The 57,418-nt window shown below is 61.0% G+C and carries 49 protein-coding genes, 1 tRNA gene and 2 pseudogenes (1 of these 52 cut by a window edge); 34 read left to right on the top strand and 18 right to left on the bottom strand.

The window, feature by feature from the left end:
• From OQE62_RS14775 to OQE62_RS14795, 5 genes and pseudogenes are all read left to right on the top strand, one after another.
• Positions 1 to 225 (top strand): annotated as a pseudogene (locus OQE62_RS14775) (hydrolase); the annotation flags it as partial.
• The gene (locus tag OQE62_RS14780; protein ID WP_265722816.1) at positions 222 to 1,187 is read left to right on the top strand and encodes a ribose-phosphate diphosphokinase; all 966 of its coding nucleotides are present in this window, start codon (positions 222 to 224) and stop codon (positions 1,185 to 1,187) included. The pseudogene OQE62_RS14775 and the gene OQE62_RS14780, both read left to right, overlap by 4 nt.
• A 1-nt stretch (position 1,188) precedes the next feature.
• Positions 1,189 to 2,993 (top strand): annotated as a pseudogene (locus tag OQE62_RS14785) (adenosylcobalamin-dependent ribonucleoside-diphosphate reductase).
• 589 nt (positions 2,994 to 3,582) lie between these two features.
• A complete protein-coding gene (locus OQE62_RS14790; protein WP_265722817.1) occupies positions 3,583 to 4,032 on the top strand; it encodes a hypothetical protein in 450 nt (149 codons plus the stop codon).
• Positions 4,016 to 4,231 (top strand): hypothetical protein, encoded by a 216-nt coding sequence (locus OQE62_RS14795; RefSeq protein WP_265722818.1) that lies wholly within the window; start codon positions 4,016 to 4,018, stop codon positions 4,229 to 4,231. Before OQE62_RS14790 ends, OQE62_RS14795 begins: the two co-directional genes overlap by 17 nt.
• Positions 4,232 to 4,434: 203 nt before the next feature.
• On the opposite strand, the gene yihA is transcribed toward OQE62_RS14795, so the two are convergent.
• Complete coding sequence (gene yihA, locus OQE62_RS14800; RefSeq protein ID WP_265722819.1) at positions 4,435 to 5,061, bottom strand: ribosome biogenesis GTP-binding protein YihA/YsxC; 627 nt, start codon at positions 5,059 to 5,061, stop codon at positions 4,435 to 4,437.
• A 150-nt stretch (positions 5,062 to 5,211) separates the two neighbouring features.
• On the opposite strand from yihA, the gene OQE62_RS14805 reads away from it, so the two are divergent.
• From OQE62_RS14805 to OQE62_RS14845, 9 genes are all read left to right on the top strand, one after another.
• The gene (locus tag OQE62_RS14805) at positions 5,212 to 5,862 is read left to right on the top strand and encodes a c-type cytochrome (protein WP_265722820.1); all 651 of its coding nucleotides are present in this window, start codon (positions 5,212 to 5,214) and stop codon (positions 5,860 to 5,862) included.
• Between the two features lie 203 nt (positions 5,863 to 6,065).
• On the top strand, positions 6,066 to 6,752 hold the full coding sequence (locus tag OQE62_RS14810; RefSeq protein WP_265722821.1) for a thiol:disulfide interchange protein DsbA/DsbL: 687 nt from the start codon (positions 6,066 to 6,068) through the stop codon (positions 6,750 to 6,752).
• 153 nt (positions 6,753 to 6,905) lie between these two features.
• On the top strand, positions 6,906 to 8,096 hold the full coding sequence (locus OQE62_RS14815) for a c-type cytochrome (RefSeq protein WP_265722822.1): 1,191 nt from the start codon (positions 6,906 to 6,908) through the stop codon (positions 8,094 to 8,096).
• Positions 8,097 to 8,317: 221 nt separating this feature from the next.
• Positions 8,318 to 8,803 (top strand): hypothetical protein, encoded by a 486-nt coding sequence (locus tag OQE62_RS14820; protein ID WP_265722823.1) that lies wholly within the window; start codon positions 8,318 to 8,320, stop codon positions 8,801 to 8,803.
• Positions 8,804 to 8,874: 71 nt separating this feature from the next.
• On the top strand, positions 8,875 to 9,609 hold the full coding sequence (locus OQE62_RS14825; protein WP_265722824.1) for a hypothetical protein: 735 nt from the start codon (positions 8,875 to 8,877) through the stop codon (positions 9,607 to 9,609).
• Between the two features lie 51 nt (positions 9,610 to 9,660).
• Positions 9,661 to 10,080 (top strand): ACT domain-containing protein, encoded by a 420-nt coding sequence (locus OQE62_RS14830; protein WP_265722825.1) that lies wholly within the window; start codon positions 9,661 to 9,663, stop codon positions 10,078 to 10,080.
• A 25-nt stretch (positions 10,081 to 10,105) separates the two neighbouring features.
• Positions 10,106 to 10,852, top strand: coding sequence for a hypothetical protein (locus tag OQE62_RS14835; RefSeq protein WP_265722826.1), 747 nt, complete (start codon positions 10,106 to 10,108; stop codon positions 10,850 to 10,852).
• A gap of 109 nt (positions 10,853 to 10,961) precedes the next feature.
• Positions 10,962 to 12,596, top strand: coding sequence for a M28 family metallopeptidase (locus OQE62_RS14840; RefSeq protein WP_265722827.1), 1,635 nt, complete (start codon positions 10,962 to 10,964; stop codon positions 12,594 to 12,596).
• Positions 12,597 to 12,699: 103 nt separating this feature from the next.
• Positions 12,700 to 13,194, top strand: a complete 495-nt coding sequence (locus OQE62_RS14845; protein WP_265722828.1) for a hypothetical protein — start codon at positions 12,700 to 12,702, stop codon at positions 13,192 to 13,194.
• Between the two features lie 54 nt (positions 13,195 to 13,248).
• On the opposite strand, the gene OQE62_RS14850 is transcribed toward OQE62_RS14845, so the two are convergent.
• Positions 13,249 to 14,136 (bottom strand): LysR family transcriptional regulator, encoded by an 888-nt coding sequence (locus OQE62_RS14850; protein WP_265722829.1) that lies wholly within the window; start codon positions 14,134 to 14,136, stop codon positions 13,249 to 13,251.
• Between the two features lie 160 nt (positions 14,137 to 14,296).
• On the opposite strand from OQE62_RS14850, the gene OQE62_RS14855 reads away from it, so the two are divergent.
• Positions 14,297 to 15,073, top strand: a complete 777-nt coding sequence (locus OQE62_RS14855; RefSeq protein WP_265722830.1) for a ferredoxin--NADP reductase — start codon at positions 14,297 to 14,299, stop codon at positions 15,071 to 15,073.
• Between the two features lie 284 nt (positions 15,074 to 15,357).
• On the opposite strand, the gene OQE62_RS14860 is transcribed toward OQE62_RS14855, so the two are convergent.
• On the bottom strand, positions 15,358 to 16,746 hold the full coding sequence (locus tag OQE62_RS14860; RefSeq protein WP_265722831.1) for a nicotinate phosphoribosyltransferase: 1,389 nt from the start codon (positions 16,744 to 16,746) through the stop codon (positions 15,358 to 15,360).
• Between the two features lie 214 nt (positions 16,747 to 16,960).
• Between OQE62_RS14860 and OQE62_RS14865 the strand changes: the two genes are divergently transcribed.
• Together OQE62_RS14865 and OQE62_RS14870 are read left to right on the top strand one after the other, a co-directional pair.
• Positions 16,961 to 17,599, top strand: a complete 639-nt coding sequence (locus OQE62_RS14865) for a YqiJ family protein (protein ID WP_265722832.1) — start codon at positions 16,961 to 16,963, stop codon at positions 17,597 to 17,599.
• Between the two features lie 54 nt (positions 17,600 to 17,653).
• On the top strand, positions 17,654 to 19,348 hold the full coding sequence (locus tag OQE62_RS14870; protein WP_265722833.1) for a flotillin family protein: 1,695 nt from the start codon (positions 17,654 to 17,656) through the stop codon (positions 19,346 to 19,348).
• A 77-nt stretch (positions 19,349 to 19,425) separates the two neighbouring features.
• On the opposite strand, the gene OQE62_RS14875 is transcribed toward OQE62_RS14870, so the two are convergent.
• The gene (locus OQE62_RS14875; RefSeq protein ID WP_265722834.1) at positions 19,426 to 20,430 is read right to left on the bottom strand and encodes an alpha/beta hydrolase; all 1,005 of its coding nucleotides are present in this window, start codon (positions 20,428 to 20,430) and stop codon (positions 19,426 to 19,428) included.
• A 115-nt stretch (positions 20,431 to 20,545) separates the two neighbouring features.
• On the opposite strand from OQE62_RS14875, the gene OQE62_RS14880 reads away from it, so the two are divergent.
• A complete protein-coding gene (locus tag OQE62_RS14880) occupies positions 20,546 to 21,508 on the top strand; it encodes a DnaJ C-terminal domain-containing protein (protein ID WP_265722835.1) in 963 nt (320 codons plus the stop codon).
• Between the two features lie 2 nt (positions 21,509 to 21,510).
• On the top strand, positions 21,511 to 21,831 hold the full coding sequence (locus tag OQE62_RS14885) for a chaperone modulator CbpM (protein ID WP_265722836.1): 321 nt from the start codon (positions 21,511 to 21,513) through the stop codon (positions 21,829 to 21,831).
• Positions 21,832 to 21,927: 96 nt separating this feature from the next.
• Here OQE62_RS14885 and OQE62_RS14890 read toward each other — a convergent pair whose 3' ends face one another.
• Entirely contained in the window at positions 21,928 to 22,911 is a 984-nt protein-coding gene (locus OQE62_RS14890) for a calcium/sodium antiporter (protein ID WP_265722837.1), read from the bottom strand.
• 212 nt (positions 22,912 to 23,123) lie between these two features.
• On the opposite strand from OQE62_RS14890, the gene OQE62_RS14895 reads away from it, so the two are divergent.
• From OQE62_RS14895 to OQE62_RS14915, 5 genes are all read left to right on the top strand, one after another.
• On the top strand, positions 23,124 to 24,023 hold the full coding sequence (locus OQE62_RS14895; protein WP_265722838.1) for a tellurite resistance TerB family protein: 900 nt from the start codon (positions 23,124 to 23,126) through the stop codon (positions 24,021 to 24,023).
• Positions 24,024 to 24,112: 89 nt separating this feature from the next.
• Positions 24,113 to 24,391 (top strand): hypothetical protein, encoded by a 279-nt coding sequence (locus tag OQE62_RS14900; RefSeq protein ID WP_265722839.1) that lies wholly within the window; start codon positions 24,113 to 24,115, stop codon positions 24,389 to 24,391.
• A gap of 341 nt (positions 24,392 to 24,732) precedes the next feature.
• Positions 24,733 to 25,833, top strand: coding sequence for a 4-hydroxyphenylpyruvate dioxygenase (gene hppD / locus OQE62_RS14905; protein ID WP_265722840.1), 1,101 nt, complete (start codon positions 24,733 to 24,735; stop codon positions 25,831 to 25,833).
• A gap of 135 nt (positions 25,834 to 25,968) precedes the next feature.
• Entirely contained in the window at positions 25,969 to 26,526 is a 558-nt protein-coding gene (locus OQE62_RS14910) for a VOC family protein (protein WP_265722841.1), read from the top strand.
• Positions 26,523 to 27,536, top strand: a complete 1,014-nt coding sequence (locus OQE62_RS14915; protein WP_265722842.1) for a fumarylacetoacetate hydrolase family protein — start codon at positions 26,523 to 26,525, stop codon at positions 27,534 to 27,536. The genes OQE62_RS14910 and OQE62_RS14915 overlap by 4 nt, the downstream gene beginning before the upstream one ends.
• 155 nt (positions 27,537 to 27,691) lie before the next feature.
• Here the strand turns inward: OQE62_RS14915 and OQE62_RS14920 are convergent, their stop codons facing one another.
• A complete protein-coding gene (locus tag OQE62_RS14920; RefSeq protein ID WP_265722843.1) occupies positions 27,692 to 28,543 on the bottom strand; it encodes a carbon-nitrogen hydrolase family protein in 852 nt (283 codons plus the stop codon).
• Positions 28,544 to 28,798: 255 nt separating this feature from the next.
• Between OQE62_RS14920 and OQE62_RS14925 the strand changes: the two genes are divergently transcribed.
• Positions 28,799 to 30,562, top strand: a complete 1,764-nt coding sequence (locus OQE62_RS14925) for a DUF885 domain-containing protein (protein WP_265722844.1) — start codon at positions 28,799 to 28,801, stop codon at positions 30,560 to 30,562.
• Positions 30,563 to 30,775: 213 nt separating this feature from the next.
• Here the strand turns inward: OQE62_RS14925 and OQE62_RS14930 are convergent, their stop codons facing one another.
• Positions 30,776 to 31,882: a MipA/OmpV family protein gene (locus OQE62_RS14930; protein ID WP_265722845.1), complete on the bottom strand. Its 1,107-nt coding sequence runs from the start codon at positions 31,880 to 31,882 to the stop codon at positions 30,776 to 30,778.
• Positions 31,883 to 32,119: 237 nt separating this feature from the next.
• On the bottom strand, positions 32,120 to 33,169 hold the full coding sequence (locus OQE62_RS14935) for a PDDEXK nuclease domain-containing protein (protein ID WP_265722846.1): 1,050 nt from the start codon (positions 33,167 to 33,169) through the stop codon (positions 32,120 to 32,122).
• A gap of 160 nt (positions 33,170 to 33,329) precedes the next feature.
• Here OQE62_RS14935 and OQE62_RS14940 point away from each other — a divergent pair, with 160 nt between their 5' ends.
• The 3 genes from OQE62_RS14940 to OQE62_RS14950 are packed head-to-tail and all read left to right on the top strand — an operon-like array spanning position 33,330 to position 35,486.
• Positions 33,330 to 33,782 carry an Rrf2 family transcriptional regulator gene (locus OQE62_RS14940; protein WP_265722847.1) on the top strand — a complete coding sequence of 151 codons (453 nt, stop codon included), beginning with the start codon at positions 33,330 to 33,332 and terminating at the stop codon, positions 33,780 to 33,782.
• Between the two features lie 49 nt (positions 33,783 to 33,831).
• Positions 33,832 to 34,542, top strand: a complete 711-nt coding sequence (locus tag OQE62_RS14945) for a class I SAM-dependent methyltransferase (protein ID WP_265722848.1) — start codon at positions 33,832 to 33,834, stop codon at positions 34,540 to 34,542.
• Between the two features lie 41 nt (positions 34,543 to 34,583).
• On the top strand, positions 34,584 to 35,486 hold the full coding sequence (locus tag OQE62_RS14950) for an NAD(P)/FAD-dependent oxidoreductase (protein ID WP_265722849.1): 903 nt from the start codon (positions 34,584 to 34,586) through the stop codon (positions 35,484 to 35,486).
• A 368-nt stretch (positions 35,487 to 35,854) separates the two neighbouring features.
• On the opposite strand, the gene OQE62_RS14955 is transcribed toward OQE62_RS14950, so the two are convergent.
• Together OQE62_RS14955 and rtcR are read right to left on the bottom strand one after the other, a co-directional pair.
• Positions 35,855 to 36,436: an LOG family protein gene (locus OQE62_RS14955; protein ID WP_265722850.1), complete on the bottom strand. Its 582-nt coding sequence runs from the start codon at positions 36,434 to 36,436 to the stop codon at positions 35,855 to 35,857.
• A 129-nt stretch (positions 36,437 to 36,565) separates the two neighbouring features.
• Positions 36,566 to 38,161, bottom strand: a complete 1,596-nt coding sequence (gene rtcR / locus OQE62_RS14960; RefSeq protein ID WP_265722851.1) for an RNA repair transcriptional activator RtcR — start codon at positions 38,159 to 38,161, stop codon at positions 36,566 to 36,568.
• A 234-nt stretch (positions 38,162 to 38,395) separates the two neighbouring features.
• Here rtcR and OQE62_RS14965 point away from each other — a divergent pair, with 234 nt between their 5' ends.
• The 6 genes from OQE62_RS14965 to OQE62_RS14990 all read left to right on the top strand — a co-directional run bounded on the left by OQE62_RS14965 (position 38,396) and on the right by OQE62_RS14990 (position 43,717).
• Positions 38,396 to 39,622, top strand: coding sequence for an RtcB family protein (locus OQE62_RS14965; protein WP_265722852.1), 1,227 nt, complete (start codon positions 38,396 to 38,398; stop codon positions 39,620 to 39,622).
• A gap of 116 nt (positions 39,623 to 39,738) precedes the next feature.
• Positions 39,739 to 40,749 carry an RNA 3'-terminal phosphate cyclase gene (gene rtcA, locus OQE62_RS14970; RefSeq protein ID WP_265722853.1) on the top strand — a complete coding sequence of 337 codons (1,011 nt, stop codon included), beginning with the start codon at positions 39,739 to 39,741 and terminating at the stop codon, positions 40,747 to 40,749.
• 336 nt (positions 40,750 to 41,085) lie between these two features.
• Positions 41,086 to 41,156, top strand: a tRNA-OTHER gene (locus OQE62_RS14975).
• A 507-nt stretch (positions 41,157 to 41,663) separates the two neighbouring features.
• Positions 41,664 to 42,818 carry a slipin family protein gene (locus tag OQE62_RS14980; RefSeq protein ID WP_265722854.1) on the top strand — a complete coding sequence of 385 codons (1,155 nt, stop codon included), beginning with the start codon at positions 41,664 to 41,666 and terminating at the stop codon, positions 42,816 to 42,818.
• A 378-nt stretch (positions 42,819 to 43,196) separates the two neighbouring features.
• On the top strand, positions 43,197 to 43,511 hold the full coding sequence (locus OQE62_RS14985) for an SPFH domain-containing protein (RefSeq protein ID WP_265722855.1): 315 nt from the start codon (positions 43,197 to 43,199) through the stop codon (positions 43,509 to 43,511).
• Positions 43,475 to 43,717 (top strand): SPFH domain-containing protein, encoded by a 243-nt coding sequence (locus OQE62_RS14990; protein WP_265722856.1) that lies wholly within the window; start codon positions 43,475 to 43,477, stop codon positions 43,715 to 43,717. Before OQE62_RS14985 ends, OQE62_RS14990 begins: the two co-directional genes overlap by 37 nt.
• A 96-nt stretch (positions 43,718 to 43,813) precedes the next feature.
• On the opposite strand, the gene OQE62_RS14995 is transcribed toward OQE62_RS14990, so the two are convergent.
• The 8 genes in view from OQE62_RS14995 to OQE62_RS15030 are tightly spaced (at most 49 nt apart) and all read right to left on the bottom strand, a layout consistent with a single transcriptional unit that may run on beyond the window.
• Positions 43,814 to 44,587 (bottom strand): M48 family metallopeptidase, encoded by a 774-nt coding sequence (locus OQE62_RS14995; RefSeq protein WP_265722857.1) that lies wholly within the window; start codon positions 44,585 to 44,587, stop codon positions 43,814 to 43,816.
• A 5-nt stretch (positions 44,588 to 44,592) separates the two neighbouring features.
• On the bottom strand, positions 44,593 to 47,883 hold the full coding sequence (locus OQE62_RS15000) for a type I restriction endonuclease subunit R (RefSeq protein ID WP_265722858.1): 3,291 nt from the start codon (positions 47,881 to 47,883) through the stop codon (positions 44,593 to 44,595).
• On the bottom strand, positions 47,880 to 49,787 hold the full coding sequence (locus tag OQE62_RS15005; protein ID WP_265722859.1) for an ATP-binding protein: 1,908 nt from the start codon (positions 49,785 to 49,787) through the stop codon (positions 47,880 to 47,882). Before OQE62_RS15005 ends, OQE62_RS15000 begins: the two co-directional genes overlap by 4 nt.
• Positions 49,788 to 49,833: 46 nt before the next feature.
• Positions 49,834 to 51,165, bottom strand: coding sequence for an McrC family protein (locus OQE62_RS15010; RefSeq protein ID WP_265722860.1), 1,332 nt, complete (start codon positions 51,163 to 51,165; stop codon positions 49,834 to 49,836).
• The gene (locus OQE62_RS15015; RefSeq protein WP_265722861.1) at positions 51,162 to 53,600 is read right to left on the bottom strand and encodes an AAA family ATPase; all 2,439 of its coding nucleotides are present in this window, start codon (positions 53,598 to 53,600) and stop codon (positions 51,162 to 51,164) included. The genes OQE62_RS15010 and OQE62_RS15015 overlap by 4 nt, the downstream gene beginning before the upstream one ends.
• 49 nt (positions 53,601 to 53,649) lie before the next feature.
• A complete protein-coding gene (locus tag OQE62_RS15020) occupies positions 53,650 to 54,729 on the bottom strand; it encodes a DUF4917 family protein (protein ID WP_265722862.1) in 1,080 nt (359 codons plus the stop codon).
• Between the two features lie 13 nt (positions 54,730 to 54,742).
• Entirely contained in the window at positions 54,743 to 55,933 is a 1,191-nt protein-coding gene (locus OQE62_RS15025; protein ID WP_265722863.1) for a restriction endonuclease subunit S, read from the bottom strand.
• Positions 55,923 to 57,418, bottom strand: partial view of a type I restriction-modification system subunit M gene (locus OQE62_RS15030; protein WP_265722864.1) — the 3' portion only. 28 nt of this gene lie beyond the right edge of the window; 1,496 of the gene's 1,524 nt are visible here — the last part of the coding sequence; the start codon falls outside the window, past its right edge; it ends in the stop codon at positions 55,923 to 55,925. The genes OQE62_RS15025 and OQE62_RS15030 overlap by 11 nt, the downstream gene beginning before the upstream one ends.

Genomic DNA, 57,418 nt, shown 5'->3' on the forward strand with positions numbered 1-57,418 from the left:
GACCTGGCCGGCGACGCCCTGCCGCAGGTGCGCGCGCCGACGCTGCTGGTGGTGGGTGGCGACGACACCCACGTGATCCAGCTCAACCGCGAGGCCGCCGCGCGCATGCGCGTCGGGCCCGAGCTGGAGCTGGTATCCGGCGCCAGCCACCTGTTCGAGGAGCCGGGCACCCTGGACCGGGTGGTGGGGTTGGCGATCGACTGGTTCCGGCGGCACCTGCGATGAGCCGCCTGAAGCTGTTCAGTCTCGACGCCGGCGCCGAGTTTGCCGGCCGCGTCGCCGCCGCCCTGGGCGAGCCACTGGCCGCCCACGAAGAGCGGGATTTTGTCGATGGCGAACACAAGATGCGCCCGCTGGACGATGTCGAGGGCGCCGATGTCTACCTGGTGCAGTCGCTGGATACCGACGGGCACAGCAGCGTCGACGACAAGCTGGTGCGCACGCTCTTCTTTATCAATACCCTGAAGGACGCCGGCGCCGCGCGGGTGACGGCGGTGATTCCCTATCTCTGCTACGGGCGCAAGGACCGCCGCACCAAGCTGCACGATCCCCTCTCCAGCCGCTACCTGGCGAACCTGTTCGAGGCCGTGGGCACCGACGCCGTGGTGACCCTGGATGTCCACAACCAGGCCGCGTTCGAGAACGCCTTCCGCTGCCGCACCCTGCACCTGCCGGCGCAGCCGCTGTTTGTGGAGTTTGCCGCCGAGCGACTGAAGGGGGACAAAAACCCGCTGGTGGTGGCCTCGCCGGATGTGGGCGGCGTCAAGCGCGCCGAGGCCTTTCGCAAGGCGCTGGCAGAGCGGCTGAAGCGGGAGGCCGGCAGCGCCTTCGCGGAGAAATACCGCAGCGCCGGCGAACTCTCCGGCGGCGCCCTGGTGGGCGAGGTGCGCGATGCCACGGTGCTGATCGTCGACGACCTGATCGCCGGCGGCGGCACCATCTGCCGCGCCGCCGAGGCGCTTGAAAAGGGCGGCGCCCGGCGCATTTTTGCCCTGGCCGGTCACGGACAGTTCTGCGGCGATGCGCTGGACAGGCTGGCCCGGCTGCCGCTGGAGGCGATCGCGGTGACCAATTCCCTGCCGCAGCAGCGGCGGGAGGGGCTGGAAGTGGTCGATTGCGCGCCGCTGCTGGCGGAGGCCATCCGCCGCCTGCACGATAGCGGTCCCGCGGCGCAGCTGAGTCTCTGATATGGACTACTTCGAGGCCGGCATCTCCCGTTTTATCTGGGATACCAAGTATCGTCACCGGCGCCGGGACAGATCCGTCGAGGACAGTTGGCGGCGGCTGGCGCGGGCACTGGCGGCAGTGGAGGCGAGCGATCGCGGCCGCTGGGCGCTGCGTTTCTACCGCAACCTGGAGGATTTCCGCTTCCTGACCGGCGGTCGCATTCTCGCCGGCGCCGGCACTTGCCACCAGGTGACCCTGTTCAACTGTTTCGTCATGGGCACCATCGAGGACTCGATGGACGCCATCTTCGAGCGCCTGAAGGAATCGGCCCTGACCATGCAGCAGGGCGGTGGTATCGGCTGCGACTTTTCCACCCTGCGCCCGGCCGGCAGCCGTGCGCAGCACACCGGTTCCATCGCCTCGGGGCCCGTGTCCTTCATGCGCATCTGGGACGCCATGTGCGCGACGCTGCTGTCCACCGGCAGCCGCCGCGGCGCCATGATGGCCACCCTGCGCTGCGACCACCCGGATATCGAGCGCTTTATCGACGCCAAGCGCGATCCGCACGAGTTGCGCCACTTCAATCTGTCGGTGCTGGTCGATGACGCTTTCATGGCGGCGGTAGAGGCGGATCGCGACTGGCCGCTGGTATTTCCGGAGCGGCAACTGGACGGCAGCGGCAGCGAGCGGGTGGAGCGCCGCTGGAGTGGCGAGTGCGACGCGGTGCCCTGCCGGGTGCTGAAACGGGTGCGCGCGCGGGATCTGTGGCATCGCATCATGCGCGCCACCTACGACTGCGCCGAGCCCGGCGTGCTGTTCGTCGACCGCATCAACCGGCACAACAATCTCTACTACCGGGAGCAGATTGGTGCCACCAATCCCTGCGGCGAGATACCGCTGCCGCCCTACGGCGCCTGCAACCTGGGCTCGGTGAATCTGATGCGCTTCGTGCGCGCGCCTTTCACCGACCGCGCAGAGCTGGACTGGGCCGGCATCGCCGACACCGCCGCGCTGGGGGTGCGTATGCTGGACAATGTGATCGACCTGTCCCGCTACCCGCTGCCGGTGCAGCGGGAACAGGCCCGCGGCAGCCGCCGTATCGGCATCGGTATCACCGGGCTGGCCGACGCGCTGATCCTGCTGGGGCTGCACTACGATAGCGATGCCGCCCGCACACTGGCGGCGCGGGTACTGGAAACCGTCCGCGACAGCGCCTGCCGCGCATCGATCGAGCTGGCGGCGGAGAAGGGCACCTTCCCGTTCTTCGAGCGCGACGCCTACCTCGCCGGGCCCGACGTACGGGCCCTGCCGCGGTCGCTGCGCGACGGCATCGCAAAAAAGGGCATCCGCAACAGCCACCTGGTGGCCATCGCCCCACCGGTACCATCAGCCTGCTGGCCAACGGTGTCTCCAGCGGTATCGAGCCGGTGTTCGACTTCCGCCACTCGCGTCGGGTGCTGACCGGCAGCGGCGACTACCGCGAGTTCGAGATAGTGGACCCGGCCTACCGCCTCTGGTGCGAGCGCGGTGGCGACCCGGAGGCGCTGCCGGAGGAGTTCGTATCCGCCCGGCGCCTGCCGCCGCTGGCCCACCTGCGCATGGAGGCGGCGCTGCAGCCGTTTGTGGACAACGCCATTTCCAAGACGGTGAATGTGCCCGAAGACTATCCGTTTGCGGATTTCGAGTCCCTCTACCGCCGCGCCTTCGAGCTGGGCCTGAAGGGCTGCACCACTTTCCGCCCCAACCCGATTACCGAGGCGGTACTCACCAGCGGCGGCGAGGTACCGGCCAGCCACTGCTGCGATATCGAGCGGGAGGGGGAGTAAGGGGACCGGGGAACGGGGGGCATATCCGGCATTAACGCTTCTTTACATCCGGGGCGGGAACTGTCCCCACCGGGGCCGCTCTAAACAGGCAACACAACTTGTTGCTCTACTCCATACCCCGTAAGTGAGCTTCCCCGCCCCGAGACTTCCCCAACATCGGGGCTTTTTTTTGCCGGTGGCTGGGAAGCAATTCCTGAAATCATCTGTCCGGCAGCATAGTATTCCGGACAGGCGCGTCTCCGGCAGAAACTGCTGGGGAACGCGATCCGCCGAGCCTATTCTTCCCAATGTAAAGACGGTTCTGGAAAGGTGAGAACCCACAGGCGTACCCGTCCCCCTGGGTGCGTCTGCGAAGTGCCCGTCCCCAAGGGCACTGACCCCTGGCCGGCAGTCCCCATCTGCCGGTCTTTTTTAATTCCCCGCCCGCCACCGATTCCGGTCCGTGCGTTGCCGCGCCCGTCGACGCGGGGCGTCTGTTTCCCCGTGCTATTATTGCGGTTGATAATGATTCGCATTAGCATGAATGGATGCTGTCCCCGATTGGATCGGGCCCGACAGTCCACAGAAACAAAAAACCGGGAGCAACGCCGTGAATCTACATTTTCTCTGCGCCAACCACCGCCAGTGGCTGACCGCCGACCCCCACCGCGCCGAACGGGCCTGGCTGAACTGGATGGAGCGGGGCGCCAGCCTGCTGGAAGAGCGCAGCTACGGGGAGGCGATCCCGTTCCTGGGCTGCGCCTTCGAACTGGCGGACTATCTGCTGGGCGAACAGTGGCCCGGCTATCCGGTGGCCGCAATGCGTTTTTCCGACAGCGCTCGCCAACTGATGGACGCCTACCGCCAGCGCGGAGAGAGCAACCTGTGCAATTACATCCTGGTGGGCGCCAGCTCGCGCCTGGCCCGGGAACTGGCCGATCGCCGGCACTACCGCACTACGGCCGACTGTATCCGCGCCCTCTACGTGGGCCAGTCGGAAGAGCCGGTGCCGGCGCCCTGGCGCGGCAGTGCAGCCATCGGCAATGCGCGCCTGCACTGATCCCGCCGGCCGGGTCGCCATGTCCTATCTGGAAATCGGCATTCGCGAGGAGACGCTGGTGTCGCTGCTGGCGCAGCGGCGCCTGGCGGCGGAGGATCTGCGCGGCCTGACACCGCGGGCCCGCCGGCGGCTGCGGCGGGCGCTGTTGCAGTCGCTGCTATCCGGCCCCAGCGCCGACCGTTCGCTCGCACCGTTGTGATGTTGCCGTCGGGGCGAACCCGGTGTGCGCCTGTTTGATGCTAGATGTCGGTGCCGGTAATCAGTGGCGGCCCCGCTCCCGACATCAGGACCTTCGCATCGGCCGCACAGTTCTTTTTCGGCTTTGGGGAGCTCAGGCGCAGGTTGGACCGGGCTATGCGAAGTCCAGCGAACACTGCACCTGGCCCCGCTTACTGGAATTCGCTACTCTTCCAGCGCCAACCACTCGTTCAGCTTGCGCTCCAGCTTGTCCAGCCCGTTTTTCTTGGTGGCGGAAAAGATCTGCACGCTGACGCCGGTATCCAATCCCTGTTCCTTCAGCGCCTTCTCCACCGCGAAGCGGGTGTTGTTGGCGGGGCCGTTCTTCAGCTTGTCCGCCTTGGTCAGCAGGATATGGGCCGGCAGCCCGGCTTTCACCGACCAAGTCAGCATATGCAGGTCGAACTCCTTCAGCGGCTGGCGGATATCCATCAGCAGCACCAAACCGCGCAGGCATTCGCGCTGCTCCAGGTAGAAAGCCAGGTGCCGCTGCCACTCGTCTTTCATCGAGCGCGCCACTTTCGCGTAGCCGTAGCCGGGCAGGTCTACCAGGCGCTGCGTGTCGGTGACGCTGAAGAAATTGATCAGTTGGGTGCGGCCCGGCGTCTTGGAAGTGCGCGCCAGCTTGTTGTTGCCGGTCAGCGCGTTGATCGCACTGGATTTGCCGGCGTTGGAACGGCCGGCAAAGGCCACCTCCGTGCCCTCGTCCGGGGGGCACTCCGCCAGGGTGGGGGCGCTGGTCAGGAATTGTACAGCGCGGTAGTTGAGCTTTTCGGGATGGGATTCTGACATGGGAAGTCCGTCGATTCGGTACATTAAGCAGGGGCTGTACACTGCATTGGCGCGCAAGTATATAATGCCGCGGATTTTGCGTCGCAGGCTCCCGCAGGGGTCAGGCAGGGGGGCGACGCCAGATGCCATATTCGCGCAACGGGACGACGTATGAACAGCATTATAAAGAACACCGCTCTGGCTTTCGGCCTGGTAATGATCGCGCCTTTCGCGATGGCCGAGGGAGACGCCGCCGCGGGCAAGGCCAAGGCCGCGGCCTGCGCCGCCTGCCACGGGCCCGACGGCAACAGCCCGGCGCCCACCTTTCCCAAGATAGCCGGCCAGGGCGAGAAGTACCTCGCCAAGCAGTTGATGGATATCAAGAGCGGCGCCCGCGAAGTGCCGCAGATGGCGGGCCAGCTGGACAACTTCGACGAACAGGACCTGCAGGACATCGCCGCCCACTTTGCGTCGCAGAACATGCAACTGTCCGGTTCCCAGGCCATGTCCGTGACCCTGAACAACGGCGACAGCGTCGACGCGCTGGTCTTCGGCCGCGACCTCTACCGCGCCGGCAACAGCGAGACCGGCGTGCCCGCCTGCATGGGCTGCCACTCCCCCACCGGCAAGGGCAATGCACCGGCCGGCTATCCGCGTCTCGGCGGCCAGTACGCCGGTTATATCGAGAGTCAGCTCAAGGCCTTCCGCAGCGGCGAGCGCGCCAACGACGGCGATACCCGCACCATGCGCACCGTCGCCAAGCAGCTGTCCGATGCGGAGATCACGGCGGTCGCCAACTATATCGCCGGCCTGACCGACTGATCGGCGGCGGCAAACAGCACCCGAAAGCCGGTCCCGGACCGGCTTTTCTGTGTCTGACTCTCAAGTCGCGACCGGGGCCAGGTAGCAATTTGTGCAGTTATTGCCCGGATTTCTTGCGTCCCGGAGCGGGAACTTCAATAATCGACGCTGTCTATTTGAGAGTGTCCCGGCCCGAGGCCGCAAGAATAATGTTGGAGAAGACTATGAGAGCCGTCGCCGCCCCGCTAACTCTGGTGCTAAGCATGCTGTTCAGCCTCGCCGCCTGTGCCCAGGACAGCGGCCAGTTCAAGGAAGGCCAGCACTACCAGGTGCTGTCGCAGGCGGTACCGCAGAAAGACGACAGCAGGATCGAGGTTACCGAGCTGTTCTGGTACGGCTGCGGTCACTGCTACCACTTCGAGCCGATACTGAAGAGCTGGAAGAGTGAGATACCCGAGGATGTGGCGCTGCTGAAGATCCCGGCCATCTGGCAGCCGGTGATGGAGGTGCACGCGCGCATGTTCTACGTGGCCGATGCCATGGGCGTTCTGGACAAGATGCACACACCCATCTTCAGTGCCATCAACAACCAGCGCAAGATGTTTGCCACCCGCGACGGCCGCGACTGGGATCCGGACCTGAAGGCGATCGAGGAGCTGTTCAATGCCAACGGTGCCGACGGCGCCAAGGCCGCCAAACTGATGAACTCTTTCGCCATCAACAGCAGGGTCAAGCAGGGCATGGCCAACCAGCGGGCCTACCAGCTTTCCGGTACACCGGAAGTGGTGGTGGCTGGCAAGTACCGCATCAGCTCCTCCCTGCCGGGCTTCAAAGGCAAGAGCAACGGCCAGCAGTTGATGCTGGAAGTGGCCGACTACCTGATCGAGAAAGAGCGCGCCGAGCGCGGCTGATTTCCGCTCTGCGATCCGAAACCCCGCCGTGCGCGGGGTTTTTAATGTCCGGTGTTTTGTCGCTCTGCCCGGGAGAGGGTGCCCGCTCACCCCTGCGGCCGCAGCCGGCCCCCGGCTGCTAATCTTGAGCCGAATCCCCAGAAAGCATTCCCGATGCCAGCCCGCCTCTCAATCTTCCCACTCTGCCTGCTGCTGTGGCTGTCCGGCGCCGTTTCCGCTCAGGGCGATCCGGAGCGCGAATCACTGGCGGCCCAGGCGAGCAACCTGCTTTCGTATATCGCCGTGGATTATGCCGATTCGGTTCGGGAGGGTGAAGTTCGCGACCAGTGCCTGTACGAGCAGCAGCGCCGCAACCTGGCCCGGGTGCTTGAGCTGGTGCGCCAATTGCCGGATAGGCCCGGGCGCGCGGCACTGGAGAGGAGCGTACTGGAACTGGACGGCGCCATCGCCGAAAAGCGCGACGCGGTGCAAGTGCGCCGCCGCGCCAACGCCGCCGCCGACCGCGTGGCGCAGCTCTACCAACTGCAGCGTTCGCCGGCCCGGATGCTGCCCGCCGCCGGCGAGGCTCGCGCCCTCTACCAGAAACGCTGCGCCGCCTGTCACGGCGCCCGCGGCGAGGGCGGGGCGCAAGGGCCGGCGCTGGACGACGCCGCGCGTATGGCTAGTTTCAGTCTCTACGATATTTACAACACCCTCGACCCGATCGCCGACAGCGTCCATTCCGCGGCTGTCGACAGGGACCTGAGCAGCCGCCAGCGCTGGGCGCTGGCGGTGACCGTGGCACACCTGGCAGTGGCCGGTGCCGAGCCGCCGGCCGCCGAACTGGCGGAGCGCTACCCGGCGCTGGTGGGCCTGCCGGGCATGGCCACGGCGCGGCCGGTGGAGTTGCCGCGAGACGGCGCCGCGGCGTTGCTCTGGTGGCGCGGCAACCCGGACCGCGTGCGGGCGCTGGAGCATCCGCTGGCCCGGGTCGATGGCCTGCTGCAACTGGCCGAAGCTGCCTACCGCGCCGGAGACAGCACCACCGCTTACTACCGGGTGATGCTCGCCTACCGCCGCGGCTACCTGCCGCGGCGTGCCGCACTGCAACAGCGGGACCCGCCACTGGCGGCGCAACTGGCTGGTCATTGGGAGTCACTGCGCGAGGGAATTCTCGGCAACGCCCCCGAGGCCCGGGTGATGGCCGCCTTCCAGCAATTGCGCGCCGGACTGGTGAAGGCGCGGACTCGCCTAGAGCCGGTAGCGGACGATCGTCCCCTGCATTTCTGGGCGGCGCTGCTGTTTGCCACAGCGCTGGGACTGGGCCTGGTGCTCTGGCTCGGGCTTCGACGCAGCCGCCGCTGACCTGCCACTGGCGCGCGAATAAATAATTTTGATGCTTGCGCTGCCAGGGTGGGTTTTTGCGTCTAGCCTTGAAAATAAGGGACGTGAAAAAACGCGCATCTGCGGTTTTTCATGGCGGCGAGTGATAACCGCAAGCGGGTTCGCCGTAAGGGAAAGCCGGTGGCGGTCTATCCATTGAGAGCCGCCGCCAGTCGCAGTCACCCGAACAACCGGAGTTGCGCATGAAGTTGTTGCGTCGACCCTGCTCCCAGAGTCTTCTCTTTTCCTTCCTCAACGCCTACGCACTGATCCTGTTCCTTTTCCTGCTGTTGCCACTGGCCGCCTCGGCGGATGTCCGCCAGCGCGACTGGGCCGGCAACTGGCTGGTGGTCAGCGAGGGTGACGCCCAGTTGGTGTGGCAGCTCAACGCCGACGGCACCGGTTTTGCCTACGGCTTCCAGGAGAGCGGTCGCCTGTCCCACGGTTTTGCCATCAACTGGAAGCTGGTGGGCGACCGGGTGCGTGTACGCACCGGCGCGCGGCTGCGCTGCGCCGGCGGCAAGGTGGCGGTGGCCTTTACCGGCTGGAGCCCGGTGACCTTAAACTTCGCCATAGTAGACGGCCGCCACTGGCTGCAGGACGGCGGGAAGCTGCTGAGCTTCCAGCGCCGCCTGGAGACTTGGGAGACACCGCGCGCGGGCGGCGAATGCCCGAACCTGACCAGTTGAAAGGGCCACCCCGGCCGGGCGCCACAGGGATGGTTTCTCAGGGAAGAGTAAAGCGGATTCGGAGTAGGGCTGTGATACAGCGACGCTTTATTCTCACGCTGGCAATACTGCTCACCTGTACCGGCGCCGTGGCGGCGGAGGGCGAGGGGGAAGAGGGTGAAGGCTGGCACGCGGACTCCCGCTTCGAGGCAGAACAGTGGGTGGGGGATTGGCTGATATCCCGCGACGGCGAGGCCCGCCATGTCTGGAGCCTGGACGCCGATGGCACCGGTCGCTCCTACGCGTTTGTCGAGCGCGGCGACGAAATGCGTTTCACCTACGGCTACGATATCCGCTGGTACTTCGATCCGTTCACGCAGATGGCGAATATCAAGACCGAGCGCCGCATCGTCTGTCGCAGCGGCAGACTCTATCCCTATTTCCTGACGCTGAAATCCTACGAGAGCGACTATGCGGTAAAGGGCAAGTACGCCTGGCAGACCACCTGGACCGAGGCCAGCATCGGCCGCAACCTGCTGCACAAATCCCTGATCGTGTTCGTCGCACCACTGTCCGGCTGGCACAATCCCGGCAAGGACGATCCCTGCCCGGCATTTCCGCCCATGGAACTGGAAAAAGATATCGACGGCGCCCTGGACCGCTGGGAAATGCAGGCCGAACGCAATAGCATCGAAGTGGACACCACGCCGGCCGAGGGCGAACCGGAATTCGAGGGCGAGACATTCACGGACGCTCCGGGAGCCGACGCTCCGGCGGCCGGCGGCAGTGGTCGCGGCGGCGACAAAAAAACGCGAGAAGAAAACTGACCGACCCCGTGTGGCCGGCCGAAACAGACAGACTGTTCTGGCAAAACCTCTATGAATGCGGAAGTGAGCCTGGGAAAACTGCTGCGGAATATCGATCCACAACTGGAAGGGGAGGTCTACGCTTTCGTCGCATTGCCGGAAGCGCGGCTGCGGAGCCTGTGCGCCGGCTGCCTGTGCATTTTCCGCGAGCGGGAAGGGCCCAGCGCGATATTGCCGCGTGCGCTGGCGAAGCGCGAGGGCCTGCTGCAGGACGACGCGGCCAGCGGCTACTGCCAGATCACCCTGCAGATCCACTCCAGCCTGGAAGCGGTGGGGCTGACTGCGGTGGTGTCGCGGGAGCTGGCCGCCGAGGGCATCAGCGCAAACGTTGTCGCCGCGCTGCACCACGACCATGTCTTCGTCCCCGAGCGGGACGCGCAGAGGGCACTGCAGATACTGCGCGGTATCTGCAACCGCGCCCAGTACAGTTGACACAGACAGCGGGAGCGCGGCACCCATGCAGATCGACTATCCGCAGCCGCAACCCCACGGCGAGATCCGCCAGCTGCTGCCGGATTTTTTCTGTCTGCCCGGCACCGCAAAACTCGCCCCCGCCACCGTCATCAACCGCAATATGGGCATACTGCGCTGGGGGGACGAGCTGACCCTGGTCAACCCGGTGCGCCTGCGCCGGGCGGAGGAAGAGCGGCTCGAGGAGCTGGGGCAGATCCGCCACGCCGTGCGTCTCGGCCACCACCACGGCTGCGACGATCTCTACTACCGCGACCGCTACAGCCTCACCTTCTGGCGCCAGGCCGATTCCGACCTCTACCCCGCACCGGCACCGGACCGGCTGTTGCAGGAGGGGGGGGACTGCCCGATCCCCGGCGGCCGCTTTGTGGAATTCCGCCGCAGCCGCTGCCCGGAAGCGGCACTCTGGGTGCCCTATAACGGCGGCCTGCTGTTGACCTGCGACGCCATCCAGTACTGGCGGTCCTGGCGCGGCTGCAGCTGGTTCGGACGCAACCTGCTGCGTTTCGGCGGCATCCGCCGCGGCATGCAGGTGGCGCCCACCTGGCGCGCGCGGGCCACACCGGAGCGGTGCGATCCGGCCCACTGGCTGCAGGAGGATTTCCTGCGCCTGCTGGATCTGCCGTTCATCCACTTCATGGCCGCCCACGGCGAATTCTGCCCCGACAGCGCCTACGAAAAAGTCACCGCCGCGGTGACCCGCGCCTACCCCGATATCGGCCGCGCGGCCTGATCCCCCCTTGCGGAATCGCTGCCGGCGACACCAGGATGCCGCCCGCGCGGATCGTGATAAGCTTGATCGCCAACCCGACCCGAGAATTCACAACAACACCGATTTGCCGATGAACACAAGAACCCTGCTCGGCGCCCTGATGGCGGCAGCCCTGGCCGCCTGTGCCAGCACCGACACGCCGGCGCCGATTCCCGATGCCGATAGCGAAAATATCCGCGAGCACGTGAACATCCTCGCGGCCGACGCCTTGGCCGGCCGCGAAACCGGCACCCCCGGCTACCGCAAGGCCGCCGACTATGTCGCCGCACAGTTCCGGGCCATGGGCCTGCAGCCCGCCGGCAGTGACGGCTACATGCAGCCGGTCCCCTTCCGCCGCGCCGGCTGGGATGGCCGCGAGCCGACCCTGGTACTGCAGGGGCGCGACGGCGATATCCCCCTCAGGTTCGGTGAGGACTTTATCGCCTCGCCGCCCACCCTGAGCGAGGACACCGCCACCACCGCCGGGCTGGTGTTTGTCGGCTTCGGTATCGAGGCGCCGGACTACGGTGTCGACGACTATGCCGACCTGGATGTGCGCGGCAAGATCGTCGTGATTCTCAGTGGCCGTCCGCAGGAGCTGCCCAGCGAGGTGGGCGCCCACTACGCCTCCGGCCGCACCAAGCGGGAGACGGCCGCGCGCCACGGCGCCGTGGGCACCATCCTGCTGAACACACCGCAGCGCGAGAAACGCTGGCCCTTCCAGCGCTCGGTTGAGTACCTGCACGAGGACAACCTGGACTGGGTGCGCAGCGACGGCATCCCCGGCGGCGCCATCCCCGGCCTGCACCCGGGCGTGATGCTGGATATGCCCGCCGGCCGCCAGCTTTTCATGGGCGCCGAACACAGCCTCGATACCGTCTTTACGGAAATGGACAGCGGCCTGGTGCCGCAGGGTTTCGCGCTGCCCTACAAGGCATCGCTGACCAGCGGCGCTGCGCACGAGGACATCACCAGCCCCAATGTGGTGGCGATGCTGCCGGGCAGCGACCCGGCACTGAAAAACGAAGTGGTGGTTTTCTCCGCGCACCTGGATCACCTCGGCACGGAAGACGAAGGGGAGGGCGACCGGATCAACAACGGTGCCCAGGACAATGCCGCCGGTATCGCCGTGATGTTGGAGACGGCGCGCCTGTTCCGGGAATCCGGCATACCGCCGCGCCGCACCCTGCTGTTCGTGGCCGTGACGGCGGAAGAGAAAGGACTGCTGGGCTCGGACTACTTCGCCCGGCACCCGCCGGTGCCGTCGCAATCCATCGTCGGCAACATCAACCTGGATATGCCGATGTTGCTGTACCCGTTCAGGGATATCATCGCCTTCGGCGCCGAGCACTCCACGCTGGGTAAAACCGCCGCGCGCGCCGCTGCCCGCACCGACCTGAAATTGAGCCCGGACCCGATGCCGGAACAGGTGATCTTCGTGCGCAGCGACCACTACAACTTCGTGCGCCAGGGCGTGCCCGCCATCTACCTGATCACCGGCCGCGAGGCACTGGATCCGGAAATGGACGGCACGGCGATGCAGAATCAATTCCTGCAGGACCGCTACCACCGGCCGAGCGACGAGGCCGACGAACAGATCAACTATATCGCCGCCAAGCAGTTCACCGAGGTGAACTACGCCATCGCGCGGGAGGTGGCGGATGCGGATGAAAAGCCGCATTGGTATGAGGGGGACTTCTTTGGCGATCTGTTTGCCGGGGAGTGAATGCTTCTTTTGTGACTCGTTGGCCAAAAAAAATGTGATAACCTTCGCGGCCGCCGGTATTTGGTATGCCGGTACCAATAAGACAAGAAGGTAAGGAAATCACATGATTAAAAAGTTGACTATGGGGGTTGTAGTCGCGGGTATGGTGTTTGCGAGCGGCTGCGCGAGCATTCTGAGCGATAGTGAATACCCGGTTTCCATCAAGAGTAATCCTGTTGGTGCGAATTTCACCGTGACCGACGAATCGGGGATGGATGTACACTCCGGCGTGACTCCGGATACTGTTACCTTATCCGCTTCCGATGGCTTTTTTTCTTCTGCCAGCTACACCATCAAGTATCAGATGGCAGGCTACCGCGAGCAGAGCTTTCAGCTTCGTCCGGGAATGGACGGTTGGTATATCGGCAACATTTTGGTTGGCGGCCTGATCGGCATGGTGATCGTTGACCCGGCTACTGGTGCCATGTGGAAACTGCCGGAGTCTGCGAATGTAAACCTAGAACCGAGCACCGCGTCCACAGCCATGGGCGGCCTGACCATTGCATCCGTTGATCAGGTACCGGAAGAAATCAAATCAGAGCTGGTGAAGGTTCAGTAATCCCCGACACTGCCTGATCGACTTCAACAAAAGCCGCCGCTTTTTGGGGTGGCTTTACACTTCAGGCACCTCTCGACACAACTCCAACCACCGCTCAATCCCCGCACTGCGGTACTTCTGCCGGTGCAGGGCAAAGTAGAATTCGCGGTGGAAATCCCGCTGTGGCACCGGCAGCTCTACCAGTGAGCCGCGCTTCAGTGCGTCGGTCAGCGATACCCGGGACAGGCAGCTGATACCGAGCCCCGCTTCCACCGCGCGCTTGATGGCCTCGGTGTGCTGCAGTTCCAGCAGGATATGCAGGTTCGGCAGCAGCCCGGCCAGGCCGCGCTCGAAGGTCTGGCGGGTGCCGGAACCGGGTTCGCGCACTATCCAGGTGGCCGCGCAGAGATCGCTGTCGTTCAGGTGTCTGCGCTTCGCCAGCGGGTGGTCGGGCGCGCAGAAAACCACCAGTTCATCGTCCCTCCAGGGGATCATCTCCAGGTCCGGGTGGTTGAGTTCCCCCTCGATCAGCCCCAGATCCAGCTCGAAGTTCAGCACCCGCTCGGCGATGGCGGCGGTGTTGGCCACGTCCAGCTCTACCCTCGTGCCCGGTTGCTCCGACATGTAACGGGCCATGATGCCGGCGGCCAGGTAGTTGCCGATGGTCAGGGTGGCGCCTATCTTCAGCCGCCCCAGGTCGCGGTGGGTGGCCAGCGTCTGTTCCAGTTCGCGGGCCCGCTCCAGCAGCTCCTCGGCGCGGGGCCAGAGCTGGCGGCCCAGTTCGTTCATGCGCAGGCGTTTGCCGGTGCGCTCGAACAGGCGCAGCTCGAACTGCTGTTCGAACTCCTTCAGCGCGGTGGAGGCGGCGGACTGGGACATGTTGAGGCTCTCCGCCGCGCGGCTCACATTCTCGTAGTGGGCGCAGGCGAGGAAGACTTCCAGTTGGCGTAGGGAATAGCGCACGGCAAACTTCCTGGCTTATCCAAATAATCGATAACGAATATCGAAATATCCCATTTTGCCTATAGATATTCCAGGGTTAGAATTCAACCGTTCAGAGAAGTCAGGAATAAGCAGTTCTAAATTTAGAACTAATTTGAATATACGCTGTTGATAGAAAGTTATGAGTAATTTGAATGTAGAGAAGGTGCTCGACGTCCATCACTGGAACGATACCCTGTTCAGTTTCAAGACGAGCCGCGACCCGGCGTTCCGCTTCGAGAACGGCTATTTTACAATGATCGGCCTGCCGCAGGGCAATGGCCGTCCGCTGCTGCGCGCCTATTCTATCGCCAGCGCCAACTACGAGGACGAGCTGGAGTTTTTCAGCATCAAGGTGCCGGATGGTCCGCTTACCTCGCAGTTGCAGAAGATCGAGCCGGGTGACGAGATCTATGTCAGCCGCAAACCCACCGGTACCCTGGTGGCGGATCACCTGCTGCCGGGCAAGCGCCTGTGGCTGCTGTCCACCGGCACCGGCCTGGCGCCCTTCCTGAGCATCATTAAGGACCCGGATGTCTACGAGCGCTTCGACCAGGTGATCCTGACCCACGGCGTGCGCTATGTGTCCGAGCTGGCCTACCGCGAACAGATCGAAAAGGAGTTGCCGAAACACGAGTATTTCGGCGAGGTGATCAGCGACCAGCTGCTCTACTACCCCACGGTGACCCGCGAGAAGTTCCGCAACAACGGCCGCCTGACCGACCTGATGCTGTCCGGCAAAATCTTCAAGGACCTGGATGTGCCCCAGCCGAATGTCGAGGAAGACCGCTTTATGCTCTGCGGCAGCCCGGCGATGCTGAAGGACCTGACCAAGATCCTGGACGACCGCGGCTTCCGCGAAACCCGCGCCGGTGTTCCCCACGAGTATGTGATCGAGCGGGCGTTCGTGGAGAAATAATCCCGGGAGCGTGCAGCCCTTTACCTTTTGGGCTGAAGGCTCCAGCCGCGCAAGCGGGCCGCAGGCCCGCTCCAACCATCCCCCGACAGAACAGTGGCGTTGGTACTTCGGAAGAGCGTGCGACGGATTGCGCAGGGAGCGATTACGGATATGGTGCTTTCGGAGTGTCGACCCCGGTGTTCTGTCGCCCGCGGCAGACACTCTTCCAGTGAAGTTGTCTTCATTTTCTGAACCACCCATATGGGTGGTTTTTTTGCATCCGGATAACGGCGGCGTTTTCCGGCCTACTGTGTCAGCTCCGCCCGTGCGCGCACCCGATCGAAATCCGTCTCCACCAGAATCCGCCCGTCGCGATACACCGGTAGCAACAGGTTCTCCCGCTGGCCCAGCTCTTCCAGGCGAATGGTTTCCATTTCACCGCGCCGGTTTTCCACCAGCGCCAGCCGTCCGCGCTTGGATTTTTTTTCCGGTCCGGTGACCGGGTCCTTGTAGACATCCCGCCACTGCCCGTCGATGCGGATGGCACTGGCCTTCATGGCAAAGCTCATGATGTCGCGGTCGAGTTTCTGCAGCAGCTCGCCGCCCATGCCGAAGGTGATATTGTCGGCGCTCTGTTTGCGCTCCTTCATCGCCTGCAGGATTTCGGGAATGGAGTGGCGCGAGACGCCGTCGCCCTGGATGATGCGGATGAAGTCCGGCAGCACCCGGTAGCCCTTGCTGTTTTCCGTTGCGCCGAAAATCTTCATCAGTCGCTCCAGGCTCTCGGTGACGATTTTCACCGGGTCGCCCGAATCGGGCCTGACCACCAGTGTGCCGCCGTTGTCGATCACGCGCTGCCTGAGGGGGCCGCCCCAGATGTTGTCGATCGCGTGCCAGAGATCGTAACTGTCGCTGACCACCGCCACCATCCTGTCCGGCCCGGCAAACTGGTCGAGCATATTGGCGTAGGCGTCCGCCTCCCGCTCCCTGCCCCAGGCGGTCATGGTGCTGTGTTCTGCGGCCGGAATCGAGAAGCCGGCCATATCCGCATCGTAAAAGCGCCGCGCGGCGACCAGCCCGGAGACGGTGTCGGTACCCCGGAAATTCACCAGGTGGGCCATGCCGCCGATCATCGCACTCTCCAGGCTGCTGGCCCCGCGGGCGCCGAAGTCGTGCAGCTTGAGCGGCAGCGAATCGCGGGAGTCGGCGGTCTCGTCCAGGTAGCGGGCCACGGTCTTCTTGATTGCGCGGCTCTGGGTGGCCACGGTCATCGGGTACCAGAGCGCCCGCACCATGGCCGTCTCGATATAACTGGTGAGCCAGAAGCAGGCCGGACAGGTGTTCACCACCTGCAGCATCACATTGTGCAGCGGCACCAGCGTGCCCTCCGGCACCGCGGAGATCTCCAGCGGCAACAGCCCGCCGTGCGCGGCCAGAATATGCTCCCAGCCGGCGCGGTGGAACGGCAGGCCGTGGGCGTGCAGCATCTCCTCCGCCTCATCGATATCGCGCTTTCGGATGGGCGTCTGCAGATATTGGCGCATAAACGCCTGCAGGCCGAAAAACACCGCCTCGCGAAACTCGCCGCCGCGGCATTCCACGTAACTGCTGACGTGCTCCGCCCCCGGCGGATACTGCAGGTAGTGGCTGGCTTTGTAGCTGTCGACGTTGAGAATCGGGTTTTGCCTGGTCATGTCGGTATTGTGGTCCGGGAGCGCCTGTGATCCCAAAAGCAAAGCACAGCTCGGCCGGGCCTACCGGTGGCCGGCCGTTTCTGCCACTGTAATGGCCTGTAATTGATCCCTTTTGGGGGCGCCTGTAATTTGTAGGCGCTTTTTACTGCCGTGCATCGAAATTGGGGGAAACAATGAGAGAACGACCGGTATGTAATCCGGAGGCAGACAACTGATGGCCTTTCTGCTCGAAGACGGCAACCAGCTGTTCACTGGCGCGCTGGTACTGATGCTGATGATCGCGCTGCTCGAGGGCGTCATGGTACTGATCGGCGTCGGCCTGTCCGACCTGCTCGACAACCTGCTGCCGGATCTGGAGCTGAATGCCGATGTGCCGGATAGCGGCGGTGGGCTGAACCGCGTGCTGGGCTGGCTCAGGTTCGGCGAGGTGCCGGCGCTGATTCTACTGGTGGCCTTTCTGGTCAGCTTCGGCGTGACCGGACTGCTACTGCAGATGCTGGTGCAGTCCGTAAGCGGCGCGCTGCTGCCGGCCTGGCTGTCGGTGCTGCCGGTACTGGCCCTGGCGCTGCCGCAGGTGCGCTTTGTCGGCGGCCTGCTGCGTCGCTTTGCGCTCGGCAACGAGACAGAGGCCGTCGGCCGCGACACTTTCGCCGGCCGCGTGGCCGTTATCACCGTCGGGGAAGCCGTCGCCGGTTCCCCGGCCGAGGCCCGTTTCAGCGATGCCTACGGGACCACGCACTACGTGATGGTCGAGCCCTATGACGACGAAACCTTCAGCCAGGGCGACCGGGTGCTGTTGGTGGAGGAGCGGGGATCCGCTTTCCGGGTCATTGCTGCGCCGACTGATACTTGACACCCGAATCTTTGACTTCAGGTAGGAGACAACAATCAAAATGGAGAACACACAGTGATTCAGAATCTTTCCAGCATTCTTGTAATGGCGGGCGCAGTACTTGTGGGGCTGATTGTTATCGGCACCATCTTCGCGCGTCTCTACACCCGCGCCTCCAAGGAGCGCTCCTTCGTGCGCACCGGCATGGGTGGGCAGAAGGTGATCATGAACGGCGGCGCCCTGGTGTTGCCGGTGCTGCACGAGATCATCCCGGTCAACATGAACACCCTGCGCCTCGCGGTATCCCGCAAGGAACACCAGGCGCTGATCACCAAGGACCGCATGCGCGTGGATGTGCTGGCGGAATTCTACCTGCGCGTCAAGCCGGATAGCCATGCCATCGCCGATGCGGCGCAGACCCTGGGCGTGCGCACGCTCGATCCGGAAGCCTTGAAGGAGATGATCGAGGGCAAATTCGTCGACGCCCTGCGTTCCGTGGCCGCGGAAATGGAAATGGCGGAGCTGCACGAACAGCGCAGCCAGTTCGTGCAGAAGGTGCAGCAGGTGGTCTCGGAAGACCTGCTGAAAAACGGCCTGGAACTGGAAGCCGTCTCCCTCACCGGCCTGGACCAGACGCACAAGGAATTCTTCAACCAGGACAACGTCTTCGACGCCGAGGGTCTGGCCAGCATGACCCGCTCCATAGAGGCGCGGCGCAAGGAAGTGAACGACGTTGAGCAGGAAACGCGGGTGCAGATCGAGACGAAAAACCTGGAGACGGAACGCCAGCACCTGGAACTGGAGAAGGAAAAGCGTTACGCCCACCTGGAACAGCAGCGCGAACTGGAAAACCGCGGAGCCGCGCAGAAGGCAGATATTGCCCGCGAGCAGGCCGCACAGGAGCGAGGCGCGCGCCAGGCAGGCATTGAAGCCGAGCGCGAGGTGGATCAGTCGCGCATTACCGCCGAACAGGCCACGAAACTGCTGGAAATCGAAAAGGAAAAGCGCCTGCAGGAACAGGAGATCGAGCGCGAGCGCATCCTGGACGAGCAGCGCATTTCCAAGCAGAAATCCCTGGAAATTGCCGAACAGGAACGCGCCATTGCGGTCGCGGAAAAATCCAAGGACCAGTCTGTCGTCGATCAACAGGCCAGCGTCGCTCGCGCGGAAGCTGCGCGCGCGGAGGAGCAGGTAGGCACCGCCAAGAGCGTCGAAGTGGCGGAGCGCGAGAAGCAAATCGAAATCATCGAGGCGCAGAAGGAGGCCGAGCGCCAGGCGACTTCCATCAAGGTGGCCGCGGAAGCGGAAAAATCCGCGGCGGAAGACAAGGCCGAGGCCCTGCGCCAGCAGGCCACCGCCGAAGCGGAAGCGGTGCGCATCCAGGTGGAAGCCGACCGGGAAAAATACGCCGTGGACGCCGAGGGCCAGCGCCTGATGAACGAAGCCTTCAACAGCCTCAACGAGGCGCAGGTGTCGCTGAAGCGAGTCCTCAGCCTGCACGAGAACCTGCCGAACATTATCCGCGAGAGCGTCAAGCCGATGGAGAGTATCGACGGCATGAAGATCATTTCCGTGGAGGGTCTGAACGGCGTCGGTGATCGCACCGGCGGCGGAACCGTCGAGGGCGGCGGCGATGGTAATAGCCAGAGCCTGCCCGAGGCACTGGTCGGCAGTGCCCTGAAGCACCGTGCCATGGCGCCGCTAGTGGATTCGCTGCTGAAAGAGGCCGGTGTCGGCGATCTCGGCAAGACCGTGGAAACCGAAAGCTGATCGCAGCCTGGCCCAGGAGTGTTCAAAGCCGCCCGCGGGGCGGCTTTTTTACGGGGCGATAGTTGTTTCCGTCAGTGTCAACGCAGTTGCCGGTCAAAAAACGCAATCATGTCGTCCAGGGTATCCGGCGCATCCTCGTCAAAGCAGTTGCCGAGAAACTCGTTGCAGCCCGTATCGAGAAAGGCGTGGTTCTTGCCCTCATAGACCCGGTATTCAACCGGCTGCCCCGCATCGCGCAGTGTGTCGACAAAAGCCTTCACCGCCTTCGGCGGCGTGGTTGTATCCTCGCTGCCCACATGGGCAAAAACCGCTGGCAGCTGGTAATCCTCGGCAGAGGGCACCCGGTGTAGCGGCGATACGGCCTTGTAGAGCTCGGGGTTGTCCTGCGGATTGAACCCGGTGCCGAAGATACCGCGCGGTTCGGCACCGGCCCACTGCCAGAAGCCATTCTGCTCCGTCTCGAATCCGCCCAGGGCGGTCGCGTGGAGATCGAAGGCACCGTAGCTGAGCACCGCCGCCTGGACTGCCAGGCCGTCCTCCGCGGCCACCTGCTCGGCGGTCTTGCCGGTGGGCAGATAGCTGGGATTGAAGCCGGGCTTTTCGGCATCGAAGCCGGCACTGGCCAGGTTGCGCCCGGCCGTCAGCACCATCGCGGCCAGGTGGCCGCCGGCGCTGTCGCCGGTGACCGCCACGCGCCGCGGGTCGCCGCCGTAATCGGCGATATGTTCCTTGACCCACAGCAGGCCGCCGAAAACGTCCTCGACGATCTCGTTCATACGGGTGCGGTTGTCGTTGTCGACCAGCAGCCGGTAGTTCATGTTGGCGACCACGAAATCGCCCTCGGTGGCGAGGTAGCGGGCGGCGGCATCCATGATGCTGTGGTCGTTCACCAGCCAGCCGCCGCCGTGGTAGACGACCACCACCGGGTAGCTGTCGCGGCCGGTGGATGGCACATGGATGTCCAGCGTCAACGGTACGCCCTCCGGTTGCGCCCAGGGGATATCCTCGTGCAGGGCGACTTCCGTCGCCACTGCCGCGGCGTTGCACAGGGCGAGGACAAACATCGTCAGTATCCGGAACACGGCTCTATCTCTTGCTATAGCTTTAGGGAGAGATGCCACTGTATTGACCCTCGCACCCCTGCGCCAGTACCACCTGTGAAGTGGGAAAAGCCGCCGGGGCTGGATGCCGAACCCCATGGAATACAAGGACTACTACAAAACTCTCGGCCTGGAGCGGGATGCCGACCAGGCCGAGATCAAGCGCGCCTACCGCCGGCTGGCGCGCAAATACCACCCGGATGTCAGCTCGGAGCAGGAGGCCGAGGATCGCTTCAAGGAAGTGAGCGAGGCCTACGAGGTGCTCAAGGACCCGGAGAAACGCGCCGCCTACGACCAGCTCGGCAGCGGCTACCACTCCGGGGAGGAGTTCCGCCCGCCGCCGGACTGGGACCAGGGCTTCGAATTCCACGGCGGCGGCTATACCGAGGCGGACCCGGAGGCGTTCAGCGACTTTTTCGAAAGCCTGTTCGGCCGTGCCGGCTTCGGTGGTGGCTTCGGGGCAGGGAGCGGCGGCTTTCGGCATGAATTCCACGCCCAGGGCGAGAACACCCACGCCAAAATCGCCATCGACCTGGAGGACAGCTACCGTGGCGCCACGCGCCAGATCACACTGAAACACTCCGAACTGGGGGCGGACGGCCGCCCCCAGGTCAGGGAGCGCAAGCTCAACGTCAAGATTCCCCGGGGCGTCACCGAGGGCCAGCAGATCCGGCTGGCCGGCCAGGGGCAACCGGGGATGGGCGAGGGCAAGCCCGGTGACCTGTATCTGGAGATCACCTTCAATCCGCACCGTCTCTATTCGGTGGAGGGGAGTACCGTCTATCTCGACCTGCCACTGGCCCCCTGGGAGGCGGCCCTCGGCGCCCGGGTGCAGGTGCCGACGCCGGAGGGCGCGGTGAACCTGACGATCCCCCCGGGCAGCAAAAGCGGCGGCAAGCTGCGCCTCAAGGGGCGCGGTATTCCGGCGAAGAAACCGGGCGACCTCTACGCGGTCCTGAAAGTGGTCGCACCGCCGGCGGGAGACGAGGCGCAGAAGGAGGCCTACCGCCGGTTCAGCGAGGCGTTTGAATTCGATCCGCGTGCGAACATGGGAGCCTGACGATGGCGAGCAGGAATCACGAAGCAATCACCGGCGCGATTCTCGATGAGGACAGCGAGCTCACCCTGAGCGAACTCTGCCGCGCCTGCGGCCTGCCGGCGGAACATATCATGGCGCTGGTGGAAGAGGGCGTGATAGAGCCGCGCAGCCGCGCGCGCCTGCGTTTCAGCGGCATCTGTGTGCGTCGGGTGCGCCGGGTCCACTCCCTGGAGCGGGATCTGGGGGTGAACCTGGCCGGCGCGGCGCTGGCGATCGAGTTGCTGGAAGAGATTGAAAGGCTGCAGGCGCGCGTGGCGCGGTTGGAGGATTCGGGCCAGGGGTAGCCCGGGAGGAGCCGATTAAAACGCCTTCCAATCCTGAAAGCAGAGGGAGCTGAAATTCCGCCGTAGATCGAAGCGAATTGCGGCGAAGTAGGCCTGTCAGGCAGTGGCCGCCCTGGTGATGGTCATAACCAGATAGGCGTTGTAGGCGATGTAGGCCGCCAGCAGCAACCCGCCCTCGAAGCGGTTGATGCGCCCCTGGCCGCGGAAACCGTAGCCGAATACGAACAGTGCCACCGTCAGGCCGATCACCATGGGCCAGTCCCTTGTGAGCATTTCCGGCGGTACATTGTCCATGGGCGCGATAACGCCGGCGATCCCCACCACCGCCAGCAGGTTGAACATGTTCGAGCCCACCACGTTGCCGATGGCGATATCGTGTTCGCCCTTGCGCGCGGCCACCACGGTGGCCGCCAGCTCCGGCAGCGAGGTACCCAGGGCGACGATGGTGAGGCCGATAACCAGGTCGCTGACACCCAGGGACTCGGCGATGGTCACCGCGCCCCAGACCAGTATGCGCGAGCTGATGATCAGCAGTGCCAGGCCGCCGACCACCCAGAAAATGGCGCGGCCCAGCGGCATGGAATGCACTTCCAGCTCACTCTCCACGTTGCTCTCGAGCACATCGCCCTTGCCGCGCAGACCGGAATAGATGGTCCAGCCGATCAGCGCGAAGAAACCCAGCAACAGCACACTGGCCTCCGGCCGCGCCAGCCGGCCGTTCCAGAGGAAAAAACCGGTGAGGCAGCTGATTGCCAATAGTAGCGGCAGTTCCCGGCGCACGATCTTCGAGTGCACCGTCAGCGGAATCAGCAGTGCGGTGGCCCCCAGGATCAGGCCGGTATTGGTGATATTGGAGCCGTAGGCGTTGCCCAGCGCCAGCCCCGGGCTGCCGTCCAGCGCGGCCATGGCGGACACCACCATCTCGGGCGCAGACGTGCCGAAACCCACGATCACCATGCCGATCAGCAGCGTCGGCATGCCCGCGTGCTTGGCGGTGGCCGCGGCACCCTCGACGAAACGGTCGGCGCTCCAGACCAGCAGGGCGAATCCGGCGATGACGGCGAGGGCGGCGAGAAGCATGGGGCGTCCTGTGCAAGTGTGAATTCGGGACCTGGATCCGCCGGGCGGATCCGTAAACGGAGGCCGATTGTAACGGCTCGGTGGAATTGGGGAAGGGCTTTCTCTGTGGCGGCGAATGCCCGGTCCCGATTTGTCCTCGCTCTGTCTAAAAAAACGCCATATCTGAACTACAGTGAGTACATACCCGACCGAACTTGCGAGGGCCATCCCCGATGGACAAGAAGCTTCTGCTGGGCGCCCTGATCGGCGCCGGTATTTCCATGCTCAACAAGAAGGCGCGCCAGCAGCCGCAGGCGCCCTCCGGGGCACCCGGAGGCGGGAAGATACCGCCGCCGGACTTCTCCCGCGTGCCGCCGCCGAACCCGGAGCAGGCGGGCCCGGACAGCACCAGCCTGGACGACATCCTGTCCCGCGCCGGCAAGTCCGGTGGCGCGACACCGGGCGGCTCCCGGAACGGCAGTCCCGGCGATATCTCCGGCGGCGGCATACCGGCCGGGGCGGGTGGCGCCGGTATGCTGATCGAGATGGCCCGCCGCGTATTCGAGCAGATGCAGCAGCAGGGCGGTACCGCCGGCAAAGACGGTGGCGCGCCCGCGGGCGCCAGCCTGGACGACATCCTAGGCCAGATCTTCGGCCGCGCGGGCGGCAAGTTCAGTCCCCAGGGGCCGGGTGGTCCCGGCGGCAATACCGGTGGCTGGTCCAATCCCCGGGAGAGGATCTTCGGATTTGCCGATAGCGGTGCCGGCGCACACGGCGAGGAGCAGGCGGACGCATTGCTGCGCGCGATGGTGGCCGCCGCCCAGGCAGATGGCCGCATCGACGAGAAGGAGCAACGCAATATCACCGGGGCGCTGGAGGGCAAGCTGGACAGCGCCGACCTGGAGGAACTCCGGCAGCTGCTGACGCAGCCGGTGGATATGGACCAGGTCATCGCGCGGGTCAACGACCCGGCCACGGCGTTGAACCTCTACCTGGTGTCGGCGATGACCATCAACGAGGACAATCCGAGGGAAAAGGCCTATATGGACAGGCTGGCGGAAAAGCTCGGCATCTCCGAGGAGGCGGTGCGGACCATCGAGCGGCAGTTACCGCAGATGCCGCGGGCGGCCTGAAACCCGCAGGCGCCGACGGCGCACCCCGGCCAATTCGATTTTTCCGGCGGCCCGCCAAGGGGGCCGTCACAACGCTGAAGGAGTTATCTATGAATCCTGTAAAGTTGCTGTTGAAGGTGTTTGCGATAGGGCTGCTGATTGTGGCGTTCGCCGGTTGTTCGCCGAAAGATGACGGGCCCCAATCCCCCGACAGCCAAATGACCTCGCCCCAGAATGAGGAGCAGGTCGGCCCGGTCGGCTGTTGTGAGGAAGGCATTGATTCCTGCTCCTCGCCGGCGACCAAATCGGAGTGCGAAGAATCGGACGGCGTTTTCCATAAGGGAAAAGCCTGTGATCTCGATAGTGGCAAGTGCCGCGACGGGCTCTGACCGGTACTGTCGCTTTACCTCTGCCCGTGCCAGGCGGTAGCTCTGCGGAATTCTCCCCGGTGGGATATCCGCTCGCGGGTCACCCCGGCCGCACTGTCACGGTATTGGCAGACGTCGAGATCATCACCACCTGCTTGCGGTTGCGCTGCGTAAAGCAGGCATCCGCCGGCAGCCTCCTGCCTGTATCCATATTCAGAAGTGACCAGATTCCATAATAGGTTCCAGGTTTCTCCACCTCTTGACATTAGTTACACTTGCAACTAAGTTCGTTGCACCTGAAACTAATGAGTCCGCTGTGGCACCAACGGCGCAGCTTGATGAGAGAAATAATGGAGGACCAGATGGCCGATTTATTTGAAAACCCGATGGGTCTGGACGGCTTTGAATTCGTCGAATTCACCGCGCCGGAGAAGGGCATCCTGGAAAGTGTGTTCGAGGTCATGGGCTTCACCCGGGTGGCCCGCCACCGCACCAAAGACGTGGAGCTGTGGCGCCAGGGCGATATCAACTTCATCACCAACTACGAGCCGGGTAGCCACGCCGACTACTACGCCCGCGAGCACGGCCCGTCCGCCTGCGGTCTGGCCTTCCGCGTGAAAGACGCCACCCACGCCTACAACGAGGCGATCGAGAAGGGCGCCCAGCCGGTACAGGTGGAAACCGGCCCCATGGAACTGCGACTGCCGGCGATCAAGGGTATCGGCGGTGCCACACTCTACCTGATCGACCGCTACGCGGAAGGCGAGAGCATCTACGATATCGACTTCCACTGGCTGGAAGGCGTGGACAGGCACCCGGAGGGCTGCGGCTTCCACACCCTGGACCACCTGACCCACAACGTCTATCGCGGCCGCATGGACTACTGGGCCAAGTATTACGAAGACCTGTTCAACTTCCGCGAGATCCGCTACTTCGATATCAAGGGTGAGTACACCGGCCTTACGTCCAAGGCCATGACCGCGCCGGACGGCAAGATCCGCATCCCGCTGAACGAAGAGGCGGCCGGTGGTGGTGGCCAGATCGAAGAGTACCTGATGAAGTACAACGGCGAGGGTATCCAGCATATCGCCTTCGCCTGCGACGACCTGGTGGCCTGCTGGGACCGCCTGAAAGAGCAGGGCATGAAGTTCATGACCCCGCCCCCGGAAACCTATTACGAAATGCTGGAAGAGCGCCTGCCGGGCCACGGCGAGCCCACCGAAGAGCTGAAAAAGCGCGGCCTGTTGCTGGACGGCACCACCAAGGACGGCCAGCCGCGCCTGCTGCTGCAGATATTTTCGGCCAATATGCTCGGCCCGGTGTTCTTCGAGTTCATCCAGCGCAAGGAAGACGAAGGCTTCGGCGAGGGCAACTTCAAGGCCCTGTTCGAATCCATCGAGCGCGACCAGCTCAAGCGCGGCGTGATCGGTGACAAGGACAAGAAAGACGGCGACGCCGCCTGATCGGGAGTACCTGCGGCGTAGCCCTGGAAATCAACTCGCGGGGTTCTGGACCGGCAGCGAGCGTGAAGAGCCGGGAGGGGGATTGTTTTCCGGCTCCATCCCGGAACTCCGAAATTTGAGCTTGGAACAAAGAGTATGATCAAACGCATTCACCACGTGGCCTACCGTTGTCGAGATGCGAAGGAGACGGTAGAGTTTTACCGCGATCTCCTGGACATGAATTTCCAGCTCGCCATCGCCGAGGACAAGGTGCCCTCCACCGGCGAGCCGGATCCCTATATGCACGTATTTCTCGATGCGGGCATGGGCAATGTGCTCGCCTTTTTCGAGCTGCCCAACTCCCCGGAGATGGGCCGCGACGAGAAAACACCCGAATGGGTGCAGCATATCGCCTTCGAAGTGGAGAGCATGGACGATCTGCTGGCGGCCAAGGCCCGCCTGGAAGCCGCCGGCATCGACGTGCTGGGCCCCACGGACCACACCATTTTCAAATCCATCTATTTCTTCGACCCCAATGGCCATCGCATCGAGCTGGCCGCCGATACCGCCAAGCCCGGTATGCACAGCGAGCTGAAGCGCGTGGCCGGGGATATGCTGGAAGAGTGGTCCCGCACCAAAAAGGCACCGCGGCACGCGGCCTGGATGCACGGCGAAGGAGAATTCAAACCGAACACCGAAGAGGACTCACAGTGAAGTTAGCCAGCCTGAAACAGGAAAACGGCCGCGACGGCCAGCTGGTGGTGGTCTCCGACGACCTGACCCGCATGGCGTCCGCCGCCGATATCGCGCCCACGCTGCAGAGCGCACTGGATGACTGGGATGCCGTATCCGGCCAGCTGGAAGCGCTGGCCGGCAGACTGCAGGGCGGCGAGATCGAAGGCGAGGCCTTCGATCAGGGCAAATGCCACTCGCCGCTGCCCCGCGCCTACCACTGGGCCGACGGCTCCGCCTACGTGAACCACGTGGAGCTGGTGCGCAAGGCGCGCGGTGCGGAAATGCCGGAAAGTTTCTGGACCGACCCGCTGATGTACCAGGGCGGTTCCGACACCTTCCTGGCCCCGCGCGAGCCGGTAAAAATGCCCCAGAGCGAGGGCTTCGGCATCGACTTCGAGGCCGAGATCGCGGTCATTACCGACGATGTACCCATGGGGGTGAGCGCGGAGGAAGCACTGAAGCACATCAAGCTGGTGATGCTGGTGAACGACGTCTCGCTGCGCGGCCTGATCCCGGGCGAACTGGCCAAGGGCTTCGGCTTCTACCAGTCCAAACCCTCCAGCGCCTTCTCGCCGGTGTGCGTCACGCCGGAACAGCTCGGCGACCACTGGAAAGAGGGCAAGCTGCACCTGCCGCTGGTTTCCGAATTGAACGGCGAGAAATTCGGCGAACCCAACGCCGGCGTGGACATGACCTTCCACTTCGGCCAGCTGATCGCCCACGCCGCCAGGACCCGCCCGCTGGGCGCCGGCACCATCATCGGTTCCGGTACCGTGTCCAACAAACTGGACGACGGCCCGGGCAAGCCGGTCAAAGAGGGCGGTGTCGGCTACAGCTGTATCGCCGAGATCCGCATGATCGAGACCATCCAGGACGGCAAGCCGGGCACCTCCTTCATGCAGTTCGGCGACAGGATCGCGATCGAGATGCTGGACGAAAAAGGCCAGTCCATTTTCGGCCGTATCGAGCAGATGATCGAACAGGCCTGAGGTAGGGTGCGCCGTGCGCACCTTTTCCCTGTGCCCAATCAAACAGAAAAGCCCGGTCGAGATTCTCGACCGGGCTTTTTTTAATCTGTCGGAACCTGCCCTGCAGGCGAACGGCTGTAAAGTCGGTTTCGCCTGCAAGGCAGCTCCTACAGAATCTAAAGCCGCCGCATGGAAAGCACCGGCATACTCCGCCGCACCTTCGCCAGTTTTTCCGCCTCCAGCGTCGCAGTGATCACCGCCTCCCCCTCACCGGCCTCCGCCAGCACCTCGCCCCAGGGATCGATAACTGCCGAATGCCCCCAGGTGCGCCGTTTGGGTGTATGTTGGCCCCCCTGGTTGGCCGCAATCACAAAGCAACCGTTTTCGATTGCGCGGGCGCGCAACAACGTCATCCAGTGGGCGCGACCGGTGGTGTAGGTAAAGGCGGAGGGCACCAGCAAAACCTCGGCGCCGGCTGTGGACAATTGCCGGTAGAGTTCGGGAAAACGCAGATCGAAACAGATGCTGAGTCCCAGTTCCGCCCAGGGTGTGGCGGCTACGCAGGACGCGTCGCCGGGCTCGATACTGGCGGATTCCCGGTAGCTGCGCGCGGCGTCTTCCACCTCTACATCGAACAGGTGCATCTTGTCGTAGCGCGCCCTCAGTGAGCCGCGGTCGTCGTACAACAGGCAGGCCGAGCGGTGGCGTCTGCCCTCGACCGATGTGCCGTCGGGCCGATCCAGCAACGGCACCGCGCCGGCGGCGACCCAGACTCCCAGTTCTTTCGACCAGCTCTGCAGTGCGTGTTGAATGGGGTGATCTTTGGGGCTGGCCCCGCCGTCGGCCACAACCGGTTCCGCCGCGGCGTAACTGCCGCGGCCGGAGAAGTGGGCAAAATTTTCCGGCAGCAGCACCAGATCGGTGCCGCGTTCGGCGGCCTCATCCACCAGCGGGCCGGCACGGCTCAGGTTTTCGCCGACGCTATCGCCACTGACCATCTGCACAGCGCCCACACAGAAATCTTCCACCGCTAAACTCCTTTACTCAAAGAGAAGTTCCCACCGGATAACCCTACCACGGGAAAACCAAAACCGACGTCGTTCCCACCCGTAGGAGCCTGCTTGCAGGCGAACATCGAGACCACTCGCCCCTGTAACAACCTGATCCATTGGCAAACGACCCCATAACAGCCTCCTTCCAGCGCTCCACTTATGAAGCCTTTCCCGGTAGGTGATAAAGTTGCACGATAATCCGCACCAATAAGAACACCGGAGAACGCAAACATGGCAAGGCCCCTGAAGCTTCTGTCCATCCTCTACCTGGCCGCCTGGCTGCTGGTCCCCGCCGCCCAGGCCGCCACCCCCGCCGAACAACTACAGGCAATCATCGACGACCACTGGCAGTACAGCCTGCGGGAAGACCCGATAACCGCCGGTCGCATGGGCGTGCCGGACTACAACGACCGCCTGCCGGGTGTATCCGCGCAGGACCGCGCCCGTCGCCTGAAAGCCGAAAAAACGTTTCTCGCCCGCCTGGATAAAATCGATGCGCAGCAGCTCAGCGAATCCGACCGCGTCAACCTGGAACTGCTGACGTGGGTGCTGGAAAACTCGGTGGAGGCCAACGAGCTTTTCCTAGACCGCATTCCGCTGAACACCTTCTACAGCTTTACCAGCGCGGCACTGCACGCCAGCGATGGCCTGGCGATGCTCAAGGTGAGCGACTACAAAGACTATATCGCCCGCATCAACGATTTCGGCCGCTACTTCGACGAAAACCTGGCCAATATGCGTCGGGGTATCGAAGATGGTTTCGTGCTGCCGAAAATCGTTGTCGAGGGCATAGCCCCCACCGTGCGCGCCCAGGCCTACGATGACCCCACCGACAGCAGCCTTTTTGATCCCTTCGAGGATTTCCCGGACACCATTGCCGCCGGCGAACAGCAGCGCCTGCGCGCCGCCGGCAAAAAGGCGATTGCGGAAACTGCCATCCCGGCCTTCGCCCGCGTGGCGGATTTCCTAGAGGGCGATTATCTACAGGCTGCCACGGACACCATCGGCGCCGAGGAGCTGCCCGGCGGCGAGGACTACTACCGCCACGGCATCAAGACCTATGTCACCCTGGATATGGACCCGGCGGAAATCCACAAGACCGGCCTGGCGGAAGTCAAACGCATCCGCGCGGAAATGGATGAACTGATAAAAGAATCCGGCTTCGACGGCAACTTTGAGGAATTCACCGAGTTCCTGCGCACGGATCCACAATTCTACGCCGAGACGCCAAAGGATCTGCTCAAGGAAGCGTCGTACATCGCCAAGCGCATCGACTACCGCCTGCCGGAATTCTTCGGCAAACTGCCGCGCCTGCCCTACGGCGTGGTGCCGGTGCCGGACGAAATCGCCCCCAACTACACCACCGCCTCCTACAACCCGGCGCCCATCGGCGGTATCCGCGGCGGCGCCTACTGGGTCAACACCCACCAGCTGGACCAGCGCCCGCTATACGAACTGGTAGCCCTGACCCTGCACGAATCCGTGCCCGGCCACCACCTGCAGAATGCCCTGTCGCAGGAACTGGAAAACGTGCCCCAGTTCCGCCGCAACCTCTACCTGAGTGCCTTCGGTGAGGGCTGGGGCCTCTACGCCGAGCGCCTGGGCAAGGAGATGGATGTCTACGAAACCCCCTACCAGGATTTCGGTCGCCTCAGCTACGAAATGTGGCGCGCCGCGCGGCTGGTGATCGACACCGGCATCCACTCCCAGGACTGGACACGGCAGCAGGCACTGGACTTCCTCGCCGACAATACCTCCCTGTCCAAGGCCAATGTGCGCGCGGAAGTGGACCGCTATATCTCCTGGCCGGGTCAGGCACTGTCTTACAAGATGGGCGAGATCAAGATTCGCGAACTGCGGGAAAAGGCGGAGAAAGAGCTGGGGGACCAGTTTGATCTGCGCGCGTTTCACGATGCGTTGCTGGCCAATGGGGCGCTACCGCTGTCGATGTTGGAGGAGCAGATGGAGCGGTTTATTGCCGAGGCGAAAGAGTAAAAAACCTGGAACTCTGCTTTTTCGTCATTCCGGACTCGATCCGGAATCCAGACTGCCGGGACGTGTCACTGGATCCCGGGTCAAGCTCGGGATGACGAGTTTGGTAGGATGGGCAAAGCGCAGCGTGCCCATCATTCGGGTTTGATGGGCACGTCCATCCTGCTGGGAGTGTTGGCTTGCCCCGTCGCCGTTGTTGATGAACCCAGCAGCCCTTCAGAAACTGTAAGTCATCGCCGCAAAGCCGGTGACCACATAATCCTCATCTACAATCGGGCTGTCGGTAATCTTGTTGTCCAGCTTTTCCATCGCCACGTTCAGGGCCAGGCGCCAGCGCTCGCTCAACTCGAACATGCCCCCCATACTGGCCTCGATGGTGTAGCTGTTGCCGACGGTGTAGGCCGGCCTGCCGGGAATGGCGGCGGAGGTCGGTACGCCGAAGTCGTAGTTCGCCAGGTCGCCACTCAACCAGTTGACCCCCAACGACGGCATCAGCCGCAGGCGACCGAACTGGAAGCCCCGCGACACACTGGCCGATGCAGTGCCACCGCCGAAGCGGTCCAACAGGTCGTGCTGGTAGCGCAGGTCGAATTCGGTCCCCGCCGGCCCCTCGTAGGTCAGCGCCACACCGCCGAACACCGTATCGTCGCGATCGCCGAGACCCTCGAGAATTTCCGCATCCTTCTCTTCATAGGCGCCCATGCGGTAGCTGGCGGTGACGGCCAGCCGCAACCTGTCGCTGCCCAGCACGCCGTAGCGCAGTGAGGGCCCGATCCACTGCAGGCGTTCGCCGAAGTAGGTCACCACCGGGAAAGCCTGCACCACATTGGTATCCGAATCCAGATAGGGGCTGTTGCGGCCGATGACACCCATACCGACACCCCACTGGCCGGAATCCCCCAGCAGTTCATACAGGTGGATATCCACAGGGTTGGGTCCATCGGGCGCTACGGTAATGGCGGCCTGTTGAAAACTCGGCGGGCCCTTGGGCTGGTAATTGTTCGAAAGCCCCAATGATTCCCGCGGGATGCCCATAAAGTTCTTGTCCAGGGCGCGGTTGTCGTTTTCGTCGAAGAAGGCCAGCACCGCCACCTCGCCTTCCGGTACGCCGGAGACGACATAGCGCTCCCCCGGCCGGATGCTGAAGCGCTGTTCGCGGACCGGGTTGCGGAAGTCCGCGAAACTGTCCGGGTCGCTGTAGACCCGCAGCACCAGGGATCCCTTGGGCGGCAGGTTGTGTACTCGGACGCTGAGGTCCTCCGCCAGTGCTGTCGGCGGCCGGAAGAGCAGGATCAGTAGCAGGGGCAGGATGAGAATTTTCATGGGGTCGATCCATTCAGGGGAAAAGGGGCGCATGCAGATTGTATAAATATGGCGTTGCAGGTCGATGACCAACGTCTCTCCCGTCGCAAGATACCGGAAAATCGGGGCCAACAGGTTCCATGCTGCCAGAATTTGCGCGGCGCCCGCCAACCTCCGCAGGAGCCTGCCTGCAGGCGAACAATCGTCAACTCATCTCATCCAGTGGGCGAGGGCATCCCACCAGGAGCAGTACCCGCTTCAGGCATCAACGCGGTACTGACCGGCCGACTCCTCGATTCTCTGCTGTACCCGCTCCCGCTCTCGTTCCAGCTCGCGCTTCAGTTCCTCTTCGCTGGGTAAAACGGTTACATACTTCGATGCGAACAGTTGCTGGCTGTCTTTGAGTACCGAATATTTCGCAACCGTGTGGTTGTGTTCGCTGCAAAGGATCAGCCCGATGGTGGGGTTGTCATCCTGGCCGCGCTTCTGCTCTTCGTAAAGCCGCACATACATATCCATCTGGCCGACGTCCTGATGCGTTAGCCTGTTCATCTTCAGGTCGATCAGTACGAAGCATTTCAGGAAGTAGTTGTAGAACACCAGATCCACATAGTAATCGCCGTCGTCGGTGCGGATACGTTGTTGCCGCTCGACAAACGCGAAGCCGCTGCCCAGTTCCAGCAGGAATCGTTGCAGGTTATTGATGATGCCCTGTTCGAGATGGTTCTCCTGGTAGGGACGGCTGTCCAGGTTCAGGAAGTCGAGGATATAGGGATCGCGCAGGTAGTTTCTGGGGTCGTCCGTGAGGGGCGTGGTCTTGTCCCTGGCTTCGGCCTCCACCGGCGCCTTCTCCTTGCTGGAGATCAGACGCTCGTAGTAGAGCACGCCTATCTGGCGCTCGAGGGCGCGGACACTCCAGCCCTGGTTTGCAGCTTCCTCCATGTACCAGATGCGGGCTTGGGGGGTCTCCAGGCGGGATAAGGTATTGTAGTGGGACCAACTCAATTCGAGAGACAGTGTCTCTCGAATTGGGAAAGCCTGGTAGAAACGCCGCATATTGCGCAGATTGGTGGCGTCGAACCCTTTGCCGAACCGCTTGGTCAATCGCTCGGACAGGCGTTTCAACTGAGCCTTACCATAGGCCGCCCGCCGTTCACCCTGCTGCTCGCGCTCCAGAATCAGCCGTCCTATGTGCCAGTAGGTCTGCACCATGGCTGAATTGACGCTGCGCTGCACCTCATTGCGGGCTCGCTCGACAAGCTGACTGATCTCTTCAAACAGGTCATCAGGCTGAGGTGGGTTATTCATATTCTGGTTCCCTCGAGTTGTCGTCCATTGTTCTCGTGAACCGAGGCATGCTTGGGTGCACATTGCACTATATCGAATTCGGGCCGGCCCTGAAGCCCATACTACATGCGTTAGCCACCGGAGCTTGCGCTGCATCATTTCATGTAATAAATTGAGTTACATGAAAAGAGACAGCAGACTCTCCGGCGTACTCCACGTACTCCTGCACATGGCCGATGCCGACGGGCCGGTCACCTCCGAGGCCCTGGCGGGCATGATGCAGACCAACCCGGTGGTGATCCGTCGCATTCTCGGCGGCCTGCGCAAGCAGGGGCTGGTGCAGTCGGAAAAGGGCCACGGCGGTGGCTGGCGGCTGGCCTGCGACCTGGATCAGGTCACGCTCTACGACATTCACGTCGCCCTCGGTGCCCCCGATGTGCTGGCGCTCGGCCACCGCACCGAATCCCCCGGCTGCCTGGTGGAGCAGGCCGTGAACGCGGCCATGAGCGACGCCTTCAGCGAGGCCGAGGCGCTGCTGCTGGATCGTTTCCGCACCATCACCCTGGCGGCGCTGAGCCGGGACTTCCGCCTGCGCAGGAAGAGCGGCGAGCGGGAGTGCGACAACCGGAAGTGATTCCGCCGGCGAACCCTGTTCGGACTGAACAATCGATCGGAGAAGCGAGATGCAACGGGATTCAATACGCAAGGCATTCGACCAGCAGGCCGCCAGCTACGACGAGCAGTGGCGCCGGTTGGGCCCGCTGAACCAGGCGCTGCACCTGCTGATGGGGTCGGTATTTTCCGATCTCCCCGCAGATGCCCGATTTCTCTGTGTGGGGGCCGGCACCGGGGCGGAGCTGCGTTTTCTCGCCGGTCAATTTCCGCAGTGGCGTTTTACCGTGGTGGAACCCTCCCCGGCGATGCTGGAAGTCTGCCACGATCACGCCGACAAAGCGGGCTTTGCCGAACGCTGTTCCTTTCATGAAGGCTATCTCGAATCGCTCGCCGATTCCGCTGACTTCCACGGCGCCAGCGCACTGCTGGTATCGCAATTTATCCTGGAGCGCGAGACCCGCATCGGCTTCTTCCGCGATATCGCCCGGCGGTTGCGGCCGGGTGGAATGCTCGTCAGTTCGGACCTGTCGTTCGATACGAAATCGCCAGCCTACGAAAAGCTGCTGGAAACGTGGTTCCGCATGATGCGCGGCGCCGACGATATTTCGCCCGGCGAGCTGGAACGCATCCGCACCGCCTACGGCCGCGACGTCGCTGTGCTGCCACCGGCTGAAGTGGAAAAGATGATCGAATCCGGTGGCTTCCAGCCGCCAACACCTTTCTACCAGGCGGGCCTGATACGCGGCTGGTATGCCGCGCGATCGCCACAGGGACATTGAACAGACAGGTCGAATTTGCCCTTTAATGAGGAGGTATCGCAATGGCGATTCACGATGTATTGATCGTCGGCGGCAGCTACGCCGGCATGGCCGCAGCCCTGCAACTGACCCGCGCCCGCCGCAGTGTGCTGGTGCTGGACGCCGGCCAGCGCCGCAACCGCTTTGCCAAACACGCCCACGGCATCCCGGGCCAGGACGGCCGCCCGCCATCCGCGATTGCCGAAGACGCCCGCGCCCAGTTGCTGAAATACCCCACCGTCACCTGGCTGGATGCCACCGCCAGATCCGCCGGGTGCGACGGCGATACTTTCCATATACAGACCGAAACGGGAGAGTCCTTCGAGGCCCGGCGGCTGATTCTCGCCAACGGCGTGCGCGACCAATTGCCGGATCTCCCCGGCTTGGCCGAGCGCTGGGGCAGATCCGTATTCCACTGCCCCTACTGCCACGGCTACGAACTGAACGAGGGCCCCATCGGAGTACTCGGCGTAAACGCCATGTCCGTCCACCAGGCCCTGATGCTGCCGGACTGGGGCCCGACCACCCTGTTTACCAACGGTATCGTCGAGCCGGATGCGGAAGAGCTGCGCCAGTTGGCAGCGCGCAACGTCAGCATCGAGGTGGAACCGGTCGCTGAACTGGCGGGGGAGGGCGAAGCCATCGTTCGCCTGCGCGACGGCCGCGCCGTCGAACTGGCCGGCCTGTTCCTGGTACCAACACTGGAGCCCGCCAGCCCACTCGCGGAACAACTCGGCTGTGCCTTCGAGGAAAGCCCGGTGGGGCGCGTCATCCAGACCGATGACATGCAGGCGACTTCCGTGCCCGCTGTATTCGCCTGCGGCGATACCGCGCGTGCGGCGGGCAGTGTGACCTTTGCGATGGCGGATGGGGCCATGGCGGGGATGGCGGCGCACAAGTCGCTGATCTTCGGCGAGGCCGGATGATTGGGCAAATAGCGGCTGCCAGGCCCCGGACGACATCCGTCACCGTCCTGCTCACGAGCCCCTCGCAAATCGTTGTTTTTTTACACGTTTTTTCCGAGTCCCGTAACCATAGGGTTCGGGTGGGATACTCAAAACTTATTCACAGATTTATCCAATGAATATGTTAGTAACCGAACCTTCATTTTTGCCGGGCCTGCGTTGTTGGTGATGGAATGGGAGTGAGTGGAAACTAACTCCCTGTGCCAGCCGGAGTCAGAAGCTTGAAAACTTATCTCGCAAAAAGCTGTGAATAAGCGAGATTAACCGGCAACTGGAATATCCCCGGGCATGCCTTGATGTTGCAATTAACGGGGAATGTTAAACACAGGCTAGAGATCGTCCCGGGAAAGCCGGTGATCCATCACCGGTGGTTGGTATTCATCCATCAACGCCAGCAGCTCCGCCGGCCGATCGGCTTCCAGCAGCATATTCCGGTACTGCGGCCGCAACAGCTGTTCCGCCACGCAGTGATCCAGGAAGCTGGCCAGGTGCTGGAAGTAACTGCTCACATTCAGCAGACCGCAGGGCTTGCAGTGGAACCCCAACTGCGCCCAGGTGAGAATCTCGAACAGTTCCTCCAATGTACCCAGCCCGCCGGGCAGGGCAATGAAGCCGTCCGAGAGCGATTCCATCATGGCCTTGCGCTCGTGCATCGAGCCCACCACATGCATCTCCGTCAAATCGGGATGGGGCACTTCCCGCACGGCCAGCGCCTCCGGAATCACGCCGGTCACACGGCCACCCCCGGCCAGCACCGCATCGGCCACCGCGCCCATCACACCGATACTGGCCCCGCCGTATACCAGCCCGATATCCCGCGCCAGCAGCTCTGCCGCCAGCGCCTCGGCCGCCTGCCGGTACTCGGGCCGGCGTCCGGGGTTGGAGCCGCAGTAGACACAGATATTCTTCATTTAAGCTGTTTGCTCCGCTGATTACATCTTATAAGTTGTACATCGAAATCCGGGGGCCGTTTCCAGGCTGAAAACAGCTCATATGATGTATTCTCCCTGGCGGACACTCTTTCTTCAGGCAATAGCGGGCTAGGCTTTCAGCTCCTCAAACCGGATGCCATGCTTATCGAGCAACTGCCTGACCCGGTGGGAGTCGTTGCTGGATTTCTTCACCCGCCGGCTCACGTTGAACAATTTCCTGCCCGCCTCCGCCATCGAGCTGGAGTTTTGGCAAACCTGGATCAATGCAGCCAGCTTCAGTTGATCGTAGTAATCCATCTCCTCGCTGCTGCCATCCCCCAGGATATTTTCGATCGTCGCCTTCGGGCTTTCTTCGCTGTCCGCCGCCGTCTGCCACTTGCGCTTCAAGCGGCTGATCTCCTCGTTGACCACCTCGACCGTGATGCGCCCGCCGTCGGCGAGCGTCCCCATACGGGTAATACTGGCATTCAGGTCGCGGAAATTGGCCGACCAGCTGGCCTCCGGCGAGCGGCCAAAAGCGAGATATTTCTCCCGCGCCGCCTTGTTGAAACTGACCAGGTGCCCCGCCTTGTTGGAATAGGCTTCCAGCTCGTAATCGATATTGGGCTCCAGGTCCTCGATCCGTTCCTTCAGCGACGGCAGCTCGTAGGTCCACAGGTCGATCCGGGCCAGCAGGTCCGCGCGAAAGTTTCCCTCCCGGGCCTGCTGGCCCAGGTCCTTGTTGGTGCCGGCAATCAGCTGGAAATCGCTGCTCGATTCCCGGTCGGAGCCGAACGGGATAAAGCGCTTGTCCTCGATCGCGCGCAGCAGCATTGCTTGCTCGTCCAGCCCGAGCTCGCCGATCTCGTCCAGGAATAGCAGCCCGTTGTGGGCCTCCTTCAGCAGCCCTGCGCGATCGGCCGTGGCGCCGGTAAAGGCGCCTTTCTTGTGGCCGAAAAGCGCGGACATGGTGTTTTCGCCCTTCAGCGTCGCGCAGTTGATGGCCACCAGCTGCCCCTCGAGCTTGCCGCGCTGCCTGCGCAGTTCGTACACCCGCTGCGCCAGCTGCGTCTTGCCGGCGCCGGTGGGGCCGGTAATCAGGATGGGCGCGTTGGAGCGGATGGAGACTTTCTCCAGCTGCTCGATCATGCGGTTGAAGGCGGCGTTGTTGGTCTCGATACCGCCCTTCAGGTAGACGGTGCCTTCCTGGTGTTCCTTCCGGAAGCGCGATGCGATCTGGTCGTACTTGGACAGATCCAGGTTGATGATCTGGTACTGCCCCGGCAGGTTGCTGTCGCGTTTCGCCGGTGCCGTCTGCAGCAGCTGCCCGGGCAGGTAGCCGGCCTCGGTCAGCAGGTAGAGGCAGATCTGCGCCACGTGGGTGCCGGTGGTGATATGCACCAGGTAGTTTTCCCGGCTGCGTTTGAACGGATAGCCGCGGGCGAAGTCCAGCAGCTGGCTGTACACCGTCTCGAAATCCCACGGATCGCGGAAGTTCACCCGGTGGTGGACCACCTCCGTCTCCGGCGACACACGGGCGATATCCTCCGTCACCTGGTCGGCCAGGCCCTGGGAGTGGTTGTCGAACAACAGTTCCAGCCGGTCGATCAGCAGATCGTCGTGCTGGCACATGGAAACGGTCGGCCGCCACTTGTCCCAGCGCTTGTCGCCCTTGCCGCGCCGATCCATGGTGGTGCCGAGAATACTGATAGCTACTGTTTTCATGGCTATCGAATATAAAAGTTTGCTATCAAAAAAGATAGATAAACGGCAATTCGATTTCGATCGAGGCTGTGGATAGCTTTCCAGATAAAAACAATAAATCCATAAAAATCAATCACTTAAAAATTTTTCCGATCCTTTGCGCAAAGTTGGCACCTTCCTGGCAATAGCAGTGGGCAAGCGCGGGCAACGCAACAGCGGACAACACCGCAAACGCATTTGAACAAGGGAAGAGCAATGACTCAGCAAGCGTATGAAGTGATGCAGGACGGCGGCGTACCGATCAAATCCTGGACCGTCGGCGTGCCTTTCGAGGCCGAGGCCAAAGAGCAGCTGAAAAACATCTCGCGCATGCCGTTTATCCACCAGTGGGTGGCGGCGATGCCGGACGTGCACCTGGGTAAGGGCGCCACCATCGGCAGCGTGGTGCCGACCTTGGGCGCGGTGATACCGGCCGCGGTGGGTGTGGATATCGGCTGCGGCATGATGGCGGTGCGTACCAGCATCAAGGCCTCGCAACTGCCGGACAACCTGGCGACGGTGCGCTCGGCGATTGAACGCGCGGTACCCCACGGCCGCTCGGCGCGGCGCCGGGGAGGCCGCGACAAGGGCGCCTGGAACAATGCGCCGGACGACGTGATGAAAGCCTGGGCGCCGCTGGCGGCGCAGTTTGATCTGTTGAAGGAAAAGCACCCGGTGCTGAAGAAGACCAACAACATCAACCACCTGGGAACCCTGGGCACGGGCAACCACTTTATCGAGCTGTGCCTGGACGAACACGGCAGCGTCTGGCTGATGCTGCACAGCGGTTCCCGCGGCGTCGGCAACCGTATCGGTACTCACTTTATCGAGATGGCCAAAAAGGATATGGAGCGCTGGCATATCCACCTGCCGGACTCCGACCTGGCCTACCTGCCGGAGGGTACCGACCACTTCGACCAGTATGTCGAGGCGGTGGAGTGGGCGCAGAACTTCGCCCGCATCAACCGCGAAGTGATGATGGCCCGCGCCATCGATGCGGTAAAAGCGGCGCTGCAAATGGACTTCGACGCGCGCATGGAGGCGGTCAACTGCCACCACAACTATGTGTCCCGCGAGCACCACTTCGGCAGGAACGTGCTGGTAACCCGCAAGGGCGCCGTGCGCGCCCGCGAGGGGGAGAAGGGCATCATCCCCGGCAGCATGGGCGCGCGCTCGTTTATCGTCCGCGGGCTGGGCAATGCGGACAGCTTCTGCAGCTGCAGCCACGGCGCCGGCCGCGTGATGTCGCGCACCAGGGCCAAGAAAATGGTCTCGCTGGAAGAGCACCTGCAGGCCACCGCCGACGTGGAGTGCCGCAAGGACAGCGGCGTGATCGACGAAACCCCGTCCGCCTACAAGCCGATCGAAAAGGTGATGGGGGCCCAGCAGGACCTGGTGGAAATCGTCTACACCCTGAAACAGGTCGTGTGCGTAAAAGGATAAAGCAACCCCCCAGTCCCCTCTCCCCCCGGGAGAGGGTTAGGGAGAGGGCTGCCTATCGAAACCCCCTGAAATTTCAGCCTCCACCACACAAACAAAATGAGAAAAGGAAAAGAAAGATGCTGGTTATCGACGGCTCACAGGGAGAAGGCGGCGGACAGATTTTTCGCTCGTCACTGACGCTGTCCATATGTCTGCAAAAACCGGTGCGCATCAAAAATATCCGTGCCGGCCGCCGCAAACCGGGCCTGCTGCGCCAGCACCTCGCCTGCCTGCGCGCTGGCCGGGACATCTGCGGCGCGGAGATCTCAGGCGACCAACTGGGCGCGATGGAAGTGGTGTTCAAGCCGGGCCTGGTCCGGCCCGGCGAATACCGCTTTGCCATCGGCTCCGCCGGCAGCACCAGTCTTGTATTCCAGACGATCCTGCTGCCGCTGCTGCTGGCGGACGGCATCAGCGAGGTCTGCCTGGAGGGCGGCACCCACAACCCCAATGCGCCCAGTTTCGACTTTATCGACAGGGCCTTCCTGCCGCTGATCTCAAAGATGGGATACCGCGCGGAGACCGAACTGGAGCGCTTCGGCTTCTACCCGGCCGGTGGCGGCCGCTGGCGAGCGCGCATCCGGCCGGTACAGCAACTGAAACCGCTGGACCTGCCCGAGCGCAGCGCCGTGTTGCAACAGGAGGCCCTGGTGACCTCCTCCCATATACCGGCCCATATCGCCGAACGGGAACTGCAGAAAATCCGCAACAAATGCCACTGGCCGGAGCAGAGCCTGCACCGGCGCCAGGTAGAGTCCGCCGGCCCGGGCAACATCGTCTCGCTGCGGGTTGTATCGGAGCAGGTTGCGGAAGTGATCGAAGTGGTGGGCGAGAAACAACTCAGCGCAGAGCGGGTCGCCGGCCGCGCGGTCAAGGCACTGAACCAGTACCTGGCCGCCGACGTGCCGGTCGGCAAACACCTGGCGGACCAGTTGGTACTGCCCATGGTGCTGGGCAAAGGCGGCCACTTCAGAACCCAGCAGCCCAGCCAGCACCTGCTGACCAATATCGAAGTGATCCGCCAGTTCACCGATATCCAGGTAAAGCTGGAACAGCAAAGCGACCTGGCCTGGAAAGTCACCGTCTAAACAACCGCAACACCGAGGACTGACAACAACGCAAGGAAGCCCACCCGCACAGGGGATGTGCAGGGGCAAAGAACACGGATCATCTGAAATACGGCCAACGACGCCCCCACCCAGTCCCCTCTCCCCTCGGGAGAGGGCTAGGGAGAGGGCCGCCAACCAAGGCCCCACCTCTCGACCCCGCCACGCGGGCGGGAGAAAGAGAGAATGGCCACGCCACCCGCAGATGATCGTAAAAGAGTTTAGGAAAAATACCCCCTCAACGGCGCTGGCTCCAACCCCAGCCCGGCGCAAAAGCCACTGGCAAATTGTGTACCGAGCGGGCAATTACCTGAACACCACTTTGTAGCTCAGAGGTAGAGCAGCCGACAACAATCGGCCGGCCGCAGGTTCGACTCCTGCCAAAGTACCGTCGTCCGTAAAACGACCTATCTGGTAAAGGCGAAAGCCTGGGGTTCGAGTCCCCACAGGGCCACGGCCCTTTTGTGTGTATCAGAGGCCCATGGCCCCGAGGCGCCGTAGAACCGTTTCCTTCCGGGGAAACAGAACTTCAGCACTTCAGGGCGCCGGAAGCGCAGACGCCGCCGGTGGGCAACATTGCACGTCGTACAGCTACGCCGAATCCGTTGGCAGAGAGGGAAGCAGACTGTTGATGCTTCCCACAACGCCGGCCGATCCGGCCAATGGTTGCACAACCTGCTCTGTTCAAACCGTCGCCCTCTGCGTTTCCGGGTGGGCCTCACCTTTGATGGCCACAACAGCAACACAAACAACCAGCGGACGGAGACAAGCCACTCCCCGCACCAGTCCCCCCTCCCCGGGGAGAGGGTCAGGGAGAGGGGAACCGAACGAAGCCCCTTCCCCGACCTCCGTTCTACAAGCGGAGCGCAGAAAAGCAGTAGAGAAGGAGAAACAAAATGTTGATATGGAAATGCATCGACATAGCCGATAGCGAACGCGCCTTCCTGTTCCGCAGAAACCGCTTCGTGCGCGTGCTCGAGCCGGGCCGCCACCGCGTAATGCAACTGGCCGGCCAAACCCGCATCGAGGTGCACGATATCAGCAAGGTGCTGTTCGAGCGCCCCAACTCCAAGTTCCTGCTCAACAGCCACGCCGAAAAACTGGCGCCGTATATCGAATCCTACGAACTGACGGACACCCAGGTTGGCCTGCTGTACCGGGACGGTCATCTGGTGGATGTGCTGAACCCGGGCAGCTTCCTGCCCGTGTGGAAGGGCGTCGAACAGGTGCGCGTCGATATCATCGATATCAGCGAGGACTACACCGTCGACGAAAAGCTTGTCAGCCTGCTCGGCCGCGGCGCCGGGGTGACCAGGAAGGGCTCGGCCCTGCCCGCGATCCACTATGTGGAAGTGCCGGACGAACACCTGGGCCTGCTGACCGTCAACGGCAAGCTGGAACAGCGGCTGGCGCCGGGCAGCTACGGCTTCTGGAAATGCAACCGCTCCATCGGCGTACAGCTGGTGGACCTGCGCCTGCAGACCGTGGAAGTCAGCGGCCAGGAAATCCTGACCAAGGACCGCGTCAGCCTGCGCATCAACCTGAGCGCCAGCTACCGGGTATTGGACCCTGAAAAGGCCGTACTGAAGCTGGGCAAGTATGCCGAGTTCATCTACCGCGAACTCCAGCTGCGCTTGCGCGAAGCCGTGGGCACCCAGAGCCTGGACGAACTGCTGGAAGACAAGGACAGCCTGAACCTCGGCATCGCCCGGGACGTGCGCGACAAGCTGGCCCAGTACGGTATTGAAATCGCAACCGTGGGAGTCAAAGACATCATCCTGCCGGGCGATATGAAGCAGATCCTCAACCAGGTGGTGGAGGCCCAGAAGGAGTCCGAAGCCAACCTGATCAAGCGCCGGGAGGAAACCCAGGCCATGCGATCGCTGCACAACACCGCCAGGATGATGGAAAACAGCCCGGTGCTGATGCGCCTGAAGGAGCTCGAGGCGCTGGAACGGGTGACTGCACGGATCGACAAGATCTCTGTGTATGGCGGCTTGGAAGGTGTGTTGAACAACCTGGTCAAGTTGCAGCCTTCCGGTGCTTCCTGATAAGTCGCCTGCCTGTAGACACTCTGTGTCAATCAAGCGTTCATCGACTCGTCATACCGGCGAAGGCCGGTATCCAGTTCGGGGGCACCTGAACTCCTGTACCGGATCAAGTCTGCTAAAGGCTCCGTGCCGGAATGACAGCTAAGGTGCAAGGGCGGGCCGCCTGGCTCGCCAGCGCCTGGCAAATCGTTGCTTTTTCACACATTTTTCCCGAGTCCCGTAACCATAGGGTTCGGGTGGGATACTCAAAACTTATTCACAGATTTATCCAATGAATATGTTAGTAACCGAACCTTCATTTTGGCCGCGCCGGAGCGGCTGGTTGCGGAAGGGGGAGTGAGTGCCTCCTAACCTCCGGCGTTAGTCTGGGTGGTTGGGTTGAAAGTTTCTCCAGCGAAAAGTTGTGAACAAGCAGGATTAAATGGGGGCTGGACTTTTCCCGAGCGTGCCCTGGTGCTGCCGCTGTACGGGAATGTTAAACACAGGCTAGAGATCGTCGCGAGAGATCCACTGGTCCATCGGGAAGATAAGGACAGCCTGAATCTCGGCATCGCCCTGGACGTGTGCGAACAGCTGGCCGAACACGGCATCGAAATCGCAACCGTGGGAGTCAAGGACGTCATCCTGCCGGGCGATATGAAGCAGATCCTCACCAGGTGGTGGAAGCCCAGAAGGAGCCCGAAGCCAACCTGATCAAACGCCGGAAAGAAACCCAGGCCATGCGGTCGCTGCACAACACCGCCAGGATGATGGAAAACAGCCCGGTGCTAATGCGCCTGAAGGAGCTCAAGGCGCTGGAGCGGGTGACTGCGCGGATCGATAGGATATCGGTTTATGGGGGATTGGCGGGAGTGTTGAACAATTTGGTTAAACTGCAGCCTGCTGTTTCTTCGCAATAAGAGACCCGCCCGTATGGGCGGGCAGGAGGCAGATTGAACTTTACGGTCATGTATAGAGCAATCTACTTCTTCTAAAGTTTTCTAAAGAAGGCTTGTTTAAGGAAGCGGAATGTCTCCGATGATCTTCAGCGCCATCCCATCCAACCGCTCTTTGGTTTTTTCCCACTGCGGCATGACCTGAGTCATCAACCGATAGAAACGTTCGCTATGGTTATGTTCGGCAATATGACAGAGCTCGTGAAGTATCACGTAATCGATACACTCTCGTGGCGCTTTGACGAGATGTGGGTTGAGTGTCAAGCGGCCGTTGGGTGAACAGCTGCCCCACTGGGTTTGCATGGTGAGGATGCGCAGAGGCGGATGCTCGTTTGTCCATAGAGCCTGCTCAAGCATGGCATCGAGGCGCCTGGCAAAAATTTCTCTGGCGCGCGCTCGGTACCACGCGTCGAGTAAGCTTTGTACTTTATCGGCGCCTTTTTGCCGGACGCTCACTTCCAGTTTTCCACGAAACAGCTTTACGCCCTGAACCTTACCGGGTGCTTCGATAACCTTGAGAAGGTATTGCTTGCCCAGGTAGTAGTGACTCTCGCCGCTGACATACCGACGAGGTGTAAGGTGTTCCAGACGCGCGCGGAAATCGCGCAGCTGCCTGTAGATCCAGCGTCCGCGTTTCTTAACCGTCGCCAGCACTTCGGCGTCGTCACATTGCGGCGGTGCCGCAACCTGCACACGACAGTCCGGGTGCACCTTGACCAGAACCCGGCGCACACCTTCGGTACGCGGCAGACGCTCGAAAAAAATTCGTTCGTCACCATAGTTGAAGCTCAGCCTGTAGCCTGAGCCATCCGGTTTTTGAATTGCAACACTCATGGGATCTAGATTCCACTCAAACCAACGCGGGTAATCTGCACCACCCATTCCACAATCGCTTTGGCCTGGTCCATACCGCCGCCAGTCGCTTTGCACTCCTTAAACATCATCGGTAATAACTGCTTGCGAATATCGGCTTCGATATTCTGCGGGTTGATCGAGTTCTCGGCTACGGATTTTTCCACGATTTCATCGATCACAAATGCCAGTTTTACCCACTTGTCCACAACCTGGTTGTCCGTGACCGAAAACACTTGGGGCAGTGTCTTCTTGAATATGCCAAAGTAAGCCTGTGCATGCCGGTTGCCAGTAAAGACGTCCGGAATATCGTCGAGACGGCGCTCCCGTACCTGCTGCTCAAATTCTCGGAACAGCATGTACTGCTTGAGCGGGTGATCGAACAGTTTTTCCGCCTCCTCAATGGCCTGGCGCAGCAGCTTGGAGAAGGCCTCCTGTGCATAGGGATCGTCGCGCAGTTCCTGTTCGATAGTCCTGGCGACGCGGGTTTTGATGATGTCGGTCTCGTTGCGGGTCTTTTCTTCGCTCCAATCTTCGGGCCGTTGCTTTTGCCCCATCTTGCCGACCTCATACACGCCGTCGGGTTCCTTCACCTCCACGCCTACGACATGCTTGTCCAGCAGTTTTTTTACTTGCTCGGCGTACTCGTCGTAGCTGACGGTTTCCCCGGCATCCTGTTTGACCAGCTGGCGCAGGCTCGAGAATTGTTTAACCGTTTCCTTGTAATGTCGGTGGTCCGCATCCGTGAAACTCTTGTCTTCAAAGAAGGTGGCCGATTGCAGGGCCACTTTTAGACAGCCGGCGAACTCAGTAAGCGCTTCATAGAAGTCCTCCCGAACTTTGAGGTGTACATCCACGAGTTCGCCCGCGCGCTCCTCGACCCTGGGAACCAGAACCTGACGCAATTGCTCGATATCATTCTTGTTCTTCACGTCGGCGAAGATTGCCCACAGGTTCTTGTACAGCATTGGCAACCGTTTGTACTCGGTGCTCATTTGGCTGTAGAGGCCGGCGATATCATTGATGTCGTAGCCGCCCTGAGTGCGCGAGGCAAGGTCCTGATACTTGGCGATGGTGGTATCCAGCTCGGCAAGGATGCCGCGATAGTCAATTAGCAGGCCAAACTTCTTCTTTGGGTGCAGGCGGTTGACCCGCGCTATGGCCTGTATCAGGTTGTGCTCCTTCAACGGCTTGTCGATATACAGCACGGTATTCTTGGGCTCATCGAAGCCGGTCAGCAGCTTGTCTACCACGATCAGCATCTTGAGCGATTCGTCTTGGTCAAAGCGCTCAATCAGTGCTCTCGTGTAGGCTTGCTCGTCCGTGGAGCCCACATTCTCCTTCCACCATTTCTGCACTTCCGGCACAGTGGATTCATCCACATCGGTATTGCCCTCGCGGCTATCCGGCGGGCTCATCACCACCGCCGAGTCAAACAGCCCGGCTTCGTCCAGATACTGCTTGTACTTGATGGCCGAGGCCTTGCTGTTGCAGGCCAGCTGCCCTTTCAACCCTTCGTCGATGTTCTTGACAAAGTGGTTGGAAATGTCCAGAGCTATCATGCGAATGCGGTCATCGGCGTTGTAGATCTGTCCCTTCTTGGCGAACTTCTTCTTGAGATCGGTTTTTTGCTCCTCTGTCAGACCCTCGGTGATGCGATCGAACCAGCTGTCGATCGCGCGCGCATTCACGTCCAGATCCGGAATGCGCTCCTCATACAGCAGCGGGGTAACTGTCCGGTCCTCCACCGCGCGCTGCATGGTATAGGCGTGAACTATGGGGCCGAACTTATTGGTGGTCTTGTCATTCTTCAGTAGCGGTGTGCCGGTAAAGGCGACAAAGGCGGCATTGGGTAGTGCCTGTTTCATGCGGATATGATTCTCGCCGCCCTGGCTGCGGTGGCCCTCGTCGATAAGGACGATGATATCCGGGCTGCTATTGACGCACTCCGGCAACTTGGTGGCGCTGTTAAATTTCTGGATCAGAGAAAAGATAATCCGTTCGCTGCCCTTGGCTATCTGCTCCGCCAGCCGTTTCCCGGAGGTTACCATGGCGGCTTCCATGCCTTTCTTCCCCGACAGCTCGCCGCCGGAGGCGAAGGTCTTGCTCAGCTGGCTTTCCAGGTCCACCCGGTCGGTGACCACCACAATGCGGCACAGCTTCAGCGCGTCGTGCAATATCAGAGTCTTACTCAGGAACACCATGGTAAAGGACTTGCCAGAACCGGTGGTGTGCCAGATCACGCCGCCCTTTCTGCTCCCTCTCCCTCCGGGAGAGGGCTCAAAGGTGTTGATGCGCTCGATCAGGCGCTTGATGCCGAAAACCTGCTGATAGCGGGCGACAACCTTGCCCGCCTTCTTGTCGAACAGGGTAAAGAAACGGATCATCTCCAGCAGGCGTGCGGGCTGCAGCAGGCTGATCAGCAACTGATCCTGCCCGGTTACGGCCAGATTGCCCCCCGCGATCAGGGTCTGGTACCAATCCAGGTCGCGGGGATTGCGGTGGCTGAACAGTGAAACCATCTGATCCTGCGTGAGCTTCTGGTTCTTTACCGCCAGCATTTCCGCATCGGAGATATCCTCCTCGCGCCACAAGGCCCAGAATTTGGTCGGCGTGCCGCAGGTGCCATAGCGCCCGTCTGCGCCGTTGATCGACAGCAGTAACTGGCTGTAGGCGAACAGCAGCGGAATCTCGTCGTGGCGTTGGTTGCGCAGACTTTGGGAGATGCCCTCGTCGATTGTGGGGCCCTTGTTGGCGTTGCCATCCGGCCGCTTGGCCTCGATCACTACCAGCGGGATGCCGTTCACGAAGCACACGATATCCGGGCGGCGAGCCTCGACGCCGCCTGACCGCGTAACCCGAAACTCCTCGGTAAACACAAAGCTGTTATTGGCCGGGTTCTGCCAGTCAATCAGGGCGATAGTGGGGTTGGCTTTTTTGCCGTCAACGAACTCGGTAACCGAAATGCCGTACAGCAGGTGGTTGTACAGCCGCTCGTTGGCGGTCAACAGACCTTCATTCAGCGCCGGGCTGCACACCTCGGCGATCAAGTTGTCGAGGGCTTTGCCCGACAAGGCCTGTTCGCGGCCGGCAAAGACAAAACGGCGCTTTTGCAGTTCCGCGCGCAGCAGGTCGCGCAGCACCACCTCGTCCTGCTTGCCGCCGCGCGCGCCCAATGCCTGTGCGGGAGGAAGGAAAGACCATCCCAGGTTGTTCAGCAGCGCCAGCGCCGGGAGCTTTGCGCTGTATTCCTCCTGGAATTTGGGGCTGGGGTTCATAGGTCTACTCCCTGTTGGCGCAGCCAGGCGCGTCCGGCCTCGGTGGTTACATAGGCTTGGTCGGGATGATTGATAACCTCGGGATGAAGGTAATCCAGCAGCCCCTGTGCTCTCAGCTCGGTGAGGTGCCCGCTCTTCAAGTGCGTGACTTTCCGGTCAAGCAAAGTTGCGAGCGACTCGGCTGTCTGGGGTTGCAGGGCGCAAAGCCATAGGACAACAGGCCAGAGTTTGTTCTGGCGGGCCTTCGGCGTCAGCGCTGCAATGCGCCGGCGCAAGGCTTGCGGAAGGTCACTCGCATTTGCCCTGAGGTCACTCGCATTTGCCTCGAGGTCACTCGTATTTGACTCGAGCTCACTCGCATTTGCATCCGGCTCACTGCCATCAAAGAGAGGCAGAGGGGATAGTCGGGCGAGCTCGTAGTAGGTTGCTGGCCCCGCCCCGCCTTTTAGCAACAGATGTCGCTGGTGGTGCAGGCGGCCCAGAACCTGGCTCGCGGACAGGGTATCCAGGCCGGTTACGGACCGCAGGGCAGCGTTATCTACCGCTCCTGTCTCCCTGGCCAGAATCAGCGCCTTGGCCTCATCGTCCGAAAGCTGTAGGTGGTTGAACTGCCGCAGCCAGGCCAGCTGTTCCTCACCCAGGAGTTGGTGCAGCAGGTAAACCGCGGAAAACTGGTTGGCGAAGGTATCGCTGGAGAACACCGGCGCAGTCAGGCCGGCCTGATCCAGCAGGCGCCGCATGGTGCGGATACCGGATCCCTTGGTTTCGGCGAACTCCAGGTCGTAGAGCACGGCGGCGAGAATGGGGTTGCGCAGGGCGGAGCCCATTTCGCCCAGCAGGGCCTCGGGCTTCAGGGAATAGCCAGTGTTGCGAACTTCCAGCCGGTTGCTGTAGCGCACCACCAGTGTCGGCTGGTTGACCTGGTAATCGCGGTGCATCACTGCGTTCACAATGGCCTCGCGGATCACCTTTTGCGGCACCAGCGGCTGGTCGGAGCGTTGGGTTTCGCCCTCCCGCAGCCGGAAGTGGCGCGGCATGTCGTCGAGAATGGCCGCTTCCAGGCGCGGGATCAGCCGCAGCAGCGGCTCGCGGAAGTCGATGGTGGTGGCGAAGCGCTGCTCCGGGTCTTCCACCCACTGGGTGCCCTGGATGCGCACGTAATCCACGCGCACCGCGGGCAACAGGCGTCTCAGTGAGAGCGGCTTGCCCAGTAGAAGCAGGCCGGCCAGGTTGGGTTTCCATTGATCGTTCACACGCTTGACCAGGTTCAGCGCGCGCAGCATCTCCCGGTCTTCTGCCTTGAGTTCCTCCGCGTGGGGGCGCACCTTCTCCCGCAGCTTGCGGTAAAGCTCGATGGCCGCCGGGTCCAGGTCGTCCCACCCGGCATCTCCAAGCACAACCTGCTCAAAACTCGTGCCGCTCTTGGCGAGCAAAATGGGTTCGAGATCCGCTTGGGTACACTCATAATCCCCGTTGAGGCCACGTCGCCAAACGCCGGTTTTTCTCTTGTTCTTGCTGTCGAATTTACCCTTGAAACTGCAGGGCTTGGCGGCGGGCTCCAGTTCCGGCACAAACACGACCGCTATGCGCTGGCCTTCGATGTTGCCGACCTCGCACTGAACCGCGACAGGCTGCTCAAACTGGTCCCGACAATTGCTTTGCAAGGCATTTAACAGCTTGTCCGTATCCTCGATACCCGACAACCAGTAAGTATCGTGGGTCTCATCCGGCTCACTAACCCCAAGCAGCAGATAGCCGCCGCCGAGACCGGGTTCGTTGGCGAAGGCACAGACCGTTTGCATCACCGAGGCGCCTATATCCCGGGCGCGTTTGGCTTCAATGCGGGGATGTTCGTCCAGTTGCCGCAGCTCTTGCAGTAGCCGTTCCGGGGTTGTATTCAGCAAATTAGACTCCGCGTGAGTTTGGCCGCTTCCATGAGTTTATAACAGGTTACACCGCTTCCCGGTCAACACATGCCCGCAGGCCGGGAAAGTTTTCCAGCCATGCTCCTGGAACCAGCTGCCGCCGTTTCAAGTCGAACGGCAGCGCCCACAGGTGCAGATCCTTGGAAAAACTGAAGCGAGGCAGCGCGGCTTGAAAATCCGCATGCGCGGGGAAAATCAACGCCATGTGCCCGGCGCCATTCATATACTGCTGGCCGTAGGCGTAGAGCTGGTACATATCCGCCTGGCTCAGGTTGTACTTCGAGTCACTGCTCGCGAGCTTGTTGTCGAGTAGCTTCCACTTGCTATCCATCACCGACGCAACGGGTGCCAACCCCGGCAAACATGTTTCCAGCAACAGGTCGGGCCTCAGCTGAAACCAGCCGCGCTCAAGCGGCGCGCCTTCAGGCTTGTGTCGAAGCAGGTGCTTATTGCAAGCCTGGGTGCGCAGCCGGCTATAGGGGGCCAGCTGCCGCTTCAGCCAGTGCGCCACATAGTTCTCAAACAGGCGCTCCATCGGGAACAGCAGCGCGATACCGCGATGCCGGCCCCGCTGAAAGCTGGGGTTAAGCTTTTCCAGGATCAGCGCACACCAGGGTTTCACGGCGTCATAGGTTTGCATCAGCTTGCCCGATTGCCACTTGGGCAGATCGGCTAGCGGATTGTGACAGGGCGCTATCTCTATCATCTGGTGCGCCAGCTCGTTGGCGAGCCGCCAGTTGTCCGGGTTGCGCGTCAATTTGAGCACTCCATCCAGCGCGGTCTTCAACAGCCGGTTTTCGATGCGCTGCGGACTGTAGATATCGTGCTGGATGTGAAACCAGGTGGCCCTGTCCGGCGTCTGGCGGCTCTGCCGCGTCTGGTCCAGGCGCCCGCGGATAAAGCGGCTCTCCTCTTCCACCCGCTGGTAGTCGAAGCGCAAGCCGTGGCGCACCAGCTGGCTCAATTGATCGAGAAACTGGGTAAAAATCCACTCGTGCAGCGGTGTGCGCAAGCGCTGCAGGCTGGCAGCATCCGCCTCGCGCGACTTCAGCTGCAAGCTGGTCAGCAGCATCTCGCGCAGCAGCCGGCGGTTTTCAAGCGCCTGCGCCGGCGAGGGAAGCTGACGCTGGGTCTTGGGCAGTATCTCTATGCACTCGCCATTGGGGCTCTGCAGGTAGCCTACATAACTCCCGAGTTTCACACTGTTGCGGCCGCTCCCGCTCAGCAGCCCGCTCTGTTGCTTTTGCTGCAGTTCCAGCAGCCAGTTCAACGTGGCCTCCGAGACAAAGCCCAGATCCAGGCTGGCCGCGCCGTCGCACCGGCTACTCAGGGTGGCGTATTCGCGGACCTGAATCATGCTTCGGCGGCTTCTGTTTCCGGCACCGAAGCTTCTGCCGCGGTGGCGCGCGTGCCGGCCAGGATTCCGCTATAGGCTTCAGGGATTCCGAATGCCTCGGCGTTCAAGGTATAGCGCCGCTCACTGAGCTGCTCCGCATCCAAATTGGGGAAGAGGTCGGGCAAGCTCCTTTTTCCGCCCTCGTGAATAAACTGGTTCCGCTTGGATTTGGATTGATCATTCAACACCCAGCGGATGCGCTGCCAGTCGTCGAAGAAATACTCCTGCAACAGCGGTATAATCTGCCTTTTAAAGATGCGCGTTAAGCCCGCCTCGCGTTCCTCGGCACTGGTCATCTTGAGTAGCGGCATAAAATAGCTGTGGCCGATCAGGTGGTCGCGGTCCAGCAGTACCTCTATGCGCTGATTGATCACTGAAAGCATCTCACCTAAATCAATGCCATGTACTAGAACGCCAGCGAGGCGCTCTGGTTCCGGTGCCATCTCGATAAAACTGAACCTGCGTCGCAGAGCCAAGTCCAGTTGCGCCAGTGATTTATCGGCGGTATTCATAGTGCCGATTACATAGACGTTTGACGGCACAGAAAAAGCATCCTTTGAATAGGGCAAAATAGCCTCTCTGGCATCCTCCGCGCCTTTGCGCTTGGATGGCTCCAATAAGGTAATCAACTCACCAAAAATTCTGGAAATATTTCCGCGATTAATCTCATCAATTATCAAGACGTAGTTCGGCTTTTCCGCTGCTTGAGGTGATCGCTCACGTAGTGCACAATCTATGGTTGGGCCCTGCTCGATTAAGTCATCTGTAGGGAGAGAATAACCTTGAGCCTTTAGCTCTGCTTTTAGATCGTTCCAATTAATCCTGTCCAGCTCATAAACGGTCTGTTGCACCAATCGTTTATTGCTATTCAACGGAAGGATATGAAAGTTAATATCTCGAAGAATCCAGTTTACATTTCTGACATGTGCATACTTGACTTCACCATCCCGAATTGCGACATCGTCAAACAAATAATTCGACGTCACGATTCCAACGGCTTGTACAGTCTCTGCGTCTTTCAGACACAGTAGTACGTCACCCGCTTGCATTCTTTCCGAGAAGTTGCGGATGGTGCTTCTGTTCTTACTTTTCAGTTGATCCCAGTAAGCCTGTTCATCATCTGTACGATCTTCGTAATCAACTGTTAGGTCGCCAGTGGAGTTCCATCCGATCCGCGCCTCGCCATTGTTGAAATAGCGCTCACGCATCTCGACCTCGTGTCGACGCCCAATGGAAATTTTCCAAATTGTGGGCGCGGTTGCCAGCCCGATAGTGTCTCCAGAATTTATTGAACGGTCTGCATCAGTGCAGATCTTCTTGAAAACACCACTCTCTACTTTGTAACGGATGTTATTGTCGTCTTCTTCTGTGTCCGCTCGAATGCCTTCAATGAAGTCTTCATATGAGAAGCTCTGATGGAAGGTGGTAAAGACGATGCGCTTTTCCCCAACAAGTTGGTCGTAACGCTGCTTAAGCGCGCTGTGGGAAAGAATGCCATCCTGCTCATCGGACTGTTTCTGGTACCATTCGGGATCGGCAATTTTTACTGCCAAGTTGGTGGTGCTGTAGGTCTTTCCGGTACCGGGCGGGCCACAGAGGACCTGGTTAAGCGGCGTGTGACTGACCGCTACTGTTTCTTCCACATCCTCACTGCTTTTGCTCGACTTTACCGCGTCGTTGCCGGGATTGATGCCGAGCTCCTCGCTGTACAGCGCCTCCATAAACCCGAACGGCGTCAGGTTTGGATTGAAATGCTGCTTGGCGTGTGCGTAGTATTCAGACAGCAGGCGCATCCGAGCGAACGGCTGGTTGTCCTCGGGGATACCATCTTTCGGGTGACCCAGAGCTTCCAGGAAGATACCCAGGTGATTGCTGGAGGAAATCGGAATGACCTCGTCCGGGTGGTAAACGGCGAAGATTCTCAGTTTACGGCCGGCACCCATGATGTGCAGTGGCTCGACGTTTGCCTTGGAGAAAATTTCGTCTCTGTTGTCGAGCCAGCTGTAATCGCCCTTGGCATCTGCGTTGGCAATAACGCTGTGTAGCTTCAACGTGTACCTAAGTGCGCCTTCCGGTCCCAGGTGCTTCAAGCTGCGGTGGGTAAAGATGCTGCCATTCTTGTCTTTGTACAGGATGTGGCCGCGGGCGGTGCCGGGGGAATAGCGGCCCAGAGTCTTTTCCAGACCCCGCTCCAGCCACCAGCAGAAGTTGCCCTGCATGGAATCCTTGCCCATGCAGTATTGATCGAGAGTCAAGCTGCTGATTTCAGAAGCAGGAAAGCGCTCGATAAAGTTCTTATAGGCTTCGCTATCGCCCGTTCTTTTCTCGTACAGCCCGCCAACCTTTACGATCTCGCCGAGACGAGAAAATATCTCAGATGTAAAATCTAATTCCATGTGAAATAGCCTTTATCGGGTTCATTGTTGTTTCTTGGTAGAAAACCAGTTACCCATCCCATACCCTTGCAGTTTCTGAGTCAAAGAAAGCGACTTCTAACGGATACCTTGTGTGCCTTATTGTGGCTAAATTTTTAGCTCTTTGTATTATTGTTTTATTAACGGTGTTGTCTGGGTCGCCGAAAATTCCAACATAGAGCTTTCTAAACCTCCCCCTTGCCAGCCTGGTAAGAATATGATCGTCATTTTCGGCTAGTGAGTGACCAAAGATGAAAAAGCAATGTGTACTTTTTTGGGCATTAGCTGTAAGTACTTTGAATCCCTGGTAAAGGTATGCATTGTGGCGAATCTTGTTCTTTTTCTGGGTGCTTGTTCCTTCGGCAACAAAGAGTGGGTATTTATTTTCGCTGATCGCTCTTCGCGCTTGATCTACCAAGCGTTCTCCGCTACGAATCCAGGTATATTTCTGAAGTTCTGATCCTGAGTCAAAAAGATGTAGAGCGCCATGAAGGAAAAATATGTTTGCGCTATGCGCGGCTGTTTCGCCCTGCCATACAACATAATCAGATTCTGGAAGGTCTTCGTCATTTCCAAAACTGTCATTTTTCTTTAATTTTATTTGGTCTTCGGCGAATGGATTCCCCTCATTCATGAGAGTCCAATACAAAAGAAGGTCATAGTTTAAGGTAAATACATATCCGCCATTGTGAGCTTCTGAGCCTATGAAATAATTTAGAAACCTTCGACAAGACCAGAATTTATTTTCATCTATATCATTAGGGGATGCTGGGTGAGCCCCAGCTATGGTCGTTACGAGGAGATCTTTTAAGGCGGTGGCATGTGCTGCCATTTTATTGCCGCCTTCTATTTCATTTTGTGTGTAGATGGGGATAATTTTGGCGCTATTCTCAAGTGCTTTAATAGCTTCCTCGAAGTCTTGTGTATTGAGAGAATCAAATACTCGCTTGGCTTCAGGGATGGCAGAAAAGTCGGCTTGACCAAAAAGTGATGCGTAATGGAATATGTCTGCGCGGCAGGCAATGCTAAATCCATTGCCTAAGAGTAAGTGCCGCTTAGAAAATCTCGCGGAGTCTGAGATTGCGTCATCAAAGCTTACAATTTCATCCATGCTCTAAGTCCGTTCAAATTTGTACTCTTCGTTTACCTGTTAGCAACTGCTGCACCAATGCCTTCTTTTCCTGTTTTAGGAAATCCAGTTTTTGCTGCAATATTTCGATTTCCTTGTCTGCTTTGCAAAGAACACTAGCAATTTTCTGTTGCTCATAGAGATCGGGGAAGGCCCATGAAATCTTATTGAAGTGGTTAAATTTAAGATTCCAAGTGTCGGAAACTAGGCCTTGAGAATTCCTGTAGAATACATGCACAAGTTCAGGTAGTTTGAATAAATAAGAAGCAAACGCAGGCACTATCTTGTCGCCGGGAATTACGATTGTATAAGCAGGACTTACAATGCCTTCCTTGTCCGACAAGCTAGAACGGCCTTGCCACATCCGCATAGTGTTGTAGCCAATATCATTTACGCAAATGCGCCGATATTTTGACTTGTCGTCATTTGATGTGTTTTTACGACCAGTGTCTTCCTGATACATAACTCCAACATCAGCAGTTATTGATAGCAGTGGAAGGTCTTCCCGATTGGTTTCCACCCGTTCTTTAAAGAGATTGCCAAGCTTGTACATCTTCCAGTCCCCACCAAATCTAACCCCATTCTCATCCACTAGGCGCTTCTTGCCGGTAAGCAGCTGTTGCATCAGCGCCTTTTTCTGCTGCCGGCTGTTGACCAGCAGTTTTTCTGTGGTAGTGATCGCCTTGTCCCAGGTGGACAGGATTTGGGCGATTTTCTTTTGCTCCCAGGTGGGGGGAAGGTTTACGGGGTACTCTTTAACCGATTCGGTATCTAATCGGCCAGTACCATGTCCAGCAGTACTTACAAGCTGCCTGATTCTGTGCTTTTCGCCAGCCAATAAAAAAGAAAGGAAGAGGCCATCCACATCTTTTTTGGGAACTAATGCCTTTAAGTCTTGGTTGAATGCTAATTCTCTAGTGGCATAGCCAACAGGAAAGTCCTTTAGCAGAGTCATTCCGCGCACAAGTATCAAACTTGAGCCCTTCGGTGCTCTTTTAGCTGAGCGAAAACCTTCGCTACTCAGTTTATCGACACTATTTTCAAGGTAATGACCTTTAAGATCTTTTCCCGATATCCAAGGATAATTGCCTCCCCAATAGGTATCATTTTTTTTGCTAGGAGTTCCGCCAGAAGAAAACTTAGCAAGTTCTCCTATTTGAGTAGGTTTCCAGCCTTTAGGCACCATAGCCAAGCTCCTCTAGATACTTGACCATTTCGCCTTCCAGCTCGTTGAGTTGGGCCTTCAGCCGCTCGCGCTCCGCGCGTACCGCCAACAGATCGATCTCCTCCTCTTCCTCAAAGGTATCCACATAGCGCGGAATATTTAGGTTGTAGTCGTTCTCGCGGACCTCATCGAGATCGGCGACATAGGCGTACTTGTCCACATCGGCGCCGGCGTGGTAGGTATCCACTATCTTGCGGATATTGTCCCCGGTCAGCAGGTTCTGGTTCTTGCCTGCCTTGAACTCGCGGCTGGCGTCGATAAACATGATCGAGTCGTCGGCCTTGTTGCGGCTGAAGATCAGGATGGCGGCGGGGATGCCGGTGCCGTAGAAGAGTTTTTCCGGCAGACCGATCACCGTGTCCAGCAGGTTCTCCTCGATCAGCTGCTTGCGGATCTTGCCCTCGCTGCTGCCGCGGAACAGCACGCCATGGGGCACCACCACGCCCATGCGCCCACTCTTCGGCTTCAGCGTCTCGATCATATGTAGGATAAAGGCGTAGTCACCCTTGGCCTTCGGCGGCACGCCGCGGCGGAAGCGGCCGAACTTGTCGTTCTTGGCCTCGTCGTGGCCCCACTTGTCCAGGGAGAAGGGTGGATTGGCGGTGACGATATCGAACAGCATCAGGGTGCCGTGCTTGTCCAGCAGCTTGGGGTTGCGGATGGTATCGCCCCACTCGATCTTGTGGTTGTCCTCGCCGTGCAGAAACATGTTCATCTTTGCCAGCGACCAGGTGGAGCCGATGGCCTCCTGGCCGTAGAGGGCGTATTTCTTGCTGCCGTGCTTGTCCACCACCTTGCGCCCGCATTTCATCAGCAGAGAGCCGGAACCGCAGGCCGGATCGCAGATGGACTCCCCGGGCTGCGGGTCCAGCAGTTCGGCGATCAGGTCGGACACTTCCGGCGGAGTGTAAAACTCGCCGGCCTTCTGGCCGCCGCTGGCGGCAAAGTTCTTGATCAGGTATTCGTAGCCGTTGCCGATCACGTCCAGGCTGCCGACGCGGCTGGGCCTGAGGTTGAGTTCCGGCTTGGCGAAGTCCTCCAGCAGGTGGCGCAGGATGGTGTTCTTCTGCTTCTCCTCGCCCAGCCTGTCGGTGTTGAAGGAGATATCCTGGAACACGCTCTTGCCGGCGTCTTTCAGCTTGGTGCCGTTGGCCTCCTCGATCGCGTGCAGCGCCTGGTCGATGCGCTCGCCGTTGCCGGGCTCGTGGCGGTGTTCCCACAGGGTGTAGAAACTGGCGCTTTTGGGCAGTACGAAGCGCTCGCTCTTCATCATCTCCTCGATCAGCTCCGGCTCGTCGCCATACTGCTGCAGATATTCTTCATAGTGATCCTGCCACACATCGGAGATGTACTTCACGAACAGCATGGTGAGGATAAAGTCTTTGTAGGTGTCGGCGCTGATGGTGCCGCGGAAGGTGTCGCAGGCATTCCATAATGCCTTATTGA

Origin of the sequence: Microbulbifer halophilus (assembly GCF_026183675.1) — a bacterium.
In the GTDB taxonomy this organism is placed as follows: domain Bacteria; phylum Pseudomonadota; class Gammaproteobacteria; order Pseudomonadales; family Cellvibrionaceae; genus Microbulbifer; species Microbulbifer halophilus.

Coding starts and splice junctions, on each gene's coding strand:
- OQE62_RS14780 (WP_265722816.1), top strand. CDS start 222: ATGAGCCGCCTGAAGCTGTTCAGTCTCGACGCCGGCGCCGAGTTTGCC.
- OQE62_RS14795 (WP_265722818.1), top strand. CDS start 4,016: ATGCGCGCCTGCACTGATCCCGCCGGCCGGGTCGCCATGTCCTATCTG.
- yihA (WP_265722819.1), bottom strand. CDS start 5,061: ATGTCAGAATCCCATCCCGAAAAGCTCAACTACCGCGCTGTACAATTC.
- OQE62_RS14805 (WP_265722820.1), top strand. CDS start 5,212: ATGAACAGCATTATAAAGAACACCGCTCTGGCTTTCGGCCTGGTAATG.
- OQE62_RS14810 (WP_265722821.1), top strand. CDS start 6,066: ATGAGAGCCGTCGCCGCCCCGCTAACTCTGGTGCTAAGCATGCTGTTC.
- OQE62_RS14815 (WP_265722822.1), top strand. CDS start 6,906: ATGCCAGCCCGCCTCTCAATCTTCCCACTCTGCCTGCTGCTGTGGCTG.
- OQE62_RS14820 (WP_265722823.1), top strand. CDS start 8,318: ATGAAGTTGTTGCGTCGACCCTGCTCCCAGAGTCTTCTCTTTTCCTTC.
- OQE62_RS14830 (WP_265722825.1), top strand. CDS start 9,661: ATGAATGCGGAAGTGAGCCTGGGAAAACTGCTGCGGAATATCGATCCA.
- OQE62_RS14835 (WP_265722826.1), top strand. CDS start 10,106: ATGCAGATCGACTATCCGCAGCCGCAACCCCACGGCGAGATCCGCCAG.
- OQE62_RS14840 (WP_265722827.1), top strand. CDS start 10,962: ATGAACACAAGAACCCTGCTCGGCGCCCTGATGGCGGCAGCCCTGGCC.
- OQE62_RS14845 (WP_265722828.1), top strand. CDS start 12,700: ATGATTAAAAAGTTGACTATGGGGGTTGTAGTCGCGGGTATGGTGTTT.
- OQE62_RS14855 (WP_265722830.1), top strand. CDS start 14,297: ATGAGTAATTTGAATGTAGAGAAGGTGCTCGACGTCCATCACTGGAAC.
- OQE62_RS14860 (WP_265722831.1), bottom strand. CDS start 16,746: ATGACCAGGCAAAACCCGATTCTCAACGTCGACAGCTACAAAGCCAGC.
- OQE62_RS14865 (WP_265722832.1), top strand. CDS start 16,961: ATGGCCTTTCTGCTCGAAGACGGCAACCAGCTGTTCACTGGCGCGCTG.
- OQE62_RS14880 (WP_265722835.1), top strand. CDS start 20,546: ATGGAATACAAGGACTACTACAAAACTCTCGGCCTGGAGCGGGATGCC.
- OQE62_RS14885 (WP_265722836.1), top strand. CDS start 21,511: ATGGCGAGCAGGAATCACGAAGCAATCACCGGCGCGATTCTCGATGAG.
- OQE62_RS14890 (WP_265722837.1), bottom strand. CDS start 22,911: ATGCTTCTCGCCGCCCTCGCCGTCATCGCCGGATTCGCCCTGCTGGTC.
- OQE62_RS14895 (WP_265722838.1), top strand. CDS start 23,124: ATGGACAAGAAGCTTCTGCTGGGCGCCCTGATCGGCGCCGGTATTTCC.
- OQE62_RS14900 (WP_265722839.1), top strand. CDS start 24,113: ATGAATCCTGTAAAGTTGCTGTTGAAGGTGTTTGCGATAGGGCTGCTG.
- hppD (WP_265722840.1), top strand. CDS start 24,733: ATGGCCGATTTATTTGAAAACCCGATGGGTCTGGACGGCTTTGAATTC.
- OQE62_RS14910 (WP_265722841.1), top strand. CDS start 25,969: ATGATCAAACGCATTCACCACGTGGCCTACCGTTGTCGAGATGCGAAG.
- OQE62_RS14925 (WP_265722844.1), top strand. CDS start 28,799: ATGGCAAGGCCCCTGAAGCTTCTGTCCATCCTCTACCTGGCCGCCTGG.
- OQE62_RS14930 (WP_265722845.1), bottom strand. CDS start 31,882: ATGAAAATTCTCATCCTGCCCCTGCTACTGATCCTGCTCTTCCGGCCG.
- OQE62_RS14935 (WP_265722846.1), bottom strand. CDS start 33,169: ATGAATAACCCACCTCAGCCTGATGACCTGTTTGAAGAGATCAGTCAG.
- OQE62_RS14940 (WP_265722847.1), top strand. CDS start 33,330: ATGAAAAGAGACAGCAGACTCTCCGGCGTACTCCACGTACTCCTGCAC.
- OQE62_RS14945 (WP_265722848.1), top strand. CDS start 33,832: ATGCAACGGGATTCAATACGCAAGGCATTCGACCAGCAGGCCGCCAGC.
- OQE62_RS14950 (WP_265722849.1), top strand. CDS start 34,584: ATGGCGATTCACGATGTATTGATCGTCGGCGGCAGCTACGCCGGCATG.
- OQE62_RS14955 (WP_265722850.1), bottom strand. CDS start 36,436: ATGAAGAATATCTGTGTCTACTGCGGCTCCAACCCCGGACGCCGGCCC.
- rtcR (WP_265722851.1), bottom strand. CDS start 38,161: ATGAAAACAGTAGCTATCAGTATTCTCGGCACCACCATGGATCGGCGC.
- OQE62_RS14965 (WP_265722852.1), top strand. CDS start 38,396: ATGACTCAGCAAGCGTATGAAGTGATGCAGGACGGCGGCGTACCGATC.
- rtcA (WP_265722853.1), top strand. CDS start 39,739: ATGCTGGTTATCGACGGCTCACAGGGAGAAGGCGGCGGACAGATTTTT.
- OQE62_RS14980 (WP_265722854.1), top strand. CDS start 41,664: ATGTTGATATGGAAATGCATCGACATAGCCGATAGCGAACGCGCCTTC.
- OQE62_RS14995 (WP_265722857.1), bottom strand. CDS start 44,587: ATGAGTGTTGCAATTCAAAAACCGGATGGCTCAGGCTACAGGCTGAGC.
- OQE62_RS15000 (WP_265722858.1), bottom strand. CDS start 47,883: ATGAACCCCAGCCCCAAATTCCAGGAGGAATACAGCGCAAAGCTCCCG.
- OQE62_RS15010 (WP_265722860.1), bottom strand. CDS start 51,165: ATGATTCAGGTCCGCGAATACGCCACCCTGAGTAGCCGGTGCGACGGC.
- OQE62_RS15015 (WP_265722861.1), bottom strand. CDS start 53,600: ATGGAATTAGATTTTACATCTGAGATATTTTCTCGTCTCGGCGAGATC.
- OQE62_RS15020 (WP_265722862.1), bottom strand. CDS start 54,729: ATGGATGAAATTGTAAGCTTTGATGACGCAATCTCAGACTCCGCGAGA.
- OQE62_RS15025 (WP_265722863.1), bottom strand. CDS start 55,933: ATGGTGCCTAAAGGCTGGAAACCTACTCAAATAGGAGAACTTGCTAAG.